The sequence below is a fragment of the Mesobacillus sp. LC4 genome (assembly GCF_053543455.1).
Window position 1 is genome coordinate 692,057 of sequence record NZ_JBGCUB010000002.1, and the last position, 55,947, is coordinate 748,003.

A 55,947-nucleotide genomic window follows, 5' to 3' on the forward strand; every position below is an offset into this window, starting at 1 on the left:
AACTCACCCGATTTGATTGAGCATCTTCTCGAAATCCGCGGCGTAGGAATCATCAATGTGATGACGCTGTTCGGTGCTGGTGCCGTGCGTTCGCATAAACGGATTTCACTGATCATTGACCTCGAGATCTGGGATCAGAAAAAATCCTATGACAGATTGGGCCTTGATGAAGAGAAGCTGAAAATCCTCGACACTGATATAACGAAGTTGACGATCCCAGTTCGTCCAGGACGAAACCTTGCTGTCATCATCGAGGTAGCAGCGATGAACTTCAGGCTGAAGCGCATGGGTGTCAATGCAGCAGAGCAATTCACTAATAGGCTGTCTGACGTCATTGAAGACGGCGATCATGATGAACATTAATGAACTCTTTTTAAGTTAGTTACTTGCTGTGAAAGCAAAAAAAAGCCTTAATCAAACGTTTGATTAAGAACGGCCAAAGTGCTGGTAGAAGTGATTTTTATATAAAAGAGGGGAAAAACATGGAGAAAAATATTCAGCCGATCGACCCGATCGCCTTTTCGCTCGGGCCGATCCAGGTGCACTGGTATGGCGTCATCATCGGACTAGGAATTGCGCTTGCGTTATGGATTGCCATGCGCGAAGGTGAACGCCGCGGCTTGCACAAAGATACTTTTGCAGATTTGATGCTATGGGCGATCCCAATCGCCATTCTGTCAGCAAGGCTTTACTATGTAATCTTCCAGTGGGATTATTACGCACAGTATCCAGGAGAAATTTTCAAGGTTTGGAATGGCGGCATCGCGATTCACGGGGCATTGATCGGATCTGTTGCTACAGCGTATTTCTTTACGAAGTCACGGAATGTTTCGTTTTGGAAGCTGGCGGACATCGCAGCACCAAGCATCATCCTTGGACAGGCAATCGGCCGTTGGGGAAACTTCATGAACCAGGAAGCGCATGGCGGGGAAGTGACGAGGACATTTTTAGAAAACCTTCACCTGCCTGAATTCATCATCAATCAGATGTATATCAACGGAACGTATTATCATCCAACGTTCCTGTATGAATCGATCTGGAATTTGCTCGGTTTCATCTTGCTGATGTCTTTACGCAGAGTGAACCTGGGACGCGGGGAAATTTTCCTTAGCTATGTCATTTGGTACTCGATTGGACGCTTCTTTGTTGAAGGAATGCGAACGGACAGCTTGATGCTGACAGAATCATTAAGGATTGCCCAGACCATTTCGATCGCATTGATTTTATTGGCAATCGGCTTATGGATTTTCAGAAGAGTAAAGGGTTATTCAAAAGTACGTTATTTAGAGAACTAGAAATTTCGGATTACTAAAAGTGAGAAACAATAAATAGAATGAATCAAGGCATAAGTAATGGGAGAGATGATTCAATGGGTTCTACATTAAAAAGAGGGTTGATGGTTGGCTTGAACACAACTTGGGCACTCGGGAAGGTCATCTTTCCAGTCACCTTGATTGTGTCAATCCTTCAATACACTCCAATCCTGCCGTGGGTAATTGACCTGATTACGCCTTTGATGTCGCTGCTCGGGTTGTCAGGGGATGCGGCGATTCCGCTTGTCATTGGGAACTTCCTTAATTTATACGCGGCCATTGGAGCAATCCTGACGCTTGATCTAACGGTAAAAGAGGTCTTCATCATTGCGGTGATGCTGAGCTTTTCACATAATATGCTGGTTGAATCGAGTGTCGCCCTCAAGGTTGGCGTCAAGCTGTGGGTCATTGTTCTGGTCCGTCTCGGACTCGCGTTCATATCAGCTGTGGTCATCAATCTTGTTTGGAATGGCGGAGCTGAAATCGCGAAATATGGAATGGTCCCTGCAAAAAGTGAAGAAGTTTCAGGATGGGGAGCGATCCTGCTTGAAGGTATTACGAAGGCGGGAGTCGGCATATTCCAGCTGGCCATCATCGTTATCCCTCTGATGGTCGTCGTGCAAATTATGAAGGAAAAGCAATGGCTTGCTGTTTTTTCAAGATGGATGGCACCTGCAACTAGAGCGCTCGGCATGAAGGAGAATACCTCGACGACAATGGCAGCCGGCCTGCTGATCGGGCTCGCGTATGGCGCGGGCGTGATGATCCAGGCAGTCCAGGAGGATGGAGTCAGCAAAAAGGATGTCACGCTGGCGTTCATTTTCCTCGTTGCCTGCCATGCCGTCGTGGAAGATACATTAATTTTTGTTCCGCTCGGAATTCCGGTTCTGCCGCTGCTGCTGATCCGCCTTGGTGTGGCGATTTTATTGACAATCACAGTCGCGATCATTTGGAACCGCGCGGACCTCGCAAAAAGAAAGGAAGCAGTATATGAGCAATAAAATAGACACAGTCCTGTTCGATCTTGACGGGACCTTAATTGATACGAACGAACTGATTATCTCATCTTTCCTACACACAATGGAAACCTATTATCCAGGCCAATACAAAAGGGAGGATGTTCTTCCGTTTTTAGGGCCGTCTTTAAAAGAATCGTTTGAGAAGCTGGATCCTGTAGGCTATGAGGAAATGATCACTACCTACCGGACTTACAACCTGGCAAATCACGATCTCTTGGTAAAAGAATTCGATGGAGTATATGAAACAGTCAGGACATTGAAGGAAAACGGCTTCCATTTAGGGATCGTCACAACGAAGCGTTCGGATGTAGTTAAGATGGGCTTAAAGCTGACAGGATTGGATGAATTTTTCGAAGTCGTCGTCGCGCTTGACCACGTTGAAAAAGCGAAACCAGATCCGGAGCCGCTTTTAAAAGCATTGGACATGCTCGGCTCATCACCTGACCGTGCAATCATGGTCGGAGATAACCATCATGATATCCTCGGCGGCAAGAACGCCGGCACAAAAACAGTCGGTGTCGCATGGTCCATCAAGGGAAGAGCACATCTAGAGGAATACAAGCCAGATTATATCTTGGAAAATATGGCTGAAATCCTGCCAATCCTCGGGGTGTAAAATGAGAAGGACGACTCGTTATCGAGTAGAAGGAGCAAACTCACTCTGGCATGTGTATAAAACCGTCCCGTTCTGGAAGGTCGTCAAAAATTTCGTCGTCATCCAGGCAGCGCGCTACACGCCATTTCTCGGCATGAAAAACTGGCTGTACCGCAATTTCCTCCGTATGAAAGTCGGCGACCAGACCTCGTTTGCGCTGATGGTCATGCTGGACGTCATGTTCCCGGAGAAAATCTCCGTCGGCCGCAATACGGTCATCGGCTATAATACGACAATCCTGGCGCACGAATACTTGATCAAGGAATACCGCCTCGGCGACGTCGAAATTGGCAGTGAAGTCATGATCGGGGCCAATTCCACGCTCATGCCTGGCATCACGATTGGTGACGGCGCCATCGTCTCCGCCGGAACACTCGTCCACAAAGACGTGCCGGCAGGAGCCTTTGTCGGCGGCAACCCAATGCGCGTGATCTACACAAAGGAAGAACTCGCAGAGCGCTGGGCGGATGATGAAATCTATGGACAATCACCAACAAAATAAAGCGAAGCGGATTTGAGGCCGCTTCGCTTTTTTTTGTGGGAAAAATTGGATGTGGTCGAATTAATGCAAAAAGTGGTCGAAATAATTCCAAATATGGTCGATAAATTCAAAAATCCGCTGATATATTTGAAAAAGTGGTCGATATAATTTGTTTTTCGCCAATAAAATTATTTTTGGAATGAAAAAGGCGTCTGGTAACACTATTTTTTATAAGAAAATTATCCTTTGTCGCCTTCGCTTCTACTTAAATGGAATTCCGAATAACAATAGATGGTTTTGTCTGCAAACTCGTTTGTTTCTCGGAAGGAGCAGGTCTGCACGCCAATTTTTCTGGCGGGAATCAGGTCTGTGCTCTGGTCGCCGACTACAAGATCCAAGCCATATCTGTCATGCAGGTACTTATACGCATGAATATCCGGCTTTAACGAATAACCGTCATCCGCAGGGCAAATGACTTCCTGGAAAAATTGCCCTAGTTCCCAGTGTTCCAGCAGCTCTTCTGTTGATCGCCGATTGCGATGGGTTACAAGGACATTTGCATCTGCGTTTGCAAGCACATCTTTCACATAGGGAAAAAGTGGCTTCCTGTCATTTGGCAAAGTACGCTCAATCTCTCGGAATTCAGTTACCTTCTTTTTATCGACACCGTAAAAGTCATAGGCTGTCCCATATTTCAGGTGCGGAAGGACTTCTTCATACTTCAAGTCTTTTTTTGCCACCACCGTAAATGCCTCGACAAGTGTCGGCCACGTATCAAGGATTGTCCCGTCCAAGTCCCAGAGGATTTTCACTGCTAAGCCCTCCTTTTTGTTTGCCCCCATTTTAACAGTCCAATTTTTAAAAAGCCAACATGAACAGCTTATGGTTGACGGATAATAAAATGAACGATAAAATACATATAACTTCATCTTGTTACCATATTAGCGAACTAAAGGATTTAGAAAATTTATATATCAAACACCAGCAACGAAGAGGGTGAAAATCAATGAGCAGATTATTCATGTTTGAAAAGCCGCTTGGCATGCGGGATACACTTCCGGAATTGCATGAAGCGAAAGAAAAAGTCCGAAGCTCGATTCAAAAAGAAATGAAGCAATGGGGTTTCCAATTCATCGAGACACCGGCGCTCGAATATTACGAAACAGTTGGCAGTGCTTCAGCAATCCTTGATCAGCAGCTGTTCAAGCTGTTGGACCAGCAGGGGCATACGCTTGTGCTGCGGCCAGATATGACCGCACCGATCGCGAGGGTTGCGGCTTCAAAATTATTCAAGGATCAGGTTCCGTTAAGGCTGGCCTATTCTGAGAATGTCTACCGCGCCCAGCAGCGAGAAGGCGGGCGGCCAGCTGAATTTGAGCAGATTGGCGTCGAGTGTATCGGCGACGGTTCGGTTAGCGCGGATGGTGAAATGATCTCACTTGCGATTTCCTCGCTGAAAAAAGCAGGGCTGGAACAGTTTCAGCTGTCCGTCGGGCATGTTGGCTTCGTCAATGAATTGTTCGTCCAGATCCTTGGCACGGAAGAAAGAGCCAGGGAACTGACGAAATTTTTATATGAGAAAAATTATGTCGGTTATCGAGAGCATGTCAAAGCATTGCCGTTGTCATCAATTGATTCACAAAGGCTTCTCGCATTCCTGGAACTGCGCGGCGGTCCGGAAGTGATTGACAGGGCATCTGAATTGGTTGAGAACGGAAAAGGCAAGGCAGCACTGGATGAACTAAAGCTGCTGTTTGCCATCATCGAAGACTTTGGCGGAAGCGACCGAATTAAATTTGACTTAACGATTGTCAGCCATATGAGCTATTATACTGGCATTTTATTTGAGGTTTACGCTGGAATGGTAGGCTTCCCAATCGGCAATGGCGGCCGCTATGACAAGCTGCTCGAGAAATTCGGCAAATCGACTGGGGCCACTGGATTCGCAATCAGACTCGACCGCCTGCTTGAAAGCCTCGGCAATCTTAGTGAACCTGAGCCTGTTACTTGCATTCTTTTCAGTCATGAACGGAGAAAGGAAGCATACCAGCTTGCCGCCCAGCGCAGGGAGGACGGGGAACGTGTCATCCTCCAGGACATCAGTGCAGTAGGCAATCTTGATGCTTGTTCCGCTGCTTTTGCTGATGTCGTTTATCTTGTAGGGAAGGAGGGAGCGCAATGAATGAGCAGCTGACCATCGCGATGCCGAAGGGCAGGATTTTTACCGAAGCGGTTGAACTGCTGCGGAATGCGGGCTTTGATTTGCCTCCTGAATTTGATGATTCCCGCAAGTTGATTATTGATGTGGAAGAAGAAAATTTCCGCTTCATACTCGCGAAGCCAATGGATGTCGCTACATACGTCGAACATGGTGTCGCCGATCTCGGAATTGCCGGAAAGGATGTCCTGCTTGAAGAAGAACGGGACGTGTACGAACTGCTCGATTTAAAGATTAGTGGATGCTATCTTGCCGTTGCCGGATTACCGGATACAAAAATGAATGATGTTGCCCCAAAAATAGCGACTAAATACCCGAACATCGCCGCAGCCTATTTCCGAGAGCAGGGCGAGCAAGTCGAAATCATCAAATTGAACGGATCAATCGAGCTTGCGCCATTAATCGGGCTCTCCGATAGGATCGTCGACATCGTCTCTACCGGAAGGACATTAAAGGAAAATGGCCTGGTCGAGTACGAAACAATCACAAGCGTAACCTCAAGGCTGATTGTCAATCCAGTCAGCTACCGGATAAAGGATGAGCGGATCAGCGAGCTGATCAAACGTTTGGATAAAGTCATCTGACTTGTAAGTTGAATATGCAACTAGATTGAATGGGGATGAAGTCAACTAGCTTGAAAGCGGATGATGTCATCTTGATTATAAGGTCTTAGTTAAAGGCCCGAAAATGCTGAAGAAACTCAATCGAGATGTAATAGATCGTGAATCTGAAAGGATTTGAATTCCATGGAGATTTTACAAATAGATGGAAGTTTGTCACTCAAACGGACTGTAGATGGCGGAACCGAAGAGCAGAGAAAAGCGGTACAGAGCATTATCGCAGAGGTCCGTGCTTCAGGTGACCAGGCGCTCAGGACTTTTACAAAAAAGTTTGATCAAGTGGCGCTCGATGATTTTATGGTGACAGACGATGAAATTTCAGAAGCCTATAATTCGGTCAGCAGCCAGCTCGTGGACATTATTAAAGAGGCAGCTGATAATATCCGTTACTACCATGAAAAGCAGCTGCGTCCGTCATGGATGACAACAGAGGAAAATGGAACGATGCTCGGCCAGAAAGTAACGCCGCTCGATTCTGTCGGTGTATATGTGCCGGGCGGGACGGCGGCTTATCCTTCATCAGTGTTAATGAATGTCATCCCTGCAAAAACCGCTGGTGTTCAGCGGATCCTGATGGTCTCGCCACCTGGCCAGGATGGAAAGCTACCGGCAGGCGTTCTTGTTGCCGCAGATATTGCCGGGGTAAAAGAAATCTATAAAATCGGCGGAGCACAGGCGATCGCCGCACTCGCATACGGCACTGAAACGATCAAGCCGGTCGATAAAATCACAGGTCCAGGAAACATCTATGTCGCCCTGGCAAAACGTGAGGTGTTTGGCGACGTCGCAATAGATATGATTGCTGGACCAAGCGAGATTGGTATCCTCGCCGACGACACCGCCCGAGCCAACGAAATTGCAGCAGACCTGCTTTCCCAGGCAGAGCATGACCCGCGGGCATGTGCCGTTTTAGTGACAACATCCCGTACTCTTGCAGAAGATGTTCAAAATGAAGTGTACAAACAGCTTTCACAATTGCCTAGAAAGGAAATCGCTGCACAGGCAATCGAAAACTTTGGAGCGATTTATGTGGCAGCAGATCTGGATGAGGCAGTCAGTGCCATCAACCAGCTGGCACCGGAACACCTGGAAATTGTCACGGAGAATCCGATGGAGCTTCTCGGTAAAATCAAGCACGCCGGCGCGATTTTCCTGGGAAGATATAGCTCGGAGCCTGTTGGTGATTATTTTGCGGGACCGAACCATGTCCTGCCAACGAACGGGACAGCTCGCTTTTCAAGCCCGTTGAGTGTCGAGGATTTCCAAAAGAAATCGAGCATTATCCTTTACAGCGAAAAAGCGCTGAAAGATAACGCTGAAAAAATCGCCGAATTTGCAAGGCTCGAAGGTTTGGAAGCCCATGCAAGGGCCGTCGAAGCAAGACTTAAATCGTAATGAAAGTGGATGGAGGGAACGCTGATGGAACGCACAGCAACGGTGAATCGATATACAAATGAAACAAAAATAGACTTGGATTTCAGTATCGATGGTGAGGGTAAAACGACACTTGATACGGGAGTCCCCTTTCTTTCCCATATGCTTGATTTATTCGCAAAGCATGGCCAATTCGATTTAAAAGTGGATGCCAAGGGTGATGTGGAGGTAGATGGCCACCATACAACTGAGGATATTGGCATCTGCATCGGACAAGCGCTCCGCGAAGCACTAGGCGATAAAAAAGGAATCAAACGATATGGCAACGCCTTTGTACCAATGGATGAGGCGCTTGCGCAGGTAGTCATCGATCTGAGCAACCGTCCCCACCTTGAAATGCGGGCAGAATTCCCTGCTCAGCAGGTGGGCACATTTGATGTCGAGCTCGTCCATGAATTCCTGTGGAAGCTGGCGCTCGAAGCAAGAATGAACCTGCATGTTATCGTCCACTACGGAAAAAACACTCACCACATGATCGAAGCGGTGTTCAAGGCTCTTGGCCGCGCGCTTGATGAAGCGACAACCATCGACCCGCGGGTAAAAGGAGTGCCTTCATCAAAAGGGATGCTGTAACGACGCAGTTACGCCGGAAGAAAAACGAACTCGCTAATAGGAAGGAAGTTATCTCATGATTGGCATCGTCGATTACGGCATGGGCAATCTGTTCAGCGTCAGCAAAGCGCTTGAACGCCTGGATGTGCCATATTTCATATCACAACATAAAGGCAATTTAATGGAAGCAGATGCACTGCTCGTCCCTGGCGTCGGTTCATTCCGTGATGCAATGGATATATTGGACCGTACTGGACTGACCCAAATGATCCGAGATTTTGCCGCAACTGGCAAGCCCGTGCTCGGAATCTGCCTCGGCATGCAGCTGTTGTTTGAAGAAAGCACGGAAAATGGGCTGACAAAGGGTTTGAGCCTGCTTCCTGGTAAAGTGGAACGTTTTTCAGGTGAGACAGAAGTCGGTGAAAACTATAAGGTTCCGCATATGGGCTGGAACAAGCTCCGTTTTACCGGGGATTCTCCATTGCTGGCCTCTCTTGAAGAAGATTATGTTTACTTTGTCCATTCTTATTATGTAAAAACGAAAGATCCTGACGTCCTGGTGGCGGTTGGCGATTATTATGATGTTGAAGTGCCGGCCATCGTTTGCAGGGAAAATATCTTCGGGATGCAATTCCATCCGGAAAAAAGCAGTGATATGGGAATGGTGCTGCTCCGCAATTTTGCGAACCTTGCAACAGAAAGGAAGACAGACTCATGAAATTCACAATCTACCCGGCGATCGACATGCGCGGCGGAAAATGTGTAAGACTGCTGCAAGGCGATTATGACAAGGAAACGGTTTATGGAGATTCTCCTTTTGAAATGGCGAAGAAATTCGCAGATGAAGGGGCAAAATGGATTCATATGGTCGACCTTGATGGCGCGAGGGATGGCAAGCGTGTGAACGATCAATTCGTCATCCAGGCAGTAAAAGAGCTGGGCGTGAACGTCCAAATAGGCGGCGGCATTCGGAGTGAAGATGATATTAACCACTATCTTGAAAATGGCGTCAGCCGTGTCATCATCGGCAGCATTGCTGTTTCAAATCCTGAATTTGCTGAGGAGATGGTCAGGAAGTATGGAGCAAAAATTGCCATCGGCCTAGATGCGAAAAATGGCTTCGTCGCGACACATGGCTGGCTGAATACTTCAGAGGTAAGTGCTGTCGAGCTTGGCAAAAGATTTGCAGACGCTGGAGCAGAGACCTTCATTTTTACCGATATCGCCACGGACGGTACGTTAGCCGGACCGAATCTGGAGGCAACCCGGCAGCTTGCTCTGGAGACAGGCAAAAGTGTCATCGCTTCTGGAGGGGTCAGCTCGCTTGACGATTTAGGTGCGCTCCGGCAGCTAAGGGAAGATGGCGTCAGCGGCGCGATCGTCGGCAAAGCGATTTATGAAGGGCGATTTTCGGTAAAGTCTGCGCTTGAATTGGGGGAGTCCTGATGCTGAGCAAACGGATCATTCCCTGCCTTGATGTGAAAGAAGGCCGCGTCGTAAAAGGAGTGCAATTTGTGCAACTCCGCGATGCCGGCGACCCTGTGGAACTGGCTCGATTTTACGATGAGCAAGGAGCCGATGAACTCGTGTTCCTTGATATATCTGCTTCCGTTGAAGGAAGGAAGACGATGGTCGAGGTGGTCCGGGAAGTCGCTTCAGAGCTGGCCATCCCGTTCACCGTCGGCGGCGGCATCAACACGCTTGAAGATATGAAAAAGATGCTTCGTTCTGGGGCTGACAAAGTGTCGTTGAACACTGCAGCTGTCAATAATCCGAAACTAATCTCAGAAGGCTCTGATTTCTTCGGAGCCCAGTGCATTGTCGTCGCCATCGATGCGAAATACGACCCAGAGCTCGGCTCATGGCGAGTGTATACTCATGGCGGCCGGACACCGACAGAGTGGGAAGTGATTGACTGGGCAAAAGAAGCTGTCCGCCTTGGAGCAGGAGAAATCCTGCTGACAAGCATGGACAGTGATGGCGAAAAGAAGGGCTTTGATCTCGCATTGACCAGAGCCGTGAGTGAAGCGGTAACTGTGCCTGTAATTGCGTCAGGCGGTGCAGGAAACGCCGACCATTTTGTTGACGCTTTTACCGAAGGAAAAGCCGATGCCGCACTGGCTGCATCAATCTTTCACTATCGCGAAACCTCTGTAAAAGAAGTGAAATCCCATCTCCGCGAAAAAGGAGTGACCGTACGATGAATCTAGAAGAATTGAAGTTTGATGACAATGGCCTGATACCCGCGGTCGTCCAGGATGCAACGACACGTGAAGTCCTGACTGTTGCCTATATGAATGAAGAATCCCTCAGGAAGTCGCTTGAAACACGAGAAACCTGGTTTTACAGCCGTTCCCGCCAGGAGCTCTGGCATAAAGGCGCAACGAGCGGCAACACCCAAAAAATCGTCGAGATGAAATATGACTGTGACGGAGATTCCCTTGTAGTGCTTGTCGACCCAGCCGGACCGGCATGCCACACAGGAGCAGTCAGCTGTTTTTCGGAAAATCTGTTGGAGCGTTCTGATGAGCGTGATTCAGCGGAACTCTCAGATAGCAGGCTGGAGCGTTCCGCCGACCAACTTGCTTCACTAAGTGATTCAGAAAGTGCGGCGAATCGAACTGCCGACCAATTTGCTTCCCTAAGCGATTTCGCCGTCATGCTTCAGCTGGAAAAAACGATCTCCAAGCGCGAACAGGAAATGCCAGAAGGTGCCTACACTACCTATCTATTTGAAAAAGGCGTCGATAAGATTTTGAAAAAAGTCGGCGAAGAAGCATCGGAAGTCATCATTGCCGCAAAAAACCGTGACCCAGAAGAACTGAAATGGGAAGCCGCCGACCTGCTTTACCACCTGATGGTCCTGCTGCAGGAGCAAAAGCTGCCGCTGAAAGAGGTATTGGCAGTATTGAATAAAAGAAAGAAGCCCAGCGCAGAAGAATAGATTGCGCTGGGTTTTTGCTGCCTTAACTTAATCAAAGAAGTTTTTTCCCGGAGAGTAGGTGCGTCCTTTATTCGTGCCGAGAGACGTCAAATCCATACAAGCTAAGAGTCGTTTTGCGGTTGAGGTAGATTCTAGTTTCATATAATCACGAAATTGCTTGTTAGTAATAGAAGGGTCGTAAAGAAGGAAATAATCCCTCAATGCCTGTAAGTGGGCGGCCGCAGCTTTATGTCCGCAGCCTTTGCAAGTCCATTTCCCCTGATGGTAATCCATACCGAATGCCTCGCATGCAGGACACTGAACACCCTTAGCCATATTATCAAATGGAAGGTTCATCGACTTTGGATCTGGAACCAATGGCACATGCGCCTTTACTAATTGTTTGGAGATTTTTTTCATTTCAGTTTTGGATAAGAGTGACTTGGGATGCTTATTGTAAAATGGCGGGATTTTGAAAGTGACATTTGCAGATCTGAAGACTCTATAACTGACTTCCTTGTCATTGGTTGGATTTTTAATGAGGGCCTGCGTATTGCTTATGGCAACAAGGTAATCAATCGGCGGAGGCGTAAAATGGTGCTTTTCTAGAAATGCTCGTAATTGAGATGCTTGGATTTTAGTCTGGAGGATCGGGTCGGGAAAAACTTCTTCTATATCGTTTTGAATTCTGATTAATTGATTGAATTCTGGAAGGAAAATAAGTGTACCTGCTAAATTTTTGGAATCGATGATGAGGAGAAAGTGTGGGGTAATGATGAGGGTGTCGATTTGGAAGTGAGTACTGTTGATCGGAATCCTCAAATCGTGCAAAATCACCATATCAGAGTGATCAATTTGCTCTAAAAAGTAATCCAGCGTCTTTTCTCCTTTATAACCTGCACGTTTCCGATAAAGTTTCTTTTCGAAATCTGCTTTTCTGAAGTCATCAGGAGGAAAGCGTCTCACTATTGCTTCTAATATCATGATTTCTTTAGGATATTCTCTTGTTTTTCCAATCAAAGTCTATCACTCCTTAATATTGGTACTGTAATATTCGATGGCATCACTGAAAATACCTTCTTATAACATATAGATTCAAGACTAGTGGATTATATCGATCACATTTTAGAATATATCAGCGGATTTTTGATTTTATCGACCACATTTGGCAATATATCAGCGGATTTTTAATTATATCGACCACTTTTTGCAATATATCGACCAACTCCCCGAAATCGCCCTCTCCAATTACAAATTCAAATCCACACCTTCTCGAACACTCTGTCCGTATGTTATACTACATTAGTTAAAGTTGCTTCGATAAAACACTGTATGTGTATTCTTATACAATTCAAAGGTTCAAAGGATATGGATTTACTAAAATACAAATGGAGGATCATATGGGAAAAGACTCTAAAGCAATGAAGCAAAAAGGCCAATTGCTGTCATTCGTTCCGACTGGTGAGTATTATTTCACCAAAGGGGTCAAGGCTTTTCACAGGCGGGACCTTAAAAAGGCTGAGAAGTATTTCCGGCGTGCGATGCATCTTGAGCCTGGCGAGCCGATGATCGTTTGCCAGCTGGCGATTGTGCTGTCGGAGATGGGTGAATACCAGCAGTCTAACCGCCTATTGCACTTGGTCCTCGAAGAACTCGATGAAAACATGGCAGAGTGCCATTATTTCTTAGCGAATAACTATGCTCACCTGGGATTGTTCCGCGATGCGTTCAGGCATGCTAATCTTTATTTGGAATTGAATGAAGACGGTGAGTTTGCCGAGGATGCGAACGACCTGCTTGAGCTTCTGACGATGGAAGCGGAAGAGATGGATGAGGATTATTATGAAGAGGATGACCTGATCGTCAAGCAGGAGGAAGCGCGCAATCATTTGGAATCGGGAGAGTTTCCGAAGGCGATTGAGATCTTCCAGGAGGTCATCGAGGAGTATCCGGAATACTGGTCAGCTTACAATAATCTGGCGCTGGCGTATTTTTACCTCGGCGAGACGACGAAGGCGCGTGACATCCTGAATGATGTGCTTGAGCGGAACCCTGGCAACCTGCATGCATTGTGCAATGCCCTTGTGTTTGCGCATTATCAGGGACAGGAGAAGGAAGGCCAGGACCTTAAGGATTCACTGGAAAAAATCCACCCGATCCACTTTGAACATCAGTTCAAGCTTGGCGCTACATTTGCGCTTGTCGGCGAGTACGAGTTGGCATACCGCTGGCTGAAGAAGTTGCAAAAGACCGGTTTTGAAGGCGACGGTGCATTCTATTACTGGTTGGCGCATGCTTCTTATTTTACCGGCAGGGAAAATACAGCAGTATCAGCCTGGAAAAAGGTGCTCGAGTTCAGTCCTGAAAAAGAGGGAATGGAGCCTTGGGCTGACAAACCGGACGTTAAGTTCGAATCACAGGTTTCAGCGATCCTGAACCAGCTGAACAGCGATTATCCGGAGGAACGGCTTTTTGCGCTATTCCTTACATCGCTATCCGCTAAAAAGAAGGAGATTCTCTCGGCGGAGACATCAACGGATAAAATGACCGAAATGGAAAAATCATACCTTGCGTATGTGAGTTCCGGTAAACTGAACAGTAAGGAAGAAGAAGTGAAGGGCGCGCATGAAACGGCGAAGCTCCTTTATGACCACCACCAGCCGATCGGTAAAAATGAAGCGGGTGTCTACATCATGTGGTTCTCGGTTTTTGAGCAGGCAGCTGAAGCTGGCTATGACTTCAAGAACCAAAAGGCTTGGGCCGCAGCGGTTGATTATCTGTGGGATAAACTAAGAGACATCAAGACCTCAAAAGCAGCAGTCGCAAAGAAATATGGATTGTCCGTATCAACTCTGACCAAATATATAAATTTGGCAAACGAGTTTCTTCACGAGGAAGACAGCATTTAATTTTAAAGCTAACCCATCTATCTAATAGAAGGGTTAGCTTTTTTCATGGAAAAAGTGTCATTGCCCGATATGGCAATGACACTGCATTCTGAGTTAGCCTATGAAACGATGGTAAAGTGTTTTTGCTTCGGAAATGTCTTTGATTCCATGGACCAATACCCTTCCATCCTTGAAAACAACCAATCTCGCTGAATCGACTGTAAAAGAAAGCAGAAATGGATTGCGCTGTGTCTTGATTCCTTGTGCGGCCAGCGTCCTCTCCAAATGGTCGAGATTCCTTACCTGATTGGCCCCTGGCCTGATTTGGACCGTATCCCTTCCGCAGAGGACGGCAGCCTTTGTCTGGTTGTCATAAGAGAGGAACGGGTATGTCTGGTCTTCTCCGCACGAAGGGCAGGATGCCTTTTTCAGGGAAGAGACGTTGATTGTTCGATACTGATTGTTCCATACATCGAATGAGACAAGTTTATATCGCAGAGAATCGACGTCACCTGTCAGGATTTTTAGCGCTTCCGCTGATTGGTGCGCGACAACCATCTGAATGGCAGGCTGGATCACACCGGCTGTATCACAGGTCACTCCTCCCAATGGAATTGTCTCCAATAAACAGTTGAGGCATGGGGTCGTCCCGGGCAGAATCGTGAAGCTCAAGCCATAGCTCCCGACACAGCCTCCATAAATCCAGGGAATCTTATACTTTTGCGATATATCATTGATCAACAGGCGGATATCAAAGTTATCCGTCGCATCGATGATCAAATCCACACCATCGGTCAATTGTTCCAGCTCCTGGACGCCGACATCCACTACATGGGGGATGATTTCTACATCCGAATTAATGGCCCTTAGCCTTCTGGCTGATGCCACTGCTTTTGGCATTCTATCCAGTGCATCTTCTTCACAATAAAGCTGCTGCCGCTGAAGGTTGCTCCATTCCACATAATCCCTGTCGGCAATTGTCAGTTTGCCAATTCCGGCCCTGGTGAGGAATTCGGCATTTGCCGCGCCTAGAGCGCCTGCGCCGATCATTAAGACATGCTTGCTCCGAAGCTTTTCCTGGCCTTTTTTGCCGATTGGCGAAAATAATTCCTGGCGGGAGTACCTGCTGGTCAACTAAAGATCATCCCTTCAGCAGGGCTGCTGGCGGAAGCGTAATGCTTTTTCGGCATTCTTCCGGCCTCGAAACCAAATCTGCCCGCTTCTACTGCTAGCTTCATAGCTTTAGCCATTTTTACCGGATCATTCGCTGAAGAGACGGCAGTGTTCAGCAAGACACCATCCGCTCCGAGTTCCATGGAAGCAGCCGCATCTGCCGGACTGCCTATCCCGGCGTCGACAATCACCGGTACGGTTGCCTGCTCAATGATGAATTTTAGATAAAGAGGGTTGATGATTCCCTGTCCAGAGCCGATTGGCGAGGCGCAAGGCATGACGGCATGGCAGCCGAGCTCCTGCAGCTTCCTTGCCAGAACAACATCGTCTGACGTGTAAGGCAGAACGATAAATCCTTCATTTAATAGAATTTCTGAAGCTCTTAGTGTCTCGACCGGGTCAGGGAGAAGTGTTTTGTCACAGCCGATGACTTCGACCTTCACCATGTCACAGAGCCCTGAGGCCTTGGCAAGTCTCGCAATCCGGACAGCTTCCTCTGCGGTCTTAGCTCCTGCTGTGTTTGGAAGGAGCTTGTATTTCTTTAAATCTAGCTGTTCTAGAAAATTGGGCTGGTTTGCCTCGAAGATATTCATGCGCCGAACAGCAAAAGTAAGCACCTCTGTGCCGGATTCCTCTACAGCTTTCCTTTGGATATCAAAGTCAGGGTATTTACCGGTCCCCAGCAATAAACGGGAGTTAAATTCGTATGGTCCAATTTTTAGCATGATCATCCGCCTCCTACAAAATGTACAATCTCAATTCGGTCACCATCGGACAGCTTTGTATCCTGATGGGCACTTTTTTCTAAAATAGCTTCATTTAATTCGATGATTAAAACTTTTTCTTCAAGCTGAAAATAGTTTAATAGCTCTGATGCAGTTTTAATTTGGCCAGGAATGTTCATCTTTTCCCCATTTATAACCAGCTCCATGACTAATTCTCCTTTCATGCTCTTACGCTCTCAGTAATCCGTGACAGCCGGAAGGGTCCTGAATCCAGCGTTTTCCCATCCAACAAATCCGCCATCAGTTCCCCGGTTGCAGGCGACAATAAAATTCCATTCCGAAAATGCCCGGCTGCAATGAATAAATTACGGCATGATGGATGCTCCCCCAAAAAAGGCAAGCCATCTTCGGACAGGGGCCGAATCCCGGTCCACGCCCGCTCCATTTCGGAATCTGCAATGCCAGGCACAAGGAGCTTTGCTTTTTCCATAAGGGTAGAGATTCCATCTACTGTTACTCTTTCATCAAAGGAATTCGGTTTTACTGTTGCACCGACAATTAGTCTCCCGGATTTCTTTGGGACGATATAGCATCCATGAGAAAAAATAGTTCCCTTGATGAGCGGCTTATCTGTAAGTACGGAAAAGCACTCTCCTTTTACAGGAGAAATTGGCAGGGAAAGACCGGTTTTCTCTGTTAAAAAGGGGCTCCATGCGCCTGTTGCGACCACGACTGACTCTGCATAAACAGGACCATGGTCGGTTTTTACGCCCAATACTTTTTCATTCTCAATGATCAAATCATTAACACTCGTAAACTCGTAAAACTCTGCTCCGTTCACCATTGCTGCTTTTGCGAAGGCAATGGTCAACTCACGTGCATCCACCTGGCCGTCTTCCGGGATGAACATGGCTCCAAGCAGGCTGTTTGAAACATTAGGCTCCCATTCCATTAATTCTTCAATGGCCAGCCATTCTGCTTTCTCACCAGATTTTGTCTGAAATTCAATCAATGCCTTTAAATCAAAGGCTTCCTTTTCGGTTGCAGCCACCCTGTACATGCCTTTATTCTGTAAGCCGACATGGACACCCGAAAGCTCTTCAAGCTCTCTTGCCAATTCAGGGAACATGGCGCGGCTTTTTCGGGCGAATTGGAATAAGGGCCCATCATCTGTAAGTTCTGTTTGAGCTCCCAAAATCCCGGCTGCTGCGCCGGATGCTTTGCCAGCCAGCCGTCCTTTTTCTATTACGGCGACACTTCGTCCTCGTTTTGATAATTGATAGGCAATCGAACTGCCATTGATGCCGCCGCCAATTATGATGGCATCATAAGTCTTTTTCATGCAGAGTACCTCCGTGGTTGATTTTTTGTGAATAGCACCAAGCGGCATGAACGGGATCATTGGATTGAAGGATTCCTGACATCACAGCTGCTCCGTCTGCCCCGGCCGATATTACCGAATCGACGTTTCTAGGCTTAATGCCGCCAATGACAATAACGGGAATTTCCACATTTGCTTTTATCGCTGTCAATTCATGAAGGCCTTTCCCTGGCAGGCCCTCTTTAGACTGAGTCTCAAAAATATGGCCATAAAGAAGAAAGTCTGCACCTTCTCTTACTGCCTCAAGGGCATCACTGTATGAATGAACGGAACAGCCAGCCGTAATTCCCGGGAATTGTTGTTTGACAAGGGCGATTGGAAGGCTGTGATAGGCGAGCTGGACGCAGGTGTTATATGACCAGGCGACATCAGCTCGATCATTGACAACGATTTTTTCGGAAGGTATTCCTTTATAAAGAAGCATTTCGACTCCAGCGGCGACTTCCTTTGCAGTGAGCTTTTTTTCACGCAAATGAAATCTGTCAATGAATGGGTTGATTTTCCCGGCAATGTCGGCAAATGCTTTTAATGTGAGCTTTCCGTCTGATATGACATGCAGTTGTTTTTTCATTATTCACCTTTCTCAAGACCAGCATTGGTGTTCATGGAACCTGCAGCATTCGAAGGCTGGCTTGTTTTTTAAGAAATTAAAGCAGCATGACGGGAAACTTATCATGGTGTCATAATGACCGGACATCGACTGCAGGGAAAAGCGGATAATGTCCGGAAATGTAAAAGACAAGCGACAGAATTATGGCGAAGTAAGCTATGAAAAGCAGGTCGTACCTGGAAAAGCCTATTTCATAGTAATAGGTGCGCTTTCTGCTTTGTGTGAACCGTTTTGCTTCCATTGCCACCGCGATTCTGTATGCGCGGCGTATGCTTTGGGAAAGCAGGGGAATGGAATAGCCTTTGATGGATGTTAAAATTCCTCCAACCGTATAGGTATTCTGGATTCCTCTGACCGTCCTCGCATATCTGATGGTGGCTGCCTCTTCAATCATGATTGGGATCAACCGGATGCCTGCCATGAAGCTGTATGCATATTTTGGGTTCAGCTTCAGCTGCTGCATCAAGGAGTAGAACAGCAGGACCGGACTGGTCGTCAGCGCGAAGGTGAGTCCAAGCATCGCATAGACGAGTGCCCTGAAACCCAGGTGTATTCCCCTAAAAAGACTTTCCTGTGTGATATGGATCAAGCCCCATTTAAATAGGGTCAACTCTCCCTTTCCGAACAAGATCATCGACGAAGAAGTCGAAAGGAAAATCAGCAGAAACGGAATAGAGAATAGCAGAATTCGCTTGAAAGGATGACTTGTAAAAAAGAGAAACAATAGTGCAGGTCCCAAAGTGAAGAGGATCATCACGTTCAGGTTATGGATGAACAGGACAGCAAAAAACAGGCATGCGACTCCCAATAGTTTCACGCTGGGGTTGATTTTATGAAGCCAGGTCACTTTATTGTCAAATTGAATATGCATGGCTGGCCTCCGCTGAAATTGCCTTTTCTTCTATCTCTTTGTCGTACGGCACCACTTCACCGTCAATGATATCCCATATCTTTGTAGCAAAGTGCTCGATTATGTTCTTATCATGGGTGGCCATGATAATGATGTGCCCGCTTTTTCGGTAACTTTCTAAAAGTTCAAGCAGGGCAAATGTATTTTTTGAATCCTGGCCAAAAGTCGGTTCATCAAGAAGAAGGATGGCAGGATTCTGGGCAACGGCTGTCGCAACGCTAAGGCGGCGCTTTTGGCCCATCGATAACTGGTATGGATGAAGACTTTTTTGGCCTGAGAGATTGAACAGCATCAACAGCTCGGTAACCTTTTTCTCAATGGTTTCTTGTTCATCTTGTTTTTGCCGGAAAGTAAACGCGAGCTCCTCAAAAACTGTATTCGCAACGAATTGAAGTTCAGGATTTTGAAAAACAAAACCAGCTTCACTGGAAATGTCTTTATTACGCCGAATATTCCGTCCGTTTACTTGATAGGTCCCTTCCGTTTTCAGCAGTTGGATGAGCGACAAAAGCAAGGTACTTTTGCCGGCTCCATTTTTGCCAGCTACCGCAATCCAGTCGCCAGACTTCGCTTCAGCATGCTTGATCTTGATTTTGGTTTCTTTATGACGGAAACCTATAAAGTTTTCTAAAAATACTTCCTTCTTAAGTTGGAAATCTGGCTTGCTTGAAACGGATGAAGGTGCTCTGTACTGATCCCATACTCCCGGGAACCAGATTCCATTTTTCGAAAATTCATTTCTGCAGGAAACAAAAACGGACTCGGGGTTGCCATCGGCAATAATGGTTCCTGCTGCATCAAACACAATGATCCGGTCAATAAAGTCGATAACGTGTTCAATCTTATGCTCTACGATAATCACTGTCTTATCAGTGGATATGTTTTTTACCGTTTCCCAGATCATCTCTGTCCCTTCTGGATCGAGCATCGCGGTAGGCTCGTCAAAGAACAGGACCTCTGGATCAAGGGCAAGAACAGATGCAATGGCCAACCGCTGTTTCATACCACCGGAAAAGGTATTGATCCTGGAATGGTGGTCCTTAAGATCAAGACCTACAAGCGACAAAAGTTCGTCAATCCTTTTGGGCATTTGTTCTCTGGGGACATTCAGGTTTTCCAATACAAAAGCAATTTCCTCATCCGCATATGGCATACAAAACTGGGTGTCTGGATCCTGGAAGACAAACCCCCAGGATTCAGGATGAATACTGCTTTCGAATTTAATCGGCACATCAACGGAATTTGGGATCAGCCCCGAAAGTGCCTGTAACAGAGTCGACTTGCCACATCCTGAAGGACCAAGCAGGAGCACTTTTTCTCCTTTTTTAAATGATATGGATAGGTCCTTGAAGAGAAGGTCTTTCGTGCCAGGAAACTTCAATCTCAGCTTTTTAAATGAAGATATTATTGGCATCCAATCACCCCTGTTTATTGGTTCAAAGAATCAAAGTCATCTTGAGAAGCTGGTCTAAGGATATTTGCAACTCCTGTCCGCTCCAGCGCTTTTGCAATCCCCAGTGCCAGCAGGCCGGAGAATAGAATGGACCCTGCAGTCCTCATGGCAATTAATAATGCAAGGTTCCACGCGGCCAGGTCTTCGATATACCCTTTGTAAAAGTCCATCATCAGTGAGCCTGCGCATGCTGCAATACTGGCAAGGCTGACAACAATCACTCCAGAACGTTTATAGCCAAAAGCCATCAAAACCAGCTCCGCAAACAATCCCTGGACAAAGCCGTAGATCAATACCTCAAGTCCAAATTCAGAACCCATCAGGAATTCCCCGGATGAAGCGGCTACCTCGGCCAGAAGAGCAACGCCAGGTTTTCGGATAACCAGGAAAGCGACTATTGCAGCGATGAACCACATTCCATAGATGAATTGATCTAGATGGAGCCCTAGCGGCTTGAGCGCGTAGTATAGTGGCCCCCAAATTTTATAGATAATCCCGAACGCAATTGAAATAACGACAGTAACTAAAATATCTGTCAGTTTTAATCCTTTTGACATTTTTCATCTCCCCTTCTGTTCTCCAGCTTACTGGACGATTGTTTTTTCGTTGTTTACCGACCAGCCTTCAAGTGTCCAGGCCATTTCCCAGAACCTAAGCTCGTAATGGCTGCTGTAGATAAAATGCTGCTTCATTCTTTCTCTTTCTTTATCGGAAGCACTTTCGGCAATGGCATCAAGGAGGGTGAGCTGCTCGTTTACAAGCTCGCTGAACCAATCGCTTCCGTACGCAGCGATCCATTCCTGGTAAATAGGAGTTGCAGGTGATGCATGCTTCAGCTGTTCTCCAATTTCGTAATAAATCCAGTAGCAGGGAAGGATGGCGGCAATGATTTCCCCAAGGCTGCCGGAAGCAGCTACACGGTAAAGATGGGAGGTATACGCATAGGCTGTAGGCGCCGGGCTGAAGTTTTCAAGTTCTTCCTTAGTGACACCGAGCTGACCTATGAATTGTTCATGCAAGCCAAGCTCAGCCTGGTATGTACCCTGCGCATGGGCCGCCATTTTTGCTGTGGTTGATAATTCCTCGGCTCTTGATGCGGCAATGGCCTGGATGCGGGCAAAATGGGAAAGGTAGTAAGAATCCTGCAAGACATAATAACGGAAGTTTTCAAGCGGTAAAGCTCCCTTTGCGATTCCTTGCACGAATGGATGGTCCAAGTTTGCTTCCCAAATTTCCCTTGCTTCTTGACGGATCAACTGTGTAAAAGTAGACATAACAACCTCCTGATAAGTAATTTTTCAACATCCTTATGGTGAAGAATGCTGTTTTTTTCCAATAAAAAAGCCACTTTCTGCAGGCAGAAAGTGGCTGTATTGGCAGCAAGATAAAAGCATGATGCTCCAGATACTCCACTTCCCTACGCTGGTATGATCCAGATCAGGTTCAAAGGGTCTTAAAGTTTCACTTTAATCTCAGCCTTAACGAAAGGCTCCCCTAGCGGTAAAACAATTCTATTATTAATCTTATTTTCTGTAAATTATCATATCATCCTTCACAAAATTGTCAATATTGAAGCTGGCATCAAAATTCACAAATAAGGTCTTGCATAACAAGAAGGGATGATTCGTTGGATTTTTGGGTAGAAGTTTGTACTATTTAGCAATAAGACGTGATTTATGAATTTTGTATACATTAAAGGGTATAAGAAGAAGTGTATGTCAATTCCGTGAACTTAAGCATATTTTTGGACTATGGTACAGTTGTTTTATAGGATATGTTTAGGCAGGAAATACTAATTATGGTATGAAACCGAAATTTAACGGATTATGATATTCAAAGGAGTTGTACACCATGTCAGAAGAGAAAATTTATGACGTCATTATCATCGGAGCTGGACCAGCTGGGATGACGGCTGCTGTTTATACATCACGTGCGAACTTGTCTACATTGATGCTAGAGCGCGGGGTGCCAGGCGGACAAATGGCCAATACAGAAGAAGTGGAAAACTACCCGGGATTTGACCACATTCTTGGACCTGAGCTTTCGACGAAAATGTTCGACCACGCGAAAAAGTTCGGTGCGGAATATGCTTACGGCGATGTAAAAGAAGTCATCGACGGCAAAGAATATAAAACAATCAAGGCTGGCAACAAGGAATACAAAGCGCGCTCCATCATCATCTCTGCAGGAGCGGAGTACAAAAAGCTTGGCGTTCCTGGCGAGCAGGAGTTAGGCGGCCGCGGTGTATCTTACTGTGCGGTTTGTGATGGCGCATTTTTCAAAAATAAAGAACTTGTTGTGGTCGGCGGCGGAGACTCAGCGGTAGAAGAAGGCGTGTACTTGACTCGCTTCGCTTCAAAAGTGACAATCGTTCACCGCCGTGACGAGCTTCGTGCCCAAAAAATCCTTCAGGACCGTGCATTTGCCAATGACAAGATTGATTTTATCTGGAATCATACAGTCAAGCAGATCAACGATAAAGATGGCAAGGTCGGCAGCGTAACCCTTGTTTCAACACAGGATGGCGCTGAGCAGGAATTCGCGGCAGATGGCGTGTTCATCTACATCGGAATGGTTCCTTTGACAAAGCCATTCGAAAGCCTCGGCATCACGAACAGCAATGGCTATATCGAAACGAACGAACAGATGGAAACGAAAGTGCCTGGAATCTTCGCGGCTGGCGACATTCGTGAAAAAACACTACGCCAGATCGTTACAGCTACAGGCGATGGCAGTATCGCGGCGCAAAACGCACAGCACTATGTAGAAGAATTGGTTGAAGAATTGAAAGCAAACGCATAATATAGACGCCAAACCCGCTGGATTACATCAGCGGGTTTTTTCCAAGCTTATGGTAAAAACAGCATGTCTCGGCATAAATTAACAAAACGTAATTATTTATTAATTCTACTGTAACAGTAGTGAAACAATCATGGGGTATTATAGGAATAGAAATTGACCCCCTTTTAAAAATATAATCCTTTGACGGCACAGGTTATCCTGTGCTCTTTTTTTTGCCAAAAAGTGAAACAGGCTTTTTCAAAGGATTATAACACCATATCCATGCTAAAATTCTTATTCAATGTTCCTCATCATTCTTTAACAAAAATATCATCTTTGTATTCATTGTGGCGAAAAACTAAAAATAGTATAATGGAAAGAATAAAAGTTCGGCTATCTTACATGATTGTTTTTTCGTAAAAGCTGATTTTGGATGTTGTTTGGACTCTGGAACAGCTTGGATAATGAAAACGTTAACGTGCCTATTGCACGCATATATAAAGAGGTGGATTGGATGCAGCGAGTGACGAATTGTGTTTTAGTAAAAGATGAAAAAATTTTACTGCTGCAAAAGCCGCGCCGAAATTGGTGGGTGGCTCCAGGCGGAAAAATGGAACCAGGAGAAACCGTGAAGGATTCGTGTGTCAGGGAATTCCGTGAAGAAACAGGGATCTATCTTCGCAATCCTCAAATCAAAGGGATTTTTACATTTGTCATCAAGGAAGATGATCAAGTCGTATCGGAATGGATGATGTTCACGTTTTACGCTACCGAGGCGGATGGAATCAACCTGGATGAATGTGAGGAAGGAACCCTTGAATGGCATGAGTTTGATGACATCAAAGACCTGCCAATGGCAGCGGGAGACCATCACATACTGGAATACATGGTCCATGGACAAGGAATTATCTATGGCACCTTTACTTATACACCGGATTTTGAGCTGATCAACTACAGGCTCGATCCAAACTGATCATATAATAATTTGCAGGGGGAAAGAGAAATGAGTACCGGTTCAAGCACTGATACCCAGCTCGTCATTATAACAGGTATGTCTGGCGCAGGTAAGACCGTCGCGATCCAGAGCTTCGAAGACCTAGGATTCTTCTGCGTCGACAATCTGCCGCCGACATTGCTCCCGAAATTCCTGGAGTTAATGAAGGAATCTGGCACAAAAATGAACAAAGTGGCGCTTGTCATGGATTTGCGAGGACGTGAATTTTTTGACTCTTTATTCAAAGCGCTTGATGATTTGGCGGAAACTTCATGGGTGACACCGCAAGTATTGTTCCTTGATGCGGAGGATTCCACACTAGTACGCCGCTATAAAGAAACAAGGCGTTCACATCCGTTAGCTCCATCAGGACTGCCGCTTGAAGGCATCCAGCTTGAGCGCGAGCTTTTGGAAGAGCTGAAGGGAAGGGCGCAGCTTATCTATAAAACAACGGGCATGAAGCCGAAGGATCTCCGCGAAAAGATTCTTGAAGAGTTTTCCGTGAATAAAAAGACAATTTTCACCGTGAATGTCATGTCTTTTGGTTTCAAGCACGGAATACCGATTGATGCCGACCTGGTTTTTGACGTCCGCTTTTTGCCGAATCCGCATTATATCGAGCATATGCGTCCGAAAACTGGTCTTGATGAAGACGTGTCGACATATGTTTTAAAATGGAATGAGACGTCCAAGTTCCTGGAAAAAGTGACGGACCTGCTTAGTTTCATGCTTCCGCATTATAAGCGGGAAGGAAAGGCGCAGCTTATCATCGCCATTGGCTGCACAGGCGGACAGCATCGTTCCGTTGCATTGGCAGAACATATCGCCAAGTTTTTCGAAAAGGACTATCATACCCGTGTGACTCACCGTGATATCGATAAAAGGCAGGGACTTCTAAAATGATGAATGATGGTTTGCCGAGAATCGTCATCATCGGGGGTGGAACCGGACTCCCTGTCCTGCTGCGCGGATTGAAAAAGCACCCTGTCGATATTACGGCCATCGTCACGGTTGCAGATGATGGCGGAAGCTCCGGCCGTTTACGGGAGGATATGCATATTCCTCCGCCCGGTGATATCCGGAATGTCCTGGCAGCACTATCAGATGTGGAGCCGCTGATTGAAGAGATGTTCCAGCATCGGTTCAATACAGCAAATGAATTGTCTGGCCACTCGCTCGGAAACCTGATCCTTGCTGCGATGACATCAATCACCGGAAACTTTGTGCATGCGATCCAGGAAATGAGCAAGGTTTTGAATGTCCGCGGGAAAGTACTGCCGGCAGCAAACAGGAGTGTCATGCTGAATGCAGTGATGGAGGATGACAGCATTGTCAGGGGCGAGTCCAAGATTCCTTACTCTGGAAAAAGGATCAAAAGGGTCTTTCTGAATCCGGAAGGCGTAAAGCCTTTGCCTGAAACGCTCCAGGCCATCAGGGAAGCTGACTTGATTGTGATCGGTCCGGGCAGTTTGTATACGAGCATCTTGCCGAACTTGCTCGTAAAGAGGCTGGGCAAGGAAGTATGCAAAGCGAAAGCGCGCAAGGTATATATCTGCAATCTGATGACACAGGCAGGTGAGACGCATGATTTTGCCGCCAGTGATCATATCAAAGCCATCTATGACCATATGGATTGTGCTTTTATTGATACGATCCTTGTGAACAGTGAGACCATCCCGCCGGATGTCGAGCTGCGCTATAAAGAGGAGTTAGCACAGCCTGTCCATTTTGACCTTGACCGGCTGACGGCACTTGGAATTGAAGTCGTCCAGGATGAAATCGCAGAACTCGACGGCAATGTCATCAGGCATGATACAAAAAAAGTTTCAGAAATTTTATATTCTATGATAATAGATGAAACCAAAAAGAGATATAACGCGTAAATATAGGATGCAAGCGTTTGTCTCTCTTTTGGGGTAGGTGCACTGGTATTCTTCAGGGGCCTAACAGAAAAAGACAAAATCAGCTGCTGTGCTTAAGCCGGCGCTATATAACCAGGGGGGTGAGAAGGTGTCGTTCGCTTCGGAAACAAAAAAGGAACTCACGAATATCGACGTGAAGGGCTGCTGCGCTGACGCGGAATTGTCCGCTTTAATCCGGATGAATGGTTCCCTTTCCTTCTCAAATCGCAAACTCATCGTAGACATACAGACGGAAAATGCCGCGATTGCCAGACGCATCTATACCTTGATCAAAAAAAGTTATCAGGTTCAGGTCGAGCTGCTGGTGCGTAAAAAAATGCGGCTGAAAAAGAATAATGTTTATATTGTCCGCCTTAAGGAATCAGCCAGGGAAATTCTGGAGGATTTAAAGATTTTAGGAGAAGGCTTTGAAATAATCCACGAAATTTCGCCGGAACTCGTGAAAAAGAAATGTTGTAAGCGTTCTTATTTAAGAGGCGCATTTCTCGCAGGAGGCTCTGTGAACAATCCGGAGACATCTTCCTATCATTTGGAGATTGCCTCCATGTACCAGGAGCATAATGACTCATTATGTGAACTGATGAATACATTCGGCCTGAACAGCAAAACGCTTGAGCGCAAAAAAGGGTTCATCACCTATTTGAAGGAAGCGGAAAAAATCACAGAGTTCCTGAACATCGTTGGCGCCCATAATGCACTGCTGCGATTTGAGGATATCCGGATTGTCCGCGATATGAGAAATTCAGTTAATCGTCTTGTGAATTGTGAAACAGCTAACTTGAATAAAACGATTGGTGCTGCATTAAGACAGGTGGAAAATATCCGCTACATACGGGATACAGTCGGTCTGCAAATTTTGCCGGATAAACTGAGGGAAATCGCTCAGCTCCGTGTCGACTACCAGGATGTCACCCTTAAAGAATTGGGCGAAATGGTCAGCGGGGGATCAATCAGCAAATCAGGAATCAATCACCGGCTGCGAAAGATCGATGAAATAGCAGATAAACTGCGTGCCGGGCAAATTACAAATAAATAGAGGGCTAGAGGAGGAAAAAGCAATGGTTGAAAAACAGGTGGAAGTGAAGTTGAAAACGGGTTTACAGGCTCGTCCTGCGGCATTGTTCGTGCAGGAAGCAAACAGGTTCTCATCCGATATTTTTCTCGAGAAAGACGGTAAAAAAGTGAACGCGAAAAGCATCATGGGATTGATGAGCTTAGCTGTAAGCGCTGGCGCATCCGTGAATCTGATCGCTGAAGGCAATGATGAAGAAGAAGCAGTTGAGAAGCTTGCTGAATACATCCAAAAGGAAAACTAAAAATAAATACTAAAAAACTCGCTTCCCATTTAAAGGGAGCGAGTTTTTGATTGAGCTTACTTGTCTTTCTTTTCCTCTAGTACGTTGCGAGTGATAATCTGGTCTACAAGACCATATTCCTTCGCGCGCTCAGCAGTCATGAAGTTGTCGCGGTCCGTATCTTTCGCGATGACTTCAAGCGGCTGGCCAGTGCGCTCGGAAAGAATCGTATTCAGCTTTTCGCGAAGGAAAAGGATGCGCTTCGCAGCGATCTCGATTTCTGTCGCCTGTCCTTGAGCACCGCCAAGAGGCTGGTGGATCATGACTTCTGCATTTGGCAGGGCATAACGCTTGCCTTTCGTACCAGCAGCAAGAAGGAATGCACCCATTGAAGCAGCCATACCGATACAGATTGTCTGTACATCCGGCTTGATGAACTGCATTGTATCGTAGATTGCCATGCCGGCAGTAATGCTGCCGCCCGGGCTATTGATGTAGATAGAAATGTCCTTTTCCGGATTCTCAGCTTCCAGGAAAAGCAGCTGGGCTACGATGGAATTAGCAACATTGTCATCAATTCCGCTTCCAAGCATAATGATGCGATCCTTCAAAAGGCGGGAATAAATATCATATGCCCTTTCGCCCCGATTCGTTTGTTCAATAACTGTAGGAATCAAGTTCATGTTTGTTTTCCTCCTTTAACGTAAGATCATTTCACTGCATTTACTAAAGGCATAACAGTCTTTATAAAAGCAGGGTACTGCCCTAAAAAGGCAGATTGCAGGCTGGCATAAACTGGTTCGCTTGCCAGAACACCTATGTAGTTTAATGATACACGCATGGTCAATAAAGGTCAAACGAATCGCTTGTAAAGCCTGCATAAACTGTTCGACAATAATGTATATTCCAATTTACTGTACCGTATCCATCTTACCCAAGATTGTTATTTTTAAACAAATAGCAGTCCTGAGCTTCCAAAAAAACCTGCTTGCAAAGGGACTGAACATATCCTATAATAGGTAAGCGTAACGCCAACTATTAACATGCCCTCGTGGTGCAACGGATAGCACGTAAGATTCCGGTTCTTGAGATGTGGGTTCGATTCCTGCCGAGGGCGTAGAATAAGTATTTAAGTGGCTTTTGAGAGTGATCAGATAAAACTGTCCAAGTTTTGTCTGGTCTCCTCGAAAGCCTTTTTTATTTTCTTTATCCCTAAATTAGGGGTACGGTGCAATTATTGAGGATGACGGTGCAATTCTGGACTACTTTGGTGCAATTATCGTGTTAGATAGCGCAATTCTAGCCGCTGAAGGTGCAATTATTGCGGCTCTATTAGAGAAAAAGTATTCGCAGTTACTTTTTCACAGGCAATACCTTGCTCATATCAGGGCATTTCCTGTGAATTTGATAAGTTAATAGATACGAATTCAATTGGATGAGGGAAATAGTAATTGAAAACAGAGCGCTTATATTGCCAATGCCAAATTCTTTCCATACACCAAACCCCGTTTATCATGTAAAATGAGTGCAGGGGTGATTGAGATGGATTTGAAGGCTGGTTTATGGCAAAAGCAGACATTAAAATTAGCGATGACTCAGGAACTGACCCAGGCGATTGCGCTTTTGCAATACTCTGCGCAGGAGCTGGCAGCGTTTCTTGAAACTAAATCAATGGAAAATCCCCTGATGCAAGTGGACTTTAAAAACATCTCCAATTTTGATGCGAGTATGGACCGTACACGAAAAACAAGAAAAAAAACGTTTGAACGGGACCAGAAGAACTTGATCGAACAGATTGGCGCGGGTACGAGTGATACCCTCGAAGACTATCTACTATCTCAATTGAACTTATTAAAAGCAACACCTGAAGAAAAATTGATTTTACATGAATTGATTGAAAACATAGATGAAAACGGTTACTTGAACTTGCAAAGACAAGACCTTGTCAGAAGGTTTTGTGTTGATGAAGAAATTGTCGATTGCGCTTTCTTTAAGCTTCAGTCCCTTGAACCGGCCGGCATCGGTGCGAATGATCTCAAGGAATGCCTGCTGCTTCAATTGACAAGGCAAAAGCGCACACCTGAAAATGAACTGGCAATAAAGATTATTTCCGAACATTTCCTGCTTTTTGCCGAGAAAAAGTGGAAGGCATTGGCGAAGATGCTGAATATCGATGTGAAGGAAATCCAAAAAGTCCATGATGATATCCAGCAGCTGAACCCTAAACCTGGGGCAGCCTTCCAGCGCGAGAAGCCTGCCTACATTGTCCCGGATGTGGTCGTCAAACGGGAAGCGAATGAACTCTCGGTTAGTGTGTTCGATGCACTGATTCCTAAAATTTCTTTTAATGAAGGATATTTCCAACAGTTGTCTGGACACAAGGATCCAGAGGTCAATAGATTCCTGCAGGAAAAGCAGGGGGACTACCAGTGGATTCATCGCAGCCTTGAGCAAAGGAAGGAAACGTTGCTCAAGGTATCGATGAAAATCATTGAAAAACAACAGGAATTCTTTTTAATTGGACCAGAACATCTGAAACCGATGACGATGAGGGAAGTGGCTGACGAACTCGAAATCCACGAGTCGACAGTCAGCCGAACTGTCCGCGAAAAATACATGCAGACTCCGACCGGCACTCATGAATTGAAATCCTTTTTTACAAGCGCGATCGCGACCACAGAGAACGACCAGGCTTCTTCCCAAAAAGTAAAAGCGGCCATCGAAAGATTCATAAAAGAAGAAGATAAAAAGAAACCTATATCCGACCAAAAACTAGTACAAATGCTCGAAGACGAAGAAGGCATGGTCGTCTCAAGAAGAACCGTCGCCAAATACCGCGACCAGCTCGGCATTCCGTCGTCGTCGAAACGGAAGAGATTTGATTAGTGCACTGATGTTCAAGTGTTTAAATAAAATATTTACTTTAAGATGATGGTTTTAACACAAAATATTATTAATAAGTTGAATGGAACGGAAGGTGCGAGACTCCTCCGAAAATGCTAACGCATTTCCATCGTGGGTGCGCGAATTCGCGGAAGCCATTCAATGTCCTCCGGGATCAGCGGGCTAGGTGAGACCCCGCAGGCGCTTTAGCGCTGAGGAGGCTCACCGCACGCCCCGAGGAAAGCGAAGCATCCTGGAGTGGAAATCAACCTATTAGCAGAATATTGATATTCAAATTACTTTAAGGAGCCCAAAATGCAAAAAACAGTCAAACTATATTCTCGGTCACGCTGCCATTTGTGTGGATCAGCGCGTGAGATCCTCGAAGACTTACAAGCAAAATGGAATATTACAATAGAAGAAATCAATATCGACCTCGATGATGAGCTCGTCGAAAAGTACGGAATCATGATTCCAGTCATCGAATTGGATGGCGAAGAGCTGCAATACGGAATTATTAACAAAAAGTTCATAGATGAAGCGTTTTCACGAAAAAACATTGAGTTTATAAGTTGATTAAGGGTTTCACTCCTGTTAGAATGAGGTTTGTAGCAGGGGTGATTTTTTTTACCGCGAGTGGGACATAATATGTCTTAGCGGGACATTTGAAGTCCAACGCTGGAAAAGGAGAATATCAACATGGACTTTTCGCTCATTGATATTCAAAAAAGAATATTGCCCGATTTATTGCAAGTTATGCAAAAACGATACCTCATCCTCCAATACATAAATGTGATGCAGCCAGTTGGCAGGAGAAATCTTTCGGTCAGCCTAAACTTGACTGAACGGATTTTGCGTTCTGAGGTGGAGTTTTTGAAAGACCAGAATCTGATTTCGATGTCAGTTCAGGGAATGACACTGACCAAAGCGGGAAAAGATATACTGGAAAGTCTTGATAGAGTAATGCGGGACATAATGGGTATAGACTCATTAGAGCGCCAGCTTCAGGAGCGCATGGGCATCCGGAGGGTAATTGTAGTCCCGGGTGACAGCGACCAGTCTCCCTGGGTGAAAAGTGAGCTGGGACGCGCAACAGCCAACAGTATGAAAGAGCTTCTCCACAGTAAGAATATTATTGCTGTAACAGGAGGATCGACAATGGCGGCCGTAGCGGAAAGTTTGACTCCTGAATTTGGCAAAAAGGATTTGCTGTTCGTGCCGGCAAGGGGCGGAATCGGCGAGGACGTCAAGAACCAGGCAAACACAGTTTGTGCGATCATGGCGGACAATACGAATTCACGCAACCGGGTCTTTTATGTACCCGACCAGGTCAGCACAGAGGTTTACAAATCCTTCATCAAAGAACCGCTGATCTACGAGGTCTGGAATTTAGTCAAATCAGCTAGCATGGTTTTACATGGTATTGGAGACGCTATTACAATGGCGGAACGCCGCAATACCAGTCCGGAGGATTTACATAAGATCCTCGATGGAAAAGCAGTAGGCGAGGCTTTTGGTTACTATTTTAATGAAGATGGGGAAATCGTCCACAAAGTGCTGACGATTGGCCTTCAGCTTAATGATCTCGCGAATATAGGCGATATCATCGCGGTTGCCGGTGGAGAGTCCAAGGCAAAAGCGATCAGAGCCTATATGAAACAGGCACCTTCCTCTACCATCCTGATTACGGATGAAGGAGCCGCTAAAACATTGTTACAAGGGTAACACCTTAATATAAACAACACCTTTTATAGGAATCAAAGGAGGAAATACTCATGGCAGTAAAAGTAGGTATTAATGGATTTGGACGTATTGGACGCGTAGTTTTCCGCGCGGCTTTGAAAAACCCTAATGTAGAAGTAGTAGCAGTTAACGATTTAACAGATGCAAACATGCTTGCTCACCTTTTAAAATATGATACAGTTCACGGAACATTGAACGAAGAAATTACAGTTGACGGTGACTACCTAGTAGTTGACGGCCACAAAGTGAAAGTACTTGCTGAAAGAGATCCAGCTCAACTTGGCTGGGGCGACCTTGGCGTAGAAGTAGTAGTTGAATCTACTGGACGTTTCACTAAGCGTGCAGACGCTGCGAAGCACCTTGAAGCAGGAGCTAAGAAGGTTATCATCTCAGCACCGGCATCTGACGAAGATATCACAATCGTTATGGGTGTAAACGATGATAAGTACGATGCAGCTAACCACCACGTAATCTCTAACGCATCTTGTACAACAAACTGCCTGGCTCCATTCGCAAAAGTTCTGAACGACAACTTCGGAATCAAGCGCGGTATGATGACAACTGTTCACTCATATACAAATGACCAGCAAATCCTTGACCTTCCGCACAAAGACTACCGTCGTGCACGTGCTGCTGCGGAAAACATCATTCCAACAACAACTGGTGCTGCAAAAGCAGTTTCTCTAGTGTTGCCTGAACTTAAAGGCAAATTAAACGGTGGAGCAATGCGTGTACCAACTCCAAACGTTTCATTGGTTGACCTTGTTGCTGAGCTTGACAAAGATGTAACAGTTGAAGAAATCAATGCTGCATTTAAGAAAGCTTCTGAAAACGAACTTAAAGGTATCCTTGGATACAGCGAAGAGCCACTAGTATCTAGCGACTATAATGGCTGTGCAAACTCTTCTACCATCGATGCACTATCAACAATGGTTATGGAAGGCAGCATGGTAAAAGTTATCTCTTGGTATGACAACGAGTCTGGTTACTCTAACCGTGTAGTTGACCTTGTAGACTTCATCGCGAAAAAAGGTCTGTAAGCTAAGATTGGATAACTAATCCAATATTGACTATAATGTAGTAGGATGAAAAGGGGAGCGGGGTAATTCCCTCTCCTCTTTTTCTGCTTAATCGCGCATTGGCGCTATTTTAAAGGAGGTCTCTAGCCTTGAACAAAAAGACAGTAAAAGATGTGGATGTTAAAGGAAAAAGAGTTTTTTGCCGCGTTGATTTCAACGTGCCGATGAAGGATGGACAGGTTACGGATGAAACACGGATCCGTGCAGCACTGCCAACGATCCAGTACCTTGTTGAACAGGGCGCGAAAGTCCTTCTTGCAAGCCACCTTGGCCGTCCGAAGGGGCAGGCTGTTGAAGAATTGCGTTTGACTCCAGTTGCGAAGCGTTTGTCTGAGCTTCTTGGCAAGGATGTGAAGAAGACAGATGAAGCTTACGGCGACTCTGTAAAATCCGAAATCGACAGCATGAACGAGGGCGATGTCCTGCTTCTTGAAAATGTCCGTTTCTATCCAGGCGAAGAGAAGAATGATCCTGAACTTGCAAAGGCATTTGCAGAGCTTGCAGATGTATATGTGAACGATGCATTCGGAGCTGCACACCGCGCGCACGCTTCAACAGAAGGCATCGCCAAGTACATTCCGGCTGTATCAGGCTTCCTGATGGAGAAAGAGCTTGAAGTTCTTGGAAAAGCATTATCAAATCCAGAGCGTCCGTTCACTGCCATCATTGGCGGCGCGAAGGTTAAAGATAAGATTGGCGTCATTGACAACCTATTGGAAAAAGTAGATAACCTGATTATCGGCGGCGGACTGGCTTATACATTTGTAAAAGCACAGGGCCACGAAATCGGAAAATCCCTTTTAGAAGAAGATAAAATTGACTTGGCTAAGAGCTTCATGGAGAAAGCAAAGGCAAAAGGCGTTAACTTCTACATGCCTGTAGACGCCATCGTTGCCGATGACTTTTCTGCAGATGCAAATTCAAAGGTCGTAGCAATCGAAGAAATCCCTTCAGACTGGGAAGCACTCGATATCGGACCAAAAACAGCTGAAACTTACCGCGATGTGATTCAAAAGTCTAAATTGGTCATCTGGAACGGACCAATGGGCGTGTTTGAAATCGACAAATTCGCAGAAGGAACGAAAGCTGTCGCACAAGCTTTAGCCGATGCTAACGATACATACTCAGTCATCGGCGGAGGCGACTCTGCAGCAGCAGTAGAAAAATTCGGCCTAGCCGAAAAAATGAGCCACATCTCAACAGGAGGCGGCGCTTCCCTAGAATTCATGGAAGGCAAGCAGCTCCCAGGCGTAGTGGCATTGAATGATAAGTAAGATTTTAGATATATAAGGGGCTATGACAGCGGCAATGTAAGGGTGCGGATCCTGACCATTGGTGTGTGTCGCTCCAAAAAAGTTAGGCTGTATTAAAGCTAATTAAAGATTTTAAGTCCTATTGATTGTAGTGGAAGGCGCGAAGACTCCTCCGAAAATGCTAACGCATTTTCATCGTGCGTGGGCAGATTCGAGGAAGCATTTCAGTGTCCTGCGGGAAGAGCTAGTCACGGGAGACCCCGCAGGCGCGTAGTGCGCCGAGGAGGCTCCCGGACTGCCCGCGGAAAGCGAAGCGCCTGGAACGAAAATCAATAGTCTAATTTAACACAGCCAAGTTAGCCCAACATCCAGAGGGTTTAAAAAGCATTACAACGCTGCATACGCAGCAAACATTGAAAGGAAGTGTCAGCATGCGTAAACCGATCATTGCAGGAAACTGGAAAATGCATAAAACGCTGCCTGAAGCCAAAGACTTCATCGAAAAAGTAAGCGGACTTGTTCCGTCAAATGACAAGGTTGAATCTGTAGTCTGTGCTCCGGCATTGTTCCTTGGACAGCTTGTCGAGCTTACACAGAATTCGGACGTTGAAATCGGTGCACAAAACATGCACTTTGAAGAAAGCGGTGCTTTTACAGGCGAAATCAGCCCTAAAGCATTGCAGGACATCGGCGCGAAATATGTGATCATCGGTCACTCTGAACGCCGTGAAATGTTCAATGAAACAGATGATACTGTCAACAAGAAGACATTATCAGCATTCAAATACAATCTGACTCCGATCGTTTGCTGTGGCGAAACGCTTGAACAGCGCGAAAATGGCGAAACAAACGAGTTTGTTGGCGGACAGATCAAGGCAGCTCTTAATGGATTGACAGATGAGCAAGTAAAACAAACTGTCATCGCTTATGAGCCTATCTGGGCGATTGGAACAGGTAAATCTTCTACAGCAGAAGATGCGAATGAAACTTGCGCGCACATCCGTAAAGTGGTTGCAGATCAATTTTCACCAGAAGTGGCTGAAGCAGTCCGTATCCAATACGGCGGCAGCGTAAAGCCAGCTAACATCAAGGAATACATGTCACAATCTGACATCGACGGCGCATTAGTCGGCGGAGCAAGCCTTGAGACAGATTCCTTCTTGCAGCTATTGGAGGCAGGTAAGAATGAGTAAACAGTCACCAACAGCTTTAATCATTCTGGACGGTTTTGCATGCCGTCCCGAAGCAAAAGGTAATGCCGTTGCACAGGCGAAAAAGCCGAATTTTGACCGTTATTGGAATAGTTTTCCGCATGCGCAATTGATTGCAAGCGGTGAAGCAGTTGGCCTTCCAGAGGGTCAGATGGGCAACTCAGAGGTTGGACACCTGAACATCGGTGCAGGCCGTGTAGTTTACCAGAGTCTTACACGCGTGAATATTTCGATTCGTGAAGGCGAATTTGAAAAAAATGAAACCTTCATTGCAGCAATCAAGCATGCAAAGGAAAAAGGCACTGCTCTTCACTTGATGGGCTTGCTGTCTGATGGTGGCGTTCACAGCCATATTGAGCATATGTTTGCTCTGTTGAAACTTGCAGCCAGCGAGGGTCTGGAAAAGGTATACGTACACGGATTCCTTGACGGACGCGATGTTGGGCCAAAAACAGCACCTGGCTACATTGAACAGACATTAGAAAAAATGAATGAGATCGGTGTCGGTGAATTTGCGACGATTTCTGGGCGATACTATTCAATGGACCGCGATAAGCGCTGGGAGCGTGTGGAGAAATCCTACCGTTCAATGGTGTATGGCGACGGACCTACGTATTCAAACCCAATGGAATTGATTGAAGATAACTATAACAATGGAATCTTTGACGAATTCGTTGTCCCATCGGTTCTTGTACGCCGTGATGGTTCACCGGTTGCGACGATCCAGAACGACGATGCTGTGATCTTCTACAACTTCCGTCCTGACCGCGCAATCCAGATCTCAAACACTTTTACAAATAAAGACTTCCGTTCATTCGACCGAGGCGAGGATCATCCTGAAAAACTTCACTTCGTGTGCTTGACACACTTCAGTGAAACAGTTGACGGTTATGTGGCATTCGAACCATCAAACCTCGATAATACTGTAGGTGAAGTGATTTCACAGGCTGGCATGACTCAGCTTCGTATTGCTGAAACGGAAAAATATCCGCACGTGACGTTCTTCATGAGCGGCGGCCGCGAGCAGGAATTCCCTGGCGAAAAGCGGATCCTGATCAACTCGCCAAAGGTTGCGACGTATGACCTGAAGCCAGAGATGAGCGCTTATGAAGTGACTGATGCATTGATCAAGGAAATCGAAGCCGATAACTTCGACGCGATTCTCTTGAACTTTGCGAATCCGGATATGGTTGGACACTCTGGTATGCTTGAGCCAACAATCCAGGCAATTGAAACAGTTGATGAATGCCTTGGCCGCATCGTTGACCTGATTGTTTCAAAGGGTGGCACGGCCATCATCACGGCTGACCACGGAAATGCAGATGAGGTTGTTACCCTCGAAGGCAACCCGATGACTGCTCACACGACAAACCCGGTGCCTGTCATTGTAACGAAAGAGGGCGTGGAGCTACGTGAAGACGGAATCCTCGGCGACCTTGCACCGACAATGCTTGAATTGCTGGGACTGAACCAACCGGCAGAAATGACAGGAAAAACATTAATCAAAAAATAAACTTAATTATAAGGAGAGATACCTATGCCATTCATTACAGACGTATACGCACGCGAAGTATTAGATTCCCGCGGTAACCCAACAGTTGAGGTAGAAGTATTCACAGAGTCTGGCGCATTCGGACGCGCGCTAGTTCCAAGTGGTGCTTCAACTGGTGAATACGAAGCAGTTGAACTTCGTGACGGCGACAAAGACCGCTACCTTGGAAAAGGTGTTTTAAAAGCAGTTGACAACGTGAACGAAATCATCGCACCATTCTTGGTAGGCGAAGAGTTCAACGTTCTTGACCAAAACGGTATCGATATGGCGCTAATCGAGTTAGATGGAACTGAAAACAAAGGCAAGCTGGGCGCTAACGCAATCCTAGGCGTATCCATGGCTGTTGCACATGCTGCTGCAGACTACCTTGACCTTCCTTTATACCAATACCTTGGCGGATTCAACTCTAAGCAGCTTCCAGTTCCAATGATGAACATCGTAAACGGCGGCGAGCATGCTGACAACAACGTGGACATCCAGGAATTCATGGTTATGCCTGTTGGCGCTGAGAATTTCCGTGAAGCACTTCGCATGGGTGCGGAAATCTTCCACAGCCTGAAGTCAGTTTTAAAAGAAAAAGGCTTGAACACAGCTGTAGGTGACGAAGGCGGATTCGCTCCAAACCTTGGTTCAAACGAAGAAGCACTTCAAACAATCGTTACAGCAATCGAAAAAGCAGGCTATAAGCCAGGCGAGCAAGTTATGCTGGCTATGGATGCTGCTTCTTCTGAGTTCTATAACAAAGAAGACGGCAAGTACCATCTTTCTGGAGAAGGCGTAGTTAAAACGTCTGCAGAAATGGTAGACTGGTACGAAGAAATGGCTTCTAAATACCCAATCATCTCAATCGAAGACGGCTTGGATGAAAACGACTGGGAAGGCCACAAGCTATTGACTGAGCGCCTTGGCGGAAAAGTTCAGCTTGTTGGTGACGACTTGTTCGTAACTAACACGAAGAAGCTTTCACAAGGTATCGAGCAAGGCGTTGGCAACTCAATCCTGATCAAAGTCAACCAAATCGGTACTTTGACAGAAACTTTCGATGCAATCGAAATGGCACAGCGCGCAGGCTACACAGCTGTAATCTCTCACCGTTCTGGTGAAACAGAAGATTCAACAATCGCTGACATCGCTGTTGCGACAAACGCTGGCCAAATCAAGACTGGTGCTCCATCACGTACAGACCGCGTAGCGAAGTACAACCAGCTTCTTCGCATCGAAGACCAGCTTGGCGAAACAGCTCGCTTCAACGGGATCAAATCTTTCTACAACCTTAAGAAGTAATTTTGCGAGGTGGGTCGCTTAATTTGGCGATCGACCCGTTATATAAAGACACCGGTGGCATGACGATGCTGCCGGTGTTTTTTTTTAACATTTACTTTTTCCGGACAAGAAGAAGCTAGAATTAGAAGGAAATGTCCGATACAAGGTCCCTATCGGACAAACAGAAGCGAGAAATTGAAAAAAGTGTCCGATAGAAGGCCCCTATCGGACAAACAGAAGCGGGGAATCGAAGGAAATGTCCAATAGAAGGTCCCTATCGGACAAACAGAAGCGAGGAATCGAAAAGAGTGTCCGATAGAAGGTCCTTATCGGACAAACAGGAGCGAGGAATCGAAAAGAGTGTCCGATAGAAGGTCCTTATCGGACAAACAGGAGCGAGGAATCGAAAAGAGTGTCCGATAGAAGGTCCTTATCGGACAAACAGGAGCGAAGAATCGAAAAGAGTGTCCGATAGAATCCCGTTGTTAAAGGAAGGACAGCTTAAACAATGAATGAATCATCCTATAGTGAAATAAAATAGCTATTTAATCCGCACAATAGTTATATATTCGGAAATGAAGATTGGAGCGAAACGATATGAAAAGGGTTACCATAGCTGCTATCTTAATGATGTTTTTCACGATGAATACTGTAGGGCTCGCATCAGCCACGCCTTCCTCAGTAAAACGAGCGAAATTCGAAAAGACTGGCCATGTGTTCTGGGATCTCCCTGTGGAAGAGAAGCTTGTGGCGTTTACGTTCGATGACGGTCCTGATCCGACCTTCACTCCGCAAATCCTTGACGCTCTGAAGAAGTACGATGCGAAGGCTACTTTTTTTATCATTGGCGAAGAGGCAGAAAGATACCCGGAAATCGTTAAACGGCAGGCAGCTGAAGGGCACGAAATCGGAAATCACACATACAGGCACCGTTTCCGGGATGGCTATTCCCCGGCAATGCTCAAAAAGGAACTGGATAAAAATGCGGAGGTTATCAAAGAACTCACTGGCATCAAACCCTCCCTGTTCCGCCCAATCGCCGGCTATTATGATAAGGAAATCGTCGATACCGCGATTGAAGGGGGCTACAATGTCATCCTCTGGTCATGGCATCAGGAAACTCGGGACTGGAGCCGGCCGGGAGCCGCAAAGATCACGCAAAATGTCATATCCGATACGCGTCCAGGCGACGTGATTATTTTTCATGATGCCGGGGGAGACCGTTCACAAACCGTGAAGGCGGTGGAAGATATATTGTCCATCTTATATAAAAACGGTTATCAATGCACAACAGTCTCGGACCTGCTGTACAGGTCCAATTCACTGCTTCCTGCACCATTGCGTTAACAGTCGTTAAAAACAAAGTACCTGCCCAATAAAATTCATAACAATTCGGACAAGTATTGTTTCATTCCTGAAAATGTGATAAATTTAAAATACTGTTAGCAGTTTTATCGGGAGGTACGTCATGCATACATTGTTAGTTGTTCTTTTAGTGATCGTCAGCATTGGTCTTATTGGAGTAGTTCTTCTTCAATCAGGCAAGAGTGCTGGTCTATCCGGCGCGATTTCCGGCGGCGCTGAGCAATTGTTCGGCAAGCAAAAGGCAAGAGGTCTTGACCTTGTGCTGCACCGTGTCACAATCGTGTTGTCTGTTCTGTTTTTTGTTTTGACTATTGCTGTTTCTTATTTCGAACTATAATACACACAATGACCCGGCTTCAATCGAGGCCGGGTTTTATTGTGTTTATTGAAGCGAAATTTTCACATATTTCTGGTGAATATGGGTATTTACATATATAAAGGCTTTTAATTGAATGTTACAAGCATGTTTGTTAAAACTAAGGAAGATATCTGATAGAGGGAGTAGGAAAATGAGAAAGTTAGTGCCAAGACCTTTTACATTTAAAGCTGGAAAAAGAGCGGTATTGCTGTTGCATGGATTCACCGGTAATTCTGCGGATGTCAGGATGCTGGGCCGTTTTTTAGAAGGAAAAGGGTATACATGCCATGCACCTGTATTTAAAGGACATGGAGTGCCGCCTGAAGAATTGATACATACAGGCCCTGAAGATTGGTGGCAGGATGCGCTTGATGGCTACGAATTCCTGAAAAGCGAAGGGTATGAGGAGATAGCCGTGGCAGGTTTGTCGCTTGGTGGAGTTCTTTCGCTGAAGCTTGGATATACCAAGCCACTCAAGGGAATCGTGCCAATGTGCGCGCCGATGCATCTTAAGACGGAAGAATTGATGTACCGCGGTGTACTCGAGTATGCACGTGAATATAAGAGAATGGAAGGCAAGCCTGAGGAGCAGATCGAGGCGGAGGTAAAGGAACTCGAACAGAAATCGATGGCTACGCTAAAAGACCTTCAAGAGCTGATCAAGGAGGTCCGTGGAAGCATCGACCTGATTTATACGCCAACCTTTGTGGTCCAGGCAAGGAACGACGTCATCATCGACCCTGACAGTGCGAATATCATTCATGACAATATCGAGTCTGAACATAAGAAACTCAAATGGTATGAAGAGTCAGGCCATGTCATTACACTTGATAAAGAACGTGATCAACTGCACGAAGATGTTTACGAGTTTCTTGAGTCATTAAATTGGAAAGAATAAAAACATAGAAAATATATTGTGTTGTTTTTCACACCATGAACTCAACCTCATTTTGAAAATAGCATAATAAAGGAGGGATTTATAATGGATGAGAATATTAAAGGCCATATAGACAGGCTATTGCATTATATGAAGGATGAAGCTTACAAGCCGCTTACCGTCCAGGAGCTGGAAAGTGCCTTTGGAATCGAGGACTCCTCGACATTCAAGGATTTCGTCAAGGCGCTTGTGGTCATGGAAGAGAAGGGGCTGGTCGTCAGGACCCGCAGTGACCGATACGGTCTTCCAGAAAAAATGAATCTCGTGCGCGGCCGATACAGTGCGCATGCAAAGGGATTTGCTTTTGTCATTACTGAGGAACAGGGCATGGATGATATCTTCATTCCACCGAATGAAACGAGCAATGCGATGAACGGGGATACGGTCCTTGTTCGCGTATCGTCGGACAGCTCAGGCCAGCGCCGCGAAGGGACAGTCGTGCGCATCCTGGAAAGAGGAGTGTCGCAGATCGTCGGCACTTATACCGAGAGTAAGCACTTCGGTTTCGTAATTCCTGATGATAAAAAATTCACGAGTGACATCTTCATTCCAAAAGAAGCTGGAATGGGTGCAGTCGAAGGGCATAAGGTTGTTGTCAAGCTGACGAGCTATCCTGAGGGCCGTAAGAGTGCCGAGGGAGAGGTCGTTGCCATCCTTGGCCATAAAAATGATCCAGGCGTCGATATCCTATCTGTCATTCATAAGCATGGATTGCCGCTGGAATTCCCGGAAGAGGTCATGGAACAGGCGAATAATGCCCCAGACCAGATCAAGGAGAGCGAAATCGCAAACCGCCGTGACCTGCGTGATGAAGTCATTGTCACAATTGATGGCGCAGATGCGAAGGACTTGGATGATGCTGTCCAGGTCACAAGGCTTGAAAACGGCAATTACAAGCTCGGCGTTCATATTGCCGATGTCACTTACTATGTAACTGAAGATTCACCGATTGACCGGGAAGCAGAAGAACGCGGGACGAGTGTGTACCTTGTTGACCGCGTTATCCCGATGATTCCGCACCGCTTATCAAATGGAATCTGTTCCTTGAATCCGAAGGTCGACCGCCTGACTCTGTCTTGTAATATGGAAATTTCTCCAGATGGCCAAGTCGTAGATCATGAAATCTACCAGAGTGTCATTAAGACAACGGAGCGGATGACATATTTCGATGTGAACAGGATTCTCGTCGATCAAGACGAAGAAACTCGTTCCCGTTATGAGGCACTCGTTCCGATGTTCGAGCTGATGGAAGAGCTTGCTGCTATTCTTCGTAAAAAAAGGATGGAAAGAGGCGCCATCGATTTTGATTTTAAAGAATCAAAGGTACTGGTTGATGAGGAAGGCCACCCAACAGATGTCGTCCTGCGCGAGCGTTCTGTCGCTGAAAAGCTGATTGAGGAATTCATGCTTGCTGCGAACGAAACAGTCGCTGAGCACTTCCACTGGCTGGATGTTCCGTTCATCTACCGTATCCACGAGGATCCAAAGGAAGACAAACTAAGGAAATTCTTCGAGTTCATCACGAACTTTGGCTATATCGTAAAAGGTTCGGCGAATTCTGTCCACCCGAGGGCGTTACAGGAAATCATCGAAGAAGTCCAGGGCAAGCCTGAAGAAATGGTTGTCGGGACTGTCATGCTTCGTTCGATGCAGCAGGCAAAATACTATCCTGAAAGCCTCGGACACTTTGGTCTTTCAACGGAGTTCTACACGCACTTCACATCGCCAATCCGACGTTATCCTGACTTGATTGTCCACCGTTTGATCAGGACGTATCTGATTGAGGGCAAACTCGACCAAGCGACGAAGGAAAAATGGAATGCGATGCTGCCTGATATTGCCGAGCATTCTTCAAACATGGAACGCCGTGCAGTTGAAGCGGAACGTGAAACGGATGAACTGAAAAAAGCAGAATACATGGAAGACAAGGTTGGTACAGAATACGATGGCATCATCAGCTCTGTTACGAACTTTGGGATGTTCGTCGAGCTTCCGAACACAATTGAAGGTCTTGTCCATGTCAGCTATATGACAGATGACTATTACCGATTCGACGAACGCCAGATGGCGATGATTGGTGAGCGCACAGGCAATGTCTTCAGAATCGGGGACGAAATCACCGTCCGCGTCATCAATGTCAACAAAGATGAGCGTTCCATCGATTTTGAGATCGTCGGCATGAAGGGCACACCAAGACGTGAACGTCCTGCACAGCCTAAAGTATTCAAGACTGGCAGCAGCGATAAGAAGCCGCGCCGCGGGAAAGAAGAAGAAGGCAAGCTTGGTGGCAGAGGTTCTGGCGGAAGAGGATCAGGAGGCGGCAGAAACGGCTCAGGTTCAGGCTCAGGTCCAAAACCAAAGAACAAAAAGAAAAAGTTCTTTGAGAACGCCCCGGCTGCAAAGCGTAAATCGAAAAAGAGAAAATAGGCACTCATTGAGAGCTCCTGATTAGGGGCTCTCTGTTGTCCCTGAAACACATGCCATATGGCTATTCATTGTAGCTTCGGGGGTTATTTGCTAAAATGAGAGGACATAGAAGGGGGAGTTTTTATGCCAAAAGGTGAGGGGAAAGTCGTCGCGCAAAATAAAAAAGCGAACCATGACTATTTCATCGAAGAAACGTATGAAGCCGGAGTCGTCCTCCAGGGAACAGAGATCAAATCGATCCGGAACGGGCGTGTTCAGCTGAAGGATTCATATGCAAAAGTCCATAATGGTGAGCTGTTCTTATACAATCTGCACATCAGCCCATATGAACAGGGAAATCGTTATAACCATGATCCGCTTCGCACTAGGAAGCTTTTGCTTCATAAACGCCAGATTAACCAATTGATAGGTGAAACGAAGGAAGCTGGTTATGCGCTTGTGCCCTTGAAGATTTATCTGAAGAACGGTTACGCAAAGGTTTTAATCGGTCTTGGTAAGGGTAAAAAGAACTATGACAAGCGTGAGACGCTGAAGAAGAAGGAAGCAAGCCGCGATATCGAGCGTGCATTCCGTGAGCGCCAGAAAATGTAAGCTTGTCAGCTGAGGAAGAGTGTACCAGTTGAAAAAAGTACTCAGTGTGTTATAATAATAACTGTCACCAGCGAGTGACAACATAACTTTTGCTCGGCTTAACCGAGTTCTCCTAACGTCTGTATCACAGATACAGCAACCTTTTATATGGGGACGTTACGGATTCGACAGGGGTAGTTTGAGCTTAAGTGGCGAGTCGAGGGGATCGGCCTCGTAAAAACGTCAACGCCTATAACTGGCAAAGAAAACAACAACTTCGCTTTCGCAGCTTAATACTGCATAGCGGTTCGCCCCTCCATCGCCCATGTGGTAGGGTAGCGGACTCACTCTAAGTGGGCTACGCCGGATTCCACCGCCTGAGGATGAAGGAAGAGAACAACCAGGCTAGCTGGCCGGCCGCCTGTCGGTAGGCAAAAGGACCAGCGAATCGCCAATATGCCGACTACACTCGTAGAAGCTTAAGTGCCAATATCTTTGGACGTGGGTTCGATTAGTCATTAGTCGCCTTGCGTGGCAACACGCAAGTGAAAATCCGGCTTTATCGGTGAAACCTAAGTCGCATTAGCGATAGGGCAATGCCGAGTGGTATGTGGAGCAATCCAACAGCCATGTATCGACTTATAGGCTGCCAGCGTGGCAGTACTAGGATGCGTGATCAATCCGGGAGTCTGGATAAAACTAAATCTCGCATAATACGCCGGAGGACCTGCTGAAGCAGGTTCAAGATATAGTCAGTGCCATGACGAAAGCATGGAATAGCACGTCCCACCGTCTCCACCAATACATATGTTGGTGGATTTTTATTTTGTCTTGTAAAAACATCACCTTTCTGGCGGATGTTTTTTTATGTGGGATTTATTAATCAATCATAAAGAGTAAACTTAGCGAATGACTAACAATCATAGATTTTTGCTTAAATAGTAAAGAAAAAATTCTCGAATTCCTTTTTAGCTACTAACATTTCTGGTCTATACTTTCCGTTTCGAGGTGTAACCGACTCATAATGCTCCAATATCCATTGGGCACGAAGCCTTTTCCGTTCAATTCTTAAAAAAGGGTGTATGTATCTTAATGTAGATAATACGTCAATTTTATTTTTTACGCTTAATGTGTAAGAATTCTTATGGGTATCTGGTTTATAATTTTTCTTATTATTAATAACTCCTCCAATAATAGAATGGATATACACCAAAAGTTCTTTATCTGTCGATGGAATTGTAATCATCGGTCGGCGATGTTCGTGTTTATGCATTCTTGTTAATGTAATGCTGCCTTCCCCATCTATAATGCCAGCAATATAGCTAGCTTCCCAAATCTTCATTATTCCTCCTCCTTCTCATAGGGAACATATGTTCTTTCTTTATTATAAGTTATAATTTCAATATTGAAAATTCCTGATTTATCTTTTATTTGGGCTCTCTTCGTAAACTTTGTTGCTTTCTCAACCAAAAGTACCTTGATTTGCTTATGTATTTTTCTAAAACGAAATGGGAATGACTGCAGAGGAATGAAGGAGGCAGCCATGAGAGAAGGAATAATATCAACTGAGCATATCGTTATGATCATTACGGCTATTTGTGTTGGGACATTGGCTCGGGTCCTCACGATCAAAGAAGATTTTAGGCAATATCCGAGCTATCCGAATGGATATATGATCCATCTGGTTACTGGGTTCGTCGCTTCTGCCCTCGGTGCAGTTGCCATTCCAGCGCTAATGACCAAAAACTTTGTCGCAGTGACATTTCTGACGCTTGCCATCCAACAGTTTCGGGATGTGAGAAAGTCTGAAAGAGAAAGTTTGAAAGATGTAGAAAACACCGAGTATGCTTATCGTGGAGACGCGTATATCGACGGAATAGCAAAGACATTCGAAGCAAGAAATTATTTTTCTTTGATTGTTTCTTTTTTGACGGCTCTCACGATTCAAATTGTGGATAGTGAATCGAAATTAATCAATATTTTTTCAGGGATCATTGTGGGTGCAATCGGATTTTACATATTAAAAAGATTTTCTAAAGGCAAAACAATAGGAGATATTGCTGAAGTAGAAGAAGGAAAGATTGAAGTGAAAGGGTCGGAATTGTTTGTAGATGGAATTTATGTGACAAACCTGTTAGGTTCCGAGAATGCTGCTAAGATGTTTGAAAAAGAAGGAATGGCAGTGGTGATTTTTCCTCATGAGGAACATTTTCGGATCGCTTTGGATAACTTCGGACAAAGGCAGGCTGCGCTTTTTGAAGCTACAAGGGCATTGGGGGTTAAGCGATATCATTTTACAAGGAAGGAATACGAAAAAGGAAGAATTGTTGTTACGCTTGTACCGATCATTAAAGACAAGGATAAGCTGATTGAAGCTGTTAAAAAGACTCCTTTACTTGAAAGTACGAAAAAAAGCCATGCAGTCATGAAAACAAATCTTGTCGGAAAGGAATAAATAAACAATGGGAAGAGAATCTTCAGCCAAACCTAGTTATGAGATACTCGCAGTTGTCACTTTACACAAGGAAAGGATACTGGGAGGCAGCCAGCTTACCCTGTTGGCTGAGAATGAAGAGCAGCAGAAGTTGATGGTTCAGGATGTGGCCAAAGCAATGAAAGCTGATGTCGTTCAGATGAAAAGTGGAGATTATTTAGTGTTGAGAGTTTAATCTTAATGAACTCTTCCTAGCATAAGGTAGCCTTTCTGGATTCAGAAGGGCTTCTTTTTCTATAATGATACTAGAAAAACTCGCGAGAAAGCCATTCCAAAAGCAAATTTGACAGAGATTAATTGAGATTATAAGATTTAAAATATGAATACATGAACATATAACGGGTAAGGTTTTGCTAGGAAATCATCCTTTATATAGTACAAACAGTACCAGGTGTAATACCTGAAAGAGCATAAAGCTTTGCAAGTTCCAATAAGGCAAAAGAAGTATTCAATATTGCTTTGAGCAGTATGTGCCTCCATAGCAGCACATAAGGCCCTTTGTGCAGGATTGTTTATTTGTACCGAAAAAATAGACAAGTTATAAAAGACTTAGCGTGAATAGATGCTAAGAAAACAAATCGGGAGTGATGTACATGCAATTTTTATTAGGTTTTAACTTGATGGAGTTTATTCCAACAATAATTGTGTATTCTATTTTGTCCATTTTGGCTATTGGCGTTATTTATCTATTAAAGAAAAAGTCAGATAAGGAATTGAAAGAATTGGAAGAAAAAATGGATGAGAATGATAAATATTAAACAACCTCATGGATTCATCTTAATGGTCAAATCGATTTCTAATTAAATTATTTATTAGATCTCTCGTATGTGGTGTTACTCATACCGACAATAGAGTCGAACTTCCTAAGTTTTTCTTCTTCAGTTGATTCCTCTTTTAAGAGCCTGTCTATCTTTCCTTAATCGATGACAGGCACCCGCTTCACCAACCTCCAATATATTAGTACATAACATCTTTGAATCGAGGTTTGGTGTATGGCAATCAGAAGAGCGACTCAGGCAGAGACAAACCAAATTCTCCAGCTTTCCGGGAAAGTGATGAAAGAGAGCTCGATGGGATACGCGGTAAACAGTGTACAAAATGCTTATCAACTTTTTATGCCAGTCCTCCAAAAAGGGGGCTATTTTCTCATCGATTTAGAAAACGGCCTGCTGAGAGGTTGGATTTTGTTGGCTGCTGACTATAATACTGTGAAGGGCGAAGTCATGGGGAATCTGCTTAGTGCATATGTATTTCCAAAGTTCAGAAGGTCGGGTGTCGCCATGGACTTAGCAATTGCGGCGATTAATGAGTTCAAGGGGCTGGGAATCAGATCGATCCAGCTAAATGTGTTCCAGGGTAATCCTTCTAGAATTCTTTGTGAAAAATTAGGGTTTAAACCTGTTTCAACGGTAATGGAATTAGATATCAAATAATAACGAGCATCTGATCCATAGGATATTTTGGCCTCTCCTTGTTCCGTCATTGAGTTTTATTAAGCCTGAAGCTGGTTCTGCTTGAAGTAGGGCCCAGACAAAATTGGCGGAACATGCATAAACATAGAGAGAGGAGGTTCTTAAAATATGTATCGACACCTGAATGCTTATCAACGAAATGATTATAGATTTGGCGCTGGTCTTGGCTGGTTGCCGTTTTTAGGTGGTTTAGCGGGTGGATTTCTTGGCGGTGCTCTGGCAGCTCCTCGCCCATTGCCTTTTGGATATCCGGGAGCAGGCTTCGCTGGAGGGTCTTACTTTCCTCCTGGCGGTTATCCTGGAGCAGGATTCAGTGGTTACCCCGGTGGCAATATCGGCGCTTATCCCGGCGCAGGCTTAGGAGGTTACCCTGGAGGCAATATAGGCGGTTATCCCGGATATGGGGGAGCAGGATATCCAGGTTCGTTTGGAAGCGGCTACCCAATAGGGCCAGGCGGGGCTGGTTATCAGGATGACGGCTATCCGTTTTATGGAAATTCAGGATTAGATTCGTTCGGCTCTGCATATCCGACAGCTGCTAATAAAGCCTATCCTAAATTTTAATAAGTGTGAAAAGGCCTCAAAGGAGGTCTTTTTTTCTGCTTGGAGATAGCAGAACATATAAAAAAAGGAAACCCGCAGTCTGCTGCGGGTTTCCTTTCTAGAGACTATGCTTTCAACAAGTCATGGTCCACATAACGTTCGCCATTCAGCTCGCTGATGATGTTGATGGCAACTGCTGCTCCATTTCCTGCGGTAACAATAGTGTGGACACTTACACCTGCCACTGTACCAGCTGCCCAAATCCCGTTGATGCTTGTTTTGCCATTTTCGTCAACCTCTACAATATTCTTGATGCGAGGTTCCGTTCCTGGCACGAGCTTCAAGCCGATTTTATCGGCAAGGTCAGTTAATGCACCGGTGGCCAATAAAACATGCTTTGCCTGGAATGTTTGGGTTTCAGTTTCAACAGTCAATACGTCATTTTCAGATGAAATGTTAACAACGCTATCTTCTACAATCTCTGCCCCGAATTTACTTGCTTGTTTCTTGCCAGTCTCGACAAGCTCAGGGCCAGCAATTTCATTGATTCCATAGTGGTTTTCTACCCATGCACGCTGGGTCATTCCTTTGCCGCTATCAATCACCAATGTCTTTTTTCCTGCTTTCGCAGCGAAGATTGCTGCGCTCGATCCCGCCGGACCTGCTCCAATAATAGCTATATCGTACATTCTGACTCCTCCGAATTAACACTTTAAAATTTATAGTTAAAGGAATAACTCATTTTATTATCCTCTAAATATATCAATTGATCGTCTGATTTCTGGATGATATATGCAAATCAGGTAAGGCAAAACGATTGTATTTTATGTAAAGCTATGTTGTAATCTTATTTGTCTGCTTTTTATACATTTTAGTATAAAAAGTAAAAAATGAAAAGTCTAACCTAAAAGCTATACTAAAAATATTCATTATTGATAACAACTGATAAGGAGAAATAGGAGATGGCACAATCATTCAAGCGTGACGTCAAGGACCAATGGTATGTGAAGTATGATGAGGTAGGTTTTCCTTCAATCCAGAAGGGCTGGATTTTGCCAGTAAACAGATGGAAAGATTTTGACCCTTTCATTTTGATGGCAGAAGACTGGTTTAAACGCGGTACTTTTTCCGACCATCCGCATAGAGGTTTCCAAACCATTACTTATGTAGTGGATGGAAGGCTTGAGCATATTGATAATGCTGGCGGGAGAGACATCCTGGAACCCGGGGATGTTCAGTATATGAATGCAGGCTGGGCGGCACGGCATGCCGAAGAAGGGGTGGATGATGATATCGCCCACACTCTGCAGCTTTGGCTGAACCTGCCTAAGGATCTTCGGAAGACAGAGGCCTCGTATCAGAATGTGTATTCAGAAGATGCGCCAGTAGTCGAATTTGATGGCGGATCTGTCAAGGTGTTTTCTGGGGAAATTGCGGGGGTGAAGGGGCCGTTGAATTCGCTTGTGCCTATTACCCTGTCCGAGATTACTTTGTCAGAGGGAACTGAATACGTTCATGAACTGCCAGAAAACCATAACGCATTCTTATATGTTCTATCAGGGGATCTGGATTTTGGTGAAAGCCAGGTCAATTTAAAGAAGCATGGGGTTGCTACATTAACCTTTAATGAAGATGGAAACGATGGTAATACAAGTGAATTGAAAATTAAATCCAACAGCCGACGCTCCAAGCTGCTTGTATATTCCGGAAAGCCGATAAAAGAAGAAATCGTGCCATATGGACCTTTTGTCATGAGCACGATGGATGAAATCAGACAGGCATTCCGGGACTTCCAGCAAGGAAAGTTCGGACCTCCAGCCATATAGGGATTTAAAGGGAGTTGGATGAGGTGGAAGAAATCGAAGGGGTCATCACACTTCAAGAGGAAATAGTGACAGTCAATGAAATACCTTTATCGAAGATCTTTTTAAATTATAACGGGAAAAAGGTCAAACTTTCGATTTGTTGCGGATCTGATGCAGAATATCAGTATGATGGGATTGCCGACATATTTTATTATGAGGGCAACCAGCCATACTATCGGGGAACGAAGTATGTGAATGACTTTTTCATTAATCAGGCTGATATCCTCGAAGTACTGGAGAAGCATACGAATGAATTGGTGAAAATAAAAATGATGTCTTACTGGGAAAGTCTAGTTTAGAGTGTTCATTTGCTTGGCGCATTCAAAAAACAGAGAGGATGGGATCTGCATGGGAATTGTAGTAGTGGAAATCTGTGATGCTAGCTTGATTACACTTTTAGATATTGAAGGCATTTTGGAAAACGAATTCCCGGAAGTGGCCGTGTTGGAAAGCAGCTGCCTGTCCTTTTGTGGAATGTGCGCCAAAAAGCCATATGCCATTGTGAACGGGAAACGGATTTTTGCGAAAACACCGGAGGAATGCCTTGGATTAATCAGGGAGCATATCAAAATGGAACTGGCTTTATTCGCTTGAGTTAGTCAAATATCGACCCTTGATAAAGGGGAATTTTAAAGAAAGTTTAAGGTGATAAAAATGAGTCATTCATATAGAGTGTTGCTTTACTACAAGTATGTAACGATCAATGATCCGGAGCAATTTGCAGCGGATCATCTGAAGTTCTGCAAAGAAACCGGCCTGAAAGGGAGAATCCTTGTAGCCAATGAAGGCATCAACGGAACAGTATCCGGGACGATTGAACAGACAGAAAAATATATGGAAACAATGAAAGCAGATCCACGCTTTTCTGATATGGTCTTTAAAATTGATGAATCGGATGTGCATGCTTTTAAAAAGATGCATGTAAGGCCTCGAAAGGAGCTTGTCACGCTTCGTCTTGAGGATGATATTGACCCGAATGCTACAACTGGTAAGTATTTAAGCCCTGAAGAATTTTACGAGGCCATGAATGATTCAGAAACGATTGTCATCGATGCAAGGAACGATTATGAGTACGACCTGGGCCATTTTCGCGGAGCGGTCAGGCCTGACATAAAGAACTTCCGCGAACTTCCTTCGTGGATCAGGGAAAATCGCGACATGTTCGAAGGAAAAAAAGTCCTGACCTATTGTACAGGAGGAATCAGGTGTGAAAAGTTTTCCGGTTGGATGCTGAAAGAAGGCTTCGAGGATGTGTCCCAGCTGCATGGCGGGATTGTGACATATGGGAAGGATGCCAGTGTACAGGGAAAACTGTGGGACGGGCAGTGCTATGTGTTTGATGAGCGGATAAGTGTCCCGGTCAACCAGCACGAACATGTGGTGGTAGGAAGGGATTTCTTCACTGGCGAACCATGCGAGCGGTACGTGAACTGTGCGAATCCAGAGTGTAACAAAAAGATTCTTTGCTCAGAGGAGAATGAGCACAAGCATTTGCGCGGATGCACCCATGAATGCCGAGTCCACCCAAGAAACAGATATGTTGCTGAACATGGACTGAGCGAGGAGCAAGTGAAGGAAAGGCTTGCCCAAATCACAGATTCAGAAATAGCCAGGTAAAAAGGAGGAGGACTGACATGTCAAATGTCAGTCCTCCTTTTTATCTTGGAAGATAAACTTACAATGGTCGTCACCATCAGTTTTGCAGCAGACACGACGCACCTGATCTGTTTCGAGGATGTTCTTGAACATCTCGGTTTCACATCGGCAGGCAACCTTGAATTCATTCGCTACTGCAAAAATGGGGCAATTATATTCAACAAGCTCATAGGAATCGTCATCAATCTTAGTGACGCTCGCCATATAGCCTTTTTCATTTTGAATCCTGGCGATTTCATGTATTTTCTCAGCCATCGATTTTTGCTGCGTCTTCTGTTTATATTCCTCAGTAAGCCGCTGCTCCCTCTTGCTGAATAAAAGCTGAATCGATTCATCGCCATGCATTTCCTGTATATCCTTCAGGAACTCAACGCTCAGTCCTTCATAATTCTTCGGGAAAAGCAGCTCTCCCTGTTGGGTTAAGGAATATTTTTGAAGCGGCCGCCCCATTGGCTGCTTGACTGAGACGGACTTAATGACCCCTTCTTCTTCCAGGATGATTAAATGTTTCCTTACTGCCATATGGGTAATATTCAAACGATCGGTAAAATCATTGACTGTCAATGTTACTTCTTTCTTTAACAGGTTCAGGATCAGGTTTCGGGTGTTCTTTTTCGTTTTCACCACTATCAAGCACACCTCAATTCTATCGAAATTGATGAATCCCATGCCAATTGAACTGAAAGGCATAATGAATAATTAATTATACCTTAAAGTATAAAATAAGAAAATAAAGACCATCCATAACCAGAAATTCGTTCATTTTAGCCAATGAGTAAAGGGGCGCAAGAAAAATACCCACATAAAATAAGCAAACATATTGATGTTACCTTTGGCTTGTAGTATTCTTAATTTAAACTTTATATACTAAAAGGTATAAAAAGTATATATATTGATAACTTAGGAGGGTTATTATGACTACATATTCTTTACCAACATTGAATTATGATTTTAATGCACTTGAGCCTTATATTGACCAGGCGACTATGGAAATCCATTATGGAAAGCACCATCAGACATATGTAAATAACTTGAATGCTGCTCTCGAAGGAAGGGCGGAACTTCAGGAGAAATCACTGGAAGACTTATTAAGCAACCTTCAGGACGTGCCAGAGGAGATTCGTACGGCAGTGAGGAACAATGGTGGCGGCCATCTTAATCACTCATTATTCTGGGAAGTGATCGCTCCTGCTACTTCTGATTCAAACCCAGGCGAAAAACTTGCAGCTGCACTGAATGAACAGTTTGGCAGCTTCGAAGGATTCAAAGAAGAATTTACAAAAGCAGCAACAACTCGCTTCGGTTCTGGCTGGGCATGGCTAGTAGTAAATGAGAATGGAAGTTTGGAAGTAACCAGCACTCCAAACCAGGACAATCCTGTCATGGAAGGAAAAACAGCGATTCTCGGCCTGGATGTTTGGGAGCATGCCTACTACTTGAACTACCAAAACAGACGCCCTGAGTATATTTCAAGCTTCTTCAACATCATTAATTGGGAAGTTGTTTCATCCAAGTTTGAAAATGCGGTGAAGTAGAAGGCACCAGTTTTAGTGCTTAGGAGGAAGAGCATTGAAGTTAGTCGGCGTTTCGGGGTCACTTATAGGGTCGAAAACATCCAAATCCGTGTTTGAAGTCCTGAATGCAGCGAAAAAAATCAATCCGGCAATTGAAACGGAATTAGTGGATTTAAAGGACTATGATGTGGAGTTTGTTCGTGGAATCCCATTACCAAGCTATAACGACGATACTGTCACAGTGGTGAATAAGATCTTAACGGCAGATTTGCTTGTATTTGGGACTCCGATTTACCAGGCCTCCATATCGGGTGCCTTAAAGAATCTGTTGGATCACATCCCAACGGACTCATTTAAATCCAAAGTGACAGCCATTGTTTCAACTGGAGGGTCTGACAAGCACTTTCTTGTTGCGGAATATCATTTAAAACCGATCCTTACCTTCCTTAAAGGAGTTGTTCCGAACGGAAGTGTATTTGTCCAGAACGCGGCTTTTAATGAGGACAACGAGATAAGTGATCCAGATGTTTTATCAAGAATACTGTCGTTATCGGAAGAAATGCTGTTTATGCAGAAAAGCATATCAAGCAGATAAAAAAAGGAGTTCAGAGAGTTTTCTCTGAACTCCTTTTGTGTTAATTCTGCAGTTCTTCACTATTCAACCTTCTGGTAAGCCAGAATGGCAAATATAAAATCAAGAAGGTAACTAGAGCAATGGCTTCCAAGGAAAGGATGTACCAAGGCCAGGGTCCGAGATAATCAATCAACGATGGATTGACTGGTTTTTCGGAGATGTACATATAGTTTCCTTCAATCAGGAAGTTGACGATGAAGACGATCAGTGTATAGACATTCAGCCAGAGGAATGCTTTCCAAATGGATTTCCCGGTTGGCCTATATCCAGCCACAAAAACCATGAACAGATTGGCAATCACCGTTCCCCCATGGGAAATGAAGAAATGGACATAACGGTAGTGGGGAAAGGTATACAGGCTGATGTCTGGAGTGATCATCGCCTGCAGCGCGCTGCCGACACCGACAAAGTATGTGAACTCAAACAGTGCATATCTTTTTGTTAAAAGTAAAAGGGCGGAAAGGATGAGTGAGATGCTGCTCAGATGAAGGGGAAGCGAATATTGATAGCTCCAATGGCCGCTCCACCAAAGCCATATCTGCAGGCTGATTTCGGAAATTATCAGTACTAGAAATAATCCAACCCGTGCCATTCGATTGATACTGGGGTTTCTTAACGTTTTTCGGAAAAAGAAAAGCATAATGATCAAAAGCAGGAAAGCCGCAAGTGTATACAGATGTACACTGGAAAATAGCTGAAAGACATTTTCTGTACCCGGCTCAAAGAGTTCCCTCATAAGCCCCCTCCAATCGCAACGTCGTTTGATTTTTCCAATTCACACTCTTACTTTAACATATTCCCAGTTGGTATATATATGGATAGGAAATCATACATTTCAAACGATTATAGTTTTGGGGAGGGTAAGAGTATGCAGTTCTATTATGGACAACAGATGCCCTTGAGGATTTTGGATGAAGCAGAGTTCTGGAAGCACCAGGAGGAAGAGCACACTGTCGTGATCAGAGAGTTGATTCCTGATTTGGAACAGGAATATGTAGATGCCCTGAAGCAATGGGAAAAGGTATTGGGAGAGACCCGCCATCAAGTCTTAAGGTACATTGAGACAGTGACGAGATCGGGCAATTATATACCTGCCCAGCTTCACCAGCATGTCTTGAAGCTGACTTCCTATTATCTGCAGCAAAGCCTCGAGTTCATTCAATTGTGCGAGCAAATCAAGAATGAAAGCGAAGCGGTGAAAAATAATCCAACTGCCAAAGTTGTCCTGGACCATATCATCCGGGAATCTGAATACTTTGTCGGCATTGCCCAGGCACTTTTGTATCAGCAGACAGCTCAATAACCAGAATCGAATCAGCCAGGTTTATTGGCTGATTTTTTAAAATAGAATCCTAGATTTAATACTTTCGCTTATAGAAAGAAGTTTGTTATGATTGTATTGAAATAGAGAAAAGGAGGATTTTTCCTATGTATGATGTAGCAATTATCGGAGCGGGCCCTGCAGGCGGAAGCGCAGCAATTTTCGCGGCAAAGGCTGGCAAAAAAACAATTGTGCTGGACAACAATAAAAGTGTAACGAAGCGTGCCTGGATGGAGAACCACTATGGAGCTCCGGAAATCGCAGGCCCTGACTTAGTTGAAACGGGCATCAAGCAGGCGAAAAAGTTTGGTGCAGAGTTCGTTGAAACGACAGTGACTTCTGTCAGCAAAACAGACAGCGGCGTTAAAGTCGTAACTGAAAACGGCGAGTATGAAGCAAAGCATGTTATCATCGCATCAGGCATGATGACGGATGTAGCAGATGCATCAGGTCTTGCAAC

62 protein-coding genes, 1 tRNA gene, 1 other RNA gene and 1 riboswitch (2 of these 65 only partly in view) are annotated in these 55,947 nt (G+C 45.2%); of the genes, 48 read left to right on the plus strand and 16 right to left on the minus strand.

What is annotated here, in order from left to right; translation table 11 throughout:
• The 5 genes from hprK to AB5I83_RS09690 all read left to right on the plus strand — a co-directional run.
• Positions 1 to 363: the 3' portion of an HPr(Ser) kinase/phosphatase gene (gene hprK / locus AB5I83_RS09670; protein ID WP_448974876.1), read on the plus strand. Its footprint begins 573 nt before the window's first position; only the last 363 of its 936 coding nucleotides appear in the window; the start codon falls outside the window, past its left edge; the stop codon is at positions 361 to 363.
• A 119-nt stretch (positions 364 to 482) separates the two neighbouring features.
• The gene (gene lgt, locus AB5I83_RS09675; protein ID WP_448974878.1) at positions 483 to 1,295 is read left to right on the plus strand and encodes a prolipoprotein diacylglyceryl transferase; all 813 of its coding nucleotides are present in this window, start codon (positions 483 to 485) and stop codon (positions 1,293 to 1,295) included.
• A gap of 74 nt (positions 1,296 to 1,369) precedes the next feature.
• Positions 1,370 to 2,314: a nucleoside recognition domain-containing protein gene (locus AB5I83_RS09680; protein ID WP_448974880.1), complete on the plus strand. Its 945-nt coding sequence runs from the start codon at positions 1,370 to 1,372 to the stop codon at positions 2,312 to 2,314.
• On the plus strand, positions 2,304 to 2,948 hold the full coding sequence (ppaX, locus tag AB5I83_RS09685; RefSeq protein WP_448974882.1) for a pyrophosphatase PpaX: 645 nt from the start codon (positions 2,304 to 2,306) through the stop codon (positions 2,946 to 2,948). The genes AB5I83_RS09680 and ppaX overlap by 11 nt, the downstream gene beginning before the upstream one ends.
• Position 2,949: 1 nt before the next feature.
• The gene (locus AB5I83_RS09690) at positions 2,950 to 3,489 is read left to right on the plus strand and encodes an acyltransferase (RefSeq protein ID WP_448974884.1); all 540 of its coding nucleotides are present in this window, start codon (positions 2,950 to 2,952) and stop codon (positions 3,487 to 3,489) included.
• 218 nt (positions 3,490 to 3,707) lie between these two features.
• On the opposite strand, the gene AB5I83_RS09695 is transcribed toward AB5I83_RS09690, so the two are convergent.
• On the minus strand, positions 3,708 to 4,280 hold the full coding sequence (locus AB5I83_RS09695; RefSeq protein WP_448974886.1) for an HAD-IA family hydrolase: 573 nt from the start codon (positions 4,278 to 4,280) through the stop codon (positions 3,708 to 3,710).
• A 194-nt stretch (positions 4,281 to 4,474) separates the two neighbouring features.
• Between AB5I83_RS09695 and AB5I83_RS09700 the strand changes: the two genes are divergently transcribed.
• From AB5I83_RS09700 to hisIE, 8 genes are all read left to right on the plus strand, one after another.
• Positions 4,475 to 5,650, plus strand: a complete 1,176-nt coding sequence (locus AB5I83_RS09700) for an ATP phosphoribosyltransferase regulatory subunit (RefSeq protein WP_448974888.1) — start codon at positions 4,475 to 4,477, stop codon at positions 5,648 to 5,650.
• A complete protein-coding gene (gene hisG / locus AB5I83_RS09705; protein WP_448974890.1) occupies positions 5,647 to 6,270 on the plus strand; it encodes an ATP phosphoribosyltransferase in 624 nt (207 codons plus the stop codon). Before AB5I83_RS09700 ends, hisG begins: the two co-directional genes overlap by 4 nt.
• Positions 6,271 to 6,432: 162 nt before the next feature.
• Complete coding sequence (gene hisD / locus AB5I83_RS09710) at positions 6,433 to 7,701, plus strand: histidinol dehydrogenase (RefSeq protein ID WP_448974892.1); 1,269 nt, start codon at positions 6,433 to 6,435, stop codon at positions 7,699 to 7,701.
• 24 nt (positions 7,702 to 7,725) lie between these two features.
• Positions 7,726 to 8,313 (plus strand): imidazoleglycerol-phosphate dehydratase HisB, encoded by a 588-nt coding sequence (gene hisB, locus AB5I83_RS09715; RefSeq protein ID WP_226643341.1) that lies wholly within the window; start codon positions 7,726 to 7,728, stop codon positions 8,311 to 8,313.
• A gap of 55 nt (positions 8,314 to 8,368) precedes the next feature.
• A complete protein-coding gene (gene hisH / locus AB5I83_RS09720) occupies positions 8,369 to 9,010 on the plus strand; it encodes an imidazole glycerol phosphate synthase subunit HisH (protein WP_448974894.1) in 642 nt (213 codons plus the stop codon).
• Positions 9,007 to 9,738, plus strand: coding sequence for a 1-(5-phosphoribosyl)-5-[(5-phosphoribosylamino)methylideneamino]imidazole-4-carboxamide isomerase (hisA, locus tag AB5I83_RS09725; RefSeq protein WP_448974896.1), 732 nt, complete (start codon positions 9,007 to 9,009; stop codon positions 9,736 to 9,738). Before hisH ends, hisA begins: the two co-directional genes overlap by 4 nt.
• Entirely contained in the window at positions 9,738 to 10,496 is a 759-nt protein-coding gene (hisF, locus tag AB5I83_RS09730; RefSeq protein ID WP_448974898.1) for an imidazole glycerol phosphate synthase subunit HisF, read from the plus strand. The genes hisA and hisF overlap by 1 nt, the downstream gene beginning before the upstream one ends.
• The gene (gene hisIE, locus AB5I83_RS09735; RefSeq protein ID WP_448974900.1) at positions 10,493 to 11,236 is read left to right on the plus strand and encodes a bifunctional phosphoribosyl-AMP cyclohydrolase/phosphoribosyl-ATP diphosphatase HisIE; all 744 of its coding nucleotides are present in this window, start codon (positions 10,493 to 10,495) and stop codon (positions 11,234 to 11,236) included. Before hisF ends, hisIE begins: the two co-directional genes overlap by 4 nt.
• Positions 11,237 to 11,263: 27 nt before the next feature.
• On the opposite strand, the gene AB5I83_RS09740 is transcribed toward hisIE, so the two are convergent.
• Positions 11,264 to 12,235 (minus strand): nuclease-related domain-containing protein, encoded by a 972-nt coding sequence (locus AB5I83_RS09740; protein ID WP_448974902.1) that lies wholly within the window; start codon positions 12,233 to 12,235, stop codon positions 11,264 to 11,266.
• 380 nt (positions 12,236 to 12,615) lie between these two features.
• On the opposite strand from AB5I83_RS09740, the gene AB5I83_RS09745 reads away from it, so the two are divergent.
• Positions 12,616 to 14,124 carry a tetratricopeptide repeat protein gene (locus tag AB5I83_RS09745; RefSeq protein ID WP_448974904.1) on the plus strand — a complete coding sequence of 503 codons (1,509 nt, stop codon included), beginning with the start codon at positions 12,616 to 12,618 and terminating at the stop codon, positions 14,122 to 14,124.
• Between the two features lie 93 nt (positions 14,125 to 14,217).
• Here the strand turns inward: AB5I83_RS09745 and AB5I83_RS09750 are convergent, their stop codons facing one another.
• The 9 genes from AB5I83_RS09750 to tenA all read right to left on the minus strand — a co-directional run bounded on the left by AB5I83_RS09750 (position 14,218) and on the right by tenA (position 21,629).
• Positions 14,218 to 15,237 carry a MoeB/ThiF family adenylyltransferase gene (locus AB5I83_RS09750; protein WP_448974906.1) on the minus strand — a complete coding sequence of 340 codons (1,020 nt, stop codon included), beginning with the start codon at positions 15,235 to 15,237 and terminating at the stop codon, positions 14,218 to 14,220.
• Positions 15,234 to 16,001: a thiazole synthase gene (locus tag AB5I83_RS09755; protein WP_448974907.1), complete on the minus strand. Its 768-nt coding sequence runs from the start codon at positions 15,999 to 16,001 to the stop codon at positions 15,234 to 15,236. Before AB5I83_RS09755 ends, AB5I83_RS09750 begins: the two co-directional genes overlap by 4 nt.
• Before the next feature lie 2 nt (positions 16,002 to 16,003).
• On the minus strand, positions 16,004 to 16,207 hold the full coding sequence (gene thiS, locus AB5I83_RS09760; protein WP_448974909.1) for a sulfur carrier protein ThiS: 204 nt from the start codon (positions 16,205 to 16,207) through the stop codon (positions 16,004 to 16,006).
• Positions 16,208 to 16,221: 14 nt separating this feature from the next.
• Positions 16,222 to 17,343 carry a glycine oxidase ThiO gene (gene thiO, locus AB5I83_RS09765; protein ID WP_448974911.1) on the minus strand — a complete coding sequence of 374 codons (1,122 nt, stop codon included), beginning with the start codon at positions 17,341 to 17,343 and terminating at the stop codon, positions 16,222 to 16,224.
• Positions 17,327 to 17,953: a thiamine phosphate synthase gene (locus tag AB5I83_RS09770; RefSeq protein WP_448974913.1), complete on the minus strand. Its 627-nt coding sequence runs from the start codon at positions 17,951 to 17,953 to the stop codon at positions 17,327 to 17,329. Before AB5I83_RS09770 ends, thiO begins: the two co-directional genes overlap by 17 nt.
• A 109-nt stretch (positions 17,954 to 18,062) precedes the next feature.
• On the minus strand, positions 18,063 to 18,863 hold the full coding sequence (locus tag AB5I83_RS09775) for an energy-coupling factor transporter transmembrane component T family protein (protein WP_448974915.1): 801 nt from the start codon (positions 18,861 to 18,863) through the stop codon (positions 18,063 to 18,065).
• Positions 18,847 to 20,316 carry an ABC transporter ATP-binding protein gene (locus AB5I83_RS09780; protein ID WP_448974917.1) on the minus strand — a complete coding sequence of 490 codons (1,470 nt, stop codon included), beginning with the start codon at positions 20,314 to 20,316 and terminating at the stop codon, positions 18,847 to 18,849. The genes AB5I83_RS09775 and AB5I83_RS09780 overlap by 17 nt, the downstream gene beginning before the upstream one ends.
• Positions 20,317 to 20,330: 14 nt before the next feature.
• Positions 20,331 to 20,912 carry an ECF transporter S component gene (locus AB5I83_RS09785; protein ID WP_226085838.1) on the minus strand — a complete coding sequence of 194 codons (582 nt, stop codon included), beginning with the start codon at positions 20,910 to 20,912 and terminating at the stop codon, positions 20,331 to 20,333.
• Between the two features lie 27 nt (positions 20,913 to 20,939).
• Positions 20,940 to 21,629, minus strand: a complete 690-nt coding sequence (tenA, locus tag AB5I83_RS09790) for a thiaminase II (protein ID WP_448974920.1) — start codon at positions 21,627 to 21,629, stop codon at positions 20,940 to 20,942.
• A gap of 123 nt (positions 21,630 to 21,752) precedes the next feature.
• Positions 21,753 to 21,861: riboswitch (TPP riboswitch) on the minus strand.
• 345 nt (positions 21,862 to 22,206) lie between these two features.
• On the opposite strand from tenA, the gene trxB reads away from it, so the two are divergent.
• From trxB to AB5I83_RS09820, 6 genes are all read left to right on the plus strand, one after another.
• The gene (gene trxB, locus AB5I83_RS09795) at positions 22,207 to 23,157 is read left to right on the plus strand and encodes a thioredoxin-disulfide reductase (RefSeq protein ID WP_448974922.1); all 951 of its coding nucleotides are present in this window, start codon (positions 22,207 to 22,209) and stop codon (positions 23,155 to 23,157) included.
• A gap of 493 nt (positions 23,158 to 23,650) precedes the next feature.
• Positions 23,651 to 24,109 carry an NUDIX hydrolase gene (locus AB5I83_RS09800; protein ID WP_448974924.1) on the plus strand — a complete coding sequence of 153 codons (459 nt, stop codon included), beginning with the start codon at positions 23,651 to 23,653 and terminating at the stop codon, positions 24,107 to 24,109.
• Between the two features lie 30 nt (positions 24,110 to 24,139).
• Positions 24,140 to 25,033, plus strand: coding sequence for an RNase adapter RapZ (rapZ, locus tag AB5I83_RS09805; RefSeq protein ID WP_167833117.1), 894 nt, complete (start codon positions 24,140 to 24,142; stop codon positions 25,031 to 25,033).
• On the plus strand, positions 25,030 to 26,013 hold the full coding sequence (locus tag AB5I83_RS09810; protein ID WP_167833116.1) for a gluconeogenesis factor YvcK family protein: 984 nt from the start codon (positions 25,030 to 25,032) through the stop codon (positions 26,011 to 26,013). The genes rapZ and AB5I83_RS09810 overlap by 4 nt, the downstream gene beginning before the upstream one ends.
• A gap of 127 nt (positions 26,014 to 26,140) precedes the next feature.
• Entirely contained in the window at positions 26,141 to 27,088 is a 948-nt protein-coding gene (gene whiA, locus AB5I83_RS09815) for a DNA-binding protein WhiA (protein WP_226085834.1), read from the plus strand.
• A 22-nt stretch (positions 27,089 to 27,110) separates the two neighbouring features.
• Complete coding sequence (locus AB5I83_RS09820) at positions 27,111 to 27,368, plus strand: HPr family phosphocarrier protein (RefSeq protein WP_041967465.1); 258 nt, start codon at positions 27,111 to 27,113, stop codon at positions 27,366 to 27,368.
• A gap of 56 nt (positions 27,369 to 27,424) precedes the next feature.
• Here the strand turns inward: AB5I83_RS09820 and clpP are convergent, their stop codons facing one another.
• Entirely contained in the window at positions 27,425 to 28,030 is a 606-nt protein-coding gene (clpP, locus tag AB5I83_RS09825) for an ATP-dependent Clp endopeptidase proteolytic subunit ClpP (RefSeq protein ID WP_167833114.1), read from the minus strand.
• A 362-nt stretch (positions 28,031 to 28,392) separates the two neighbouring features.
• Between clpP and AB5I83_RS09830 the strand changes: the two genes are divergently transcribed.
• The 15 genes from AB5I83_RS09830 to ssrA all read left to right on the plus strand — a co-directional run bounded on the left by AB5I83_RS09830 (position 28,393) and on the right by ssrA (position 44,502).
• Positions 28,393 to 28,464, plus strand: a tRNA-Arg gene (locus tag AB5I83_RS09830).
• Positions 28,465 to 28,889: 425 nt separating this feature from the next.
• On the plus strand, positions 28,890 to 30,233 hold the full coding sequence (rpoN, locus tag AB5I83_RS09835; RefSeq protein ID WP_448974927.1) for an RNA polymerase factor sigma-54: 1,344 nt from the start codon (positions 28,890 to 28,892) through the stop codon (positions 30,231 to 30,233).
• A gap of 312 nt (positions 30,234 to 30,545) precedes the next feature.
• Entirely contained in the window at positions 30,546 to 30,806 is a 261-nt protein-coding gene (locus AB5I83_RS09840; protein WP_448974929.1) for a glutaredoxin family protein, read from the plus strand.
• Positions 30,807 to 30,929: 123 nt separating this feature from the next.
• On the plus strand, positions 30,930 to 31,955 hold the full coding sequence (locus tag AB5I83_RS09845) for a sugar-binding transcriptional regulator (protein WP_448974931.1): 1,026 nt from the start codon (positions 30,930 to 30,932) through the stop codon (positions 31,953 to 31,955).
• A gap of 50 nt (positions 31,956 to 32,005) precedes the next feature.
• The gene (gene gap, locus AB5I83_RS09850; RefSeq protein WP_167833110.1) at positions 32,006 to 33,013 is read left to right on the plus strand and encodes a type I glyceraldehyde-3-phosphate dehydrogenase; all 1,008 of its coding nucleotides are present in this window, start codon (positions 32,006 to 32,008) and stop codon (positions 33,011 to 33,013) included.
• 128 nt (positions 33,014 to 33,141) lie between these two features.
• Positions 33,142 to 34,326, plus strand: coding sequence for a phosphoglycerate kinase (locus AB5I83_RS09855; protein WP_226085831.1), 1,185 nt, complete (start codon positions 33,142 to 33,144; stop codon positions 34,324 to 34,326).
• 410 nt (positions 34,327 to 34,736) lie between these two features.
• A complete protein-coding gene (tpiA, locus tag AB5I83_RS09860; RefSeq protein ID WP_448974933.1) occupies positions 34,737 to 35,498 on the plus strand; it encodes a triose-phosphate isomerase in 762 nt (253 codons plus the stop codon).
• Positions 35,491 to 37,029, plus strand: coding sequence for a 2,3-bisphosphoglycerate-independent phosphoglycerate mutase (gene gpmI, locus AB5I83_RS09865; RefSeq protein WP_448974935.1), 1,539 nt, complete (start codon positions 35,491 to 35,493; stop codon positions 37,027 to 37,029). The genes tpiA and gpmI overlap by 8 nt, the downstream gene beginning before the upstream one ends.
• Positions 37,030 to 37,053: 24 nt before the next feature.
• Positions 37,054 to 38,352 carry a phosphopyruvate hydratase gene (gene eno / locus AB5I83_RS09870; protein ID WP_448974937.1) on the plus strand — a complete coding sequence of 433 codons (1,299 nt, stop codon included), beginning with the start codon at positions 37,054 to 37,056 and terminating at the stop codon, positions 38,350 to 38,352.
• Between the two features lie 576 nt (positions 38,353 to 38,928).
• Entirely contained in the window at positions 38,929 to 39,678 is a 750-nt protein-coding gene (locus AB5I83_RS09875; RefSeq protein WP_448974939.1) for a polysaccharide deacetylase family protein, read from the plus strand.
• 121 nt (positions 39,679 to 39,799) lie between these two features.
• Entirely contained in the window at positions 39,800 to 40,033 is a 234-nt protein-coding gene (gene secG, locus AB5I83_RS09880; protein WP_226085827.1) for a preprotein translocase subunit SecG, read from the plus strand.
• Positions 40,034 to 40,205: 172 nt separating this feature from the next.
• Positions 40,206 to 40,952, plus strand: a complete 747-nt coding sequence (locus tag AB5I83_RS09885; protein WP_448974941.1) for an alpha/beta hydrolase — start codon at positions 40,206 to 40,208, stop codon at positions 40,950 to 40,952.
• 84 nt (positions 40,953 to 41,036) lie between these two features.
• Entirely contained in the window at positions 41,037 to 43,418 is a 2,382-nt protein-coding gene (rnr, locus tag AB5I83_RS09890; protein ID WP_448974943.1) for a ribonuclease R, read from the plus strand.
• Between the two features lie 123 nt (positions 43,419 to 43,541).
• Entirely contained in the window at positions 43,542 to 44,009 is a 468-nt protein-coding gene (gene smpB, locus AB5I83_RS09895; protein ID WP_226643393.1) for an SsrA-binding protein SmpB, read from the plus strand.
• 157 nt (positions 44,010 to 44,166) lie between these two features.
• Positions 44,167 to 44,502: a transfer-messenger RNA gene (gene ssrA / locus AB5I83_RS09900) on the plus strand.
• Positions 44,503 to 44,922: 420 nt separating this feature from the next.
• Here ssrA and AB5I83_RS09905 read toward each other — a convergent pair.
• On the minus strand, positions 44,923 to 45,330 hold the full coding sequence (locus AB5I83_RS09905; protein ID WP_226085824.1) for an LAGLIDADG family homing endonuclease: 408 nt from the start codon (positions 45,328 to 45,330) through the stop codon (positions 44,923 to 44,925).
• Between the two features lie 201 nt (positions 45,331 to 45,531).
• Between AB5I83_RS09905 and AB5I83_RS09910 the strand changes: the two genes are divergently transcribed.
• From AB5I83_RS09910 to AB5I83_RS09930, 5 genes are all read left to right on the plus strand, one after another.
• Positions 45,532 to 46,443, plus strand: a complete 912-nt coding sequence (locus AB5I83_RS09910) for a YIEGIA family protein (RefSeq protein WP_448974946.1) — start codon at positions 45,532 to 45,534, stop codon at positions 46,441 to 46,443.
• Positions 46,444 to 46,450: 7 nt separating this feature from the next.
• Complete coding sequence (locus AB5I83_RS09915) at positions 46,451 to 46,657, plus strand: capping complex subunit for YIEGIA (protein ID WP_167833098.1); 207 nt, start codon at positions 46,451 to 46,453, stop codon at positions 46,655 to 46,657.
• A 418-nt stretch (positions 46,658 to 47,075) separates the two neighbouring features.
• Positions 47,076 to 47,240 carry a hypothetical protein gene (locus tag AB5I83_RS09920; protein WP_448974948.1) on the plus strand — a complete coding sequence of 55 codons (165 nt, stop codon included), beginning with the start codon at positions 47,076 to 47,078 and terminating at the stop codon, positions 47,238 to 47,240.
• A 234-nt stretch (positions 47,241 to 47,474) separates the two neighbouring features.
• Positions 47,475 to 47,915 carry an N-acetyltransferase family protein gene (locus AB5I83_RS09925; RefSeq protein WP_448974950.1) on the plus strand — a complete coding sequence of 147 codons (441 nt, stop codon included), beginning with the start codon at positions 47,475 to 47,477 and terminating at the stop codon, positions 47,913 to 47,915.
• A gap of 147 nt (positions 47,916 to 48,062) precedes the next feature.
• Complete coding sequence (locus AB5I83_RS09930; protein ID WP_448974951.1) at positions 48,063 to 48,518, plus strand: hypothetical protein; 456 nt, start codon at positions 48,063 to 48,065, stop codon at positions 48,516 to 48,518.
• Positions 48,519 to 48,622: 104 nt separating this feature from the next.
• On the opposite strand, the gene AB5I83_RS09935 is transcribed toward AB5I83_RS09930, so the two are convergent.
• Complete coding sequence (locus AB5I83_RS09935) at positions 48,623 to 49,186, minus strand: FAD-dependent oxidoreductase (RefSeq protein WP_448974953.1); 564 nt, start codon at positions 49,184 to 49,186, stop codon at positions 48,623 to 48,625.
• A gap of 273 nt (positions 49,187 to 49,459) precedes the next feature.
• Here AB5I83_RS09935 and AB5I83_RS09940 point away from each other — a divergent pair, with 273 nt between their 5' ends.
• From AB5I83_RS09940 to trhO, 4 genes are read left to right on the plus strand one after another with little or no spacing between them, the layout of a single operon-like run.
• Positions 49,460 to 50,323 (plus strand): pirin family protein, encoded by an 864-nt coding sequence (locus AB5I83_RS09940; protein WP_448974955.1) that lies wholly within the window; start codon positions 49,460 to 49,462, stop codon positions 50,321 to 50,323.
• A 23-nt stretch (positions 50,324 to 50,346) separates the two neighbouring features.
• Positions 50,347 to 50,661, plus strand: coding sequence for a hypothetical protein (locus tag AB5I83_RS09945; protein WP_448974957.1), 315 nt, complete (start codon positions 50,347 to 50,349; stop codon positions 50,659 to 50,661).
• A 49-nt stretch (positions 50,662 to 50,710) separates the two neighbouring features.
• The gene (locus tag AB5I83_RS09950; RefSeq protein WP_448974959.1) at positions 50,711 to 50,956 is read left to right on the plus strand and encodes a DUF1450 domain-containing protein; all 246 of its coding nucleotides are present in this window, start codon (positions 50,711 to 50,713) and stop codon (positions 50,954 to 50,956) included.
• A 60-nt stretch (positions 50,957 to 51,016) separates the two neighbouring features.
• Positions 51,017 to 51,979, plus strand: coding sequence for an oxygen-dependent tRNA uridine(34) hydroxylase TrhO (gene trhO, locus AB5I83_RS09955; RefSeq protein ID WP_448974961.1), 963 nt, complete (start codon positions 51,017 to 51,019; stop codon positions 51,977 to 51,979).
• Between the two features lie 27 nt (positions 51,980 to 52,006).
• Here the strand turns inward: trhO and AB5I83_RS09960 are convergent, their stop codons facing one another.
• Positions 52,007 to 52,645 (minus strand): helix-turn-helix transcriptional regulator, encoded by a 639-nt coding sequence (locus AB5I83_RS09960; RefSeq protein WP_448974963.1) that lies wholly within the window; start codon positions 52,643 to 52,645, stop codon positions 52,007 to 52,009.
• A gap of 287 nt (positions 52,646 to 52,932) precedes the next feature.
• Here AB5I83_RS09960 and AB5I83_RS09965 point away from each other — a divergent pair, with 287 nt between their 5' ends.
• Positions 52,933 to 53,553 carry a superoxide dismutase gene (locus tag AB5I83_RS09965; protein WP_448974965.1) on the plus strand — a complete coding sequence of 207 codons (621 nt, stop codon included), beginning with the start codon at positions 52,933 to 52,935 and terminating at the stop codon, positions 53,551 to 53,553.
• A gap of 34 nt (positions 53,554 to 53,587) precedes the next feature.
• Positions 53,588 to 54,127, plus strand: a complete 540-nt coding sequence (locus AB5I83_RS09970) for an NADPH-dependent FMN reductase (protein ID WP_448974967.1) — start codon at positions 53,588 to 53,590, stop codon at positions 54,125 to 54,127.
• A gap of 40 nt (positions 54,128 to 54,167) precedes the next feature.
• On the opposite strand, the gene AB5I83_RS09975 is transcribed toward AB5I83_RS09970, so the two are convergent.
• On the minus strand, positions 54,168 to 54,902 hold the full coding sequence (locus AB5I83_RS09975) for a YwaF family protein (protein WP_448974969.1): 735 nt from the start codon (positions 54,900 to 54,902) through the stop codon (positions 54,168 to 54,170).
• Between the two features lie 132 nt (positions 54,903 to 55,034).
• On the opposite strand from AB5I83_RS09975, the gene AB5I83_RS09980 reads away from it, so the two are divergent.
• Together AB5I83_RS09980 and AB5I83_RS09985 are read left to right on the plus strand one after the other, a co-directional pair.
• A complete protein-coding gene (locus tag AB5I83_RS09980; protein ID WP_448974970.1) occupies positions 55,035 to 55,469 on the plus strand; it encodes a DUF2935 domain-containing protein in 435 nt (144 codons plus the stop codon).
• Between the two features lie 125 nt (positions 55,470 to 55,594).
• Positions 55,595 to 55,947 carry the 5' portion of an FAD-dependent oxidoreductase gene (locus AB5I83_RS09985; RefSeq protein ID WP_448974972.1) on the plus strand. Its footprint extends 211 nt past the window's final position, so the window shows 353 of its 564 coding nt (coding positions 1–353); the start codon lies at positions 55,595 to 55,597; the stop codon falls past the right edge of the window.

Excerpts from the sequence above, each read along its gene's own strand:
- lgt (WP_448974878.1), top strand. The coding sequence starts at position 483 with ATGGAGAAAAATATTCAGCCGATCGACCCGATCGCCTTTTCGCTCGGG.
- AB5I83_RS09680 (WP_448974880.1), top strand. The coding sequence starts at position 1,370 with ATGGGTTCTACATTAAAAAGAGGGTTGATGGTTGGCTTGAACACAACT.
- ppaX (WP_448974882.1), top strand. The coding sequence starts at position 2,304 with ATGAGCAATAAAATAGACACAGTCCTGTTCGATCTTGACGGGACCTTA.
- AB5I83_RS09690 (WP_448974884.1), top strand. The coding sequence starts at position 2,950 with ATGAGAAGGACGACTCGTTATCGAGTAGAAGGAGCAAACTCACTCTGG.
- AB5I83_RS09700 (WP_448974888.1), top strand. The coding sequence starts at position 4,475 with ATGAGCAGATTATTCATGTTTGAAAAGCCGCTTGGCATGCGGGATACA.
- hisG (WP_448974890.1), top strand. The coding sequence starts at position 5,647 with ATGAATGAGCAGCTGACCATCGCGATGCCGAAGGGCAGGATTTTTACC.
- hisD (WP_448974892.1), top strand. The coding sequence starts at position 6,433 with ATGGAGATTTTACAAATAGATGGAAGTTTGTCACTCAAACGGACTGTA.
- hisB (WP_226643341.1), top strand. The coding sequence starts at position 7,726 with ATGGAACGCACAGCAACGGTGAATCGATATACAAATGAAACAAAAATA.
- hisH (WP_448974894.1), top strand. The coding sequence starts at position 8,369 with ATGATTGGCATCGTCGATTACGGCATGGGCAATCTGTTCAGCGTCAGC.
- hisA (WP_448974896.1), top strand. The coding sequence starts at position 9,007 with ATGAAATTCACAATCTACCCGGCGATCGACATGCGCGGCGGAAAATGT.
- hisF (WP_448974898.1), top strand. The coding sequence starts at position 9,738 with ATGCTGAGCAAACGGATCATTCCCTGCCTTGATGTGAAAGAAGGCCGC.
- hisIE (WP_448974900.1), top strand. The coding sequence starts at position 10,493 with ATGAATCTAGAAGAATTGAAGTTTGATGACAATGGCCTGATACCCGCG.
- AB5I83_RS09745 (WP_448974904.1), top strand. The coding sequence starts at position 12,616 with ATGGGAAAAGACTCTAAAGCAATGAAGCAAAAAGGCCAATTGCTGTCA.
- AB5I83_RS09755 (WP_448974907.1), bottom strand. The coding sequence starts at position 16,001 with ATGCTAAAAATTGGACCATACGAATTTAACTCCCGTTTATTGCTGGGG.
- thiS (WP_448974909.1), bottom strand. The coding sequence starts at position 16,207 with ATGGAGCTGGTTATAAATGGGGAAAAGATGAACATTCCTGGCCAAATT.
- thiO (WP_448974911.1), bottom strand. The coding sequence starts at position 17,343 with ATGAAAAAGACTTATGATGCCATCATAATTGGCGGCGGCATCAATGGC.
- AB5I83_RS09770 (WP_448974913.1), bottom strand. The coding sequence starts at position 17,953 with ATGAAAAAACAACTGCATGTCATATCAGACGGAAAGCTCACATTAAAA.
- AB5I83_RS09775 (WP_448974915.1), bottom strand. The coding sequence starts at position 18,863 with ATGCATATTCAATTTGACAATAAAGTGACCTGGCTTCATAAAATCAAC.
- AB5I83_RS09780 (WP_448974917.1), bottom strand. The coding sequence starts at position 20,316 with ATGCCAATAATATCTTCATTTAAAAAGCTGAGATTGAAGTTTCCTGGC.
- AB5I83_RS09785 (WP_226085838.1), bottom strand. The coding sequence starts at position 20,912 with ATGTCAAAAGGATTAAAACTGACAGATATTTTAGTTACTGTCGTTATT.
- tenA (WP_448974920.1), bottom strand. The coding sequence starts at position 21,629 with ATGTCTACTTTTACACAGTTGATCCGTCAAGAAGCAAGGGAAATTTGG.
- trxB (WP_448974922.1), top strand. The coding sequence starts at position 22,207 with ATGTCAGAAGAGAAAATTTATGACGTCATTATCATCGGAGCTGGACCA.
- AB5I83_RS09800 (WP_448974924.1), top strand. The coding sequence starts at position 23,651 with ATGCAGCGAGTGACGAATTGTGTTTTAGTAAAAGATGAAAAAATTTTA.
- rapZ (WP_167833117.1), top strand. The coding sequence starts at position 24,140 with ATGAGTACCGGTTCAAGCACTGATACCCAGCTCGTCATTATAACAGGT.
- AB5I83_RS09810 (WP_167833116.1), top strand. The coding sequence starts at position 25,030 with ATGATGAATGATGGTTTGCCGAGAATCGTCATCATCGGGGGTGGAACC.
- AB5I83_RS09820 (WP_041967465.1), top strand. The coding sequence starts at position 27,111 with ATGGTTGAAAAACAGGTGGAAGTGAAGTTGAAAACGGGTTTACAGGCT.
- clpP (WP_167833114.1), bottom strand. The coding sequence starts at position 28,030 with ATGAACTTGATTCCTACAGTTATTGAACAAACGAATCGGGGCGAAAGG.
- rpoN (WP_448974927.1), top strand. The coding sequence starts at position 28,890 with ATGGATTTGAAGGCTGGTTTATGGCAAAAGCAGACATTAAAATTAGCG.
- AB5I83_RS09840 (WP_448974929.1), top strand. The coding sequence starts at position 30,546 with ATGCAAAAAACAGTCAAACTATATTCTCGGTCACGCTGCCATTTGTGT.
- AB5I83_RS09845 (WP_448974931.1), top strand. The coding sequence starts at position 30,930 with ATGGACTTTTCGCTCATTGATATTCAAAAAAGAATATTGCCCGATTTA.
- gap (WP_167833110.1), top strand. The coding sequence starts at position 32,006 with ATGGCAGTAAAAGTAGGTATTAATGGATTTGGACGTATTGGACGCGTA.
- tpiA (WP_448974933.1), top strand. The coding sequence starts at position 34,737 with ATGCGTAAACCGATCATTGCAGGAAACTGGAAAATGCATAAAACGCTG.
- gpmI (WP_448974935.1), top strand. The coding sequence starts at position 35,491 with ATGAGTAAACAGTCACCAACAGCTTTAATCATTCTGGACGGTTTTGCA.
- eno (WP_448974937.1), top strand. The coding sequence starts at position 37,054 with ATGCCATTCATTACAGACGTATACGCACGCGAAGTATTAGATTCCCGC.
- AB5I83_RS09875 (WP_448974939.1), top strand. The coding sequence starts at position 38,929 with ATGAAAAGGGTTACCATAGCTGCTATCTTAATGATGTTTTTCACGATG.
- secG (WP_226085827.1), top strand. The coding sequence starts at position 39,800 with ATGCATACATTGTTAGTTGTTCTTTTAGTGATCGTCAGCATTGGTCTT.
- AB5I83_RS09885 (WP_448974941.1), top strand. The coding sequence starts at position 40,206 with ATGAGAAAGTTAGTGCCAAGACCTTTTACATTTAAAGCTGGAAAAAGA.
- rnr (WP_448974943.1), top strand. The coding sequence starts at position 41,037 with ATGGATGAGAATATTAAAGGCCATATAGACAGGCTATTGCATTATATG.
- smpB (WP_226643393.1), top strand. The coding sequence starts at position 43,542 with ATGCCAAAAGGTGAGGGGAAAGTCGTCGCGCAAAATAAAAAAGCGAAC.
- AB5I83_RS09905 (WP_226085824.1), bottom strand. The coding sequence starts at position 45,330 with ATGAAGATTTGGGAAGCTAGCTATATTGCTGGCATTATAGATGGGGAA.
- AB5I83_RS09910 (WP_448974946.1), top strand. The coding sequence starts at position 45,532 with ATGAGAGAAGGAATAATATCAACTGAGCATATCGTTATGATCATTACG.
- AB5I83_RS09915 (WP_167833098.1), top strand. The coding sequence starts at position 46,451 with ATGGGAAGAGAATCTTCAGCCAAACCTAGTTATGAGATACTCGCAGTT.
- AB5I83_RS09920 (WP_448974948.1), top strand. The coding sequence starts at position 47,076 with ATGCAATTTTTATTAGGTTTTAACTTGATGGAGTTTATTCCAACAATA.
- AB5I83_RS09925 (WP_448974950.1), top strand. The coding sequence starts at position 47,475 with ATGGCAATCAGAAGAGCGACTCAGGCAGAGACAAACCAAATTCTCCAG.
- AB5I83_RS09930 (WP_448974951.1), top strand. The coding sequence starts at position 48,063 with ATGTATCGACACCTGAATGCTTATCAACGAAATGATTATAGATTTGGC.
- AB5I83_RS09935 (WP_448974953.1), bottom strand. The coding sequence starts at position 49,186 with ATGTACGATATAGCTATTATTGGAGCAGGTCCGGCGGGATCGAGCGCA.
- AB5I83_RS09940 (WP_448974955.1), top strand. The coding sequence starts at position 49,460 with ATGGCACAATCATTCAAGCGTGACGTCAAGGACCAATGGTATGTGAAG.
- AB5I83_RS09950 (WP_448974959.1), top strand. The coding sequence starts at position 50,711 with ATGGGAATTGTAGTAGTGGAAATCTGTGATGCTAGCTTGATTACACTT.
- trhO (WP_448974961.1), top strand. The coding sequence starts at position 51,017 with ATGAGTCATTCATATAGAGTGTTGCTTTACTACAAGTATGTAACGATC.
- AB5I83_RS09965 (WP_448974965.1), top strand. The coding sequence starts at position 52,933 with ATGACTACATATTCTTTACCAACATTGAATTATGATTTTAATGCACTT.
- AB5I83_RS09975 (WP_448974969.1), bottom strand. The coding sequence starts at position 54,902 with ATGAGGGAACTCTTTGAGCCGGGTACAGAAAATGTCTTTCAGCTATTT.
- AB5I83_RS09980 (WP_448974970.1), top strand. The coding sequence starts at position 55,035 with ATGCAGTTCTATTATGGACAACAGATGCCCTTGAGGATTTTGGATGAA.